Origin of the sequence: Rhodococcus sp. NPDC057529 (assembly GCF_042802055.1) — a bacterium.
Classification (GTDB): domain Bacteria; phylum Actinomycetota; class Actinomycetes; order Mycobacteriales; family Mycobacteriaceae; genus Rhodococcus_F.
This window is the reverse complement of the sequence record NZ_JBHVEY010000007.1, coordinates 169483-223563: the sequence shown is the minus strand read 5'-3', so window position 1 is coordinate 223563 and position 54081 is coordinate 169483. Positions and strand designations below refer to the sequence as shown.

Here is a 54081-nt window from a genome sequence, read left to right as displayed (position 1 = left end):
GAGGCCGTCGCGATGAGCGACCGCTGCGTGCACCGCCGCTACCCGCTGTCCGAGGCGCCGAGCCGGCTCGACGGCGACTCCGTGGTCTGCGGCTATCACGGATTCACCTACGGCAGCGACGGCGGCTGCGTGTTCGTGCCCGGCCAGGCCCGCGTTCCCCGCACGGCCCGGCTGCGCTCGTACCAGGTGGTCGAGCAGGACTCGTTCGTGTGGGTGTGGATCGCCGACCCGGACAACCCCGAACAGGGCGATCCCACCCGCATCCCCCGCGCACCGTGGATGGACTCCCCCGACTACACCGTCGTGTCCGGCATGGAACCGATCGACTGCAACTACGGCCTGCTCGTCGACAACCTGATGGACCTCTCCCACGAGACGTACCTGCACGGCGGCTACATCGGCACCCCCGAGGTGGCGGAAACCCCGATCACCACGGAGATCGACGAGGACCGGAACGTCATCTACGTGTCCCGGCACATGGACGACGCCGAATGCCCGCCGTTCTACTCCGAGTCCACCGGCATCGAGGGTCGCATCGCCCGCTGGCAGGACATCGAGTACACCCCGCCCTGCCTGTACCTGCTGCACAGCCGCATCGCCCCGGTCGGCGCACCACTGCCCGGCGACGACGGCTCCGACCCGCACGCGTTCCACAGCGAGATCGTCTACGCGATCACCCCGTCGACCGAGAACTCCACCCTCGACTTCTGGGCCGTGGCCCGCGACTTCGCGATCGGCGACGACGCCGTCACGGCGTTCCTGGCCGAGAACAACCGGACCGTCGTCATGCAGGACGTCGTGGCGCTGAACATCCTGCAGCAGGCGCTCGACACCGAGAAGGACGGCTACCAGGAGTTGTCGATCAACATCGACGCCGGCGGACTCGGCGCCCGCCGCCTCCTGAAGAAGCTGGCCGGCGCGTCGCGGGCCGTCGCCGCCGCGGCGGGCTGACCGGTGGAACCGACGAGGATGCTCCGCGGCACCCACGTGATGCGGATCGTGTGGCTGCCGGGTTCGGACCTGCTCGAGGGCGAGTGCCACTGCGGCGCCCGCCACGTCGCGGAGGAACCCGCCGCCCTGTGGGAGTGGTTGCTCGCCTGCCCCGACGGCCACCACCCCGCCGACCCGCCGGTACCCGCCGTGCCGCTGCCCGCCGCGCCGGACTCCGTTCCCGTTCCCGTCTGACCTCCCGGAAGAGACCGCCATGCCCATCCCGCCCGAACCCGTGCTCGAACTGGAGCTGACCACCCGGACGCTCGGCGCCGACGGCGTCGTCGTGCTGGAGTTCCGCGACCCGTCCGGAGCCGACCTGCCCGCGTGGACGCCGGGTGCGCACGTCGACCTGGTCCTGACACCCGAGCTCACCCGCCAGTACTCGCTGTGCGGCGACCCGGCCGACACCGGCACCTGGCGCATCGCCGTGCTGCGGGAGGCGATGGGCCGCGGCGGTTCGCAGTTCGTGCACGACAAGCTGAGCGAAGGCGACCGCGTCACGATCCGGGGTCCGCGCAACCACTTCGAGCTCGAGCCGTCACCGCGGTACGTGTTCGTCGCCGGCGGCATCGGGATCACGCCGATCCTCACGATGGCACACGCCGCGGACAACGCCGGCGCCGACTGGACCCTCGTCTACGGCGGACGCAGCCGCAGTTCGATGGCGTTCGCCGACGTCCTCGCCGCGCGGTTCGGCGACCGGGTGGTGATCCACCCCCAGGACGAGCACGGGCTCATCGACCTGACGGGGCTGCTCGGCGACGTCCGGGAGAACACCCTCGTCTACTGCTGCGGGCCCGCGCCGCTGCTCGACGCCGTCACCGCTCACTGCGACCGCTGGCCGTCCGGCACGCTGCACCTCGAGCGGTTCGCCGCCAAGGACCTCGACCAGCCGGTCCGGGCCGAGGGGTTCGAGGTGGAACTGACGCTGAGCGGCAAGACCGTCACCGTGCCGCCCGAGCAGTCGATCCTGCAGGCCGTCACCGCGGCAGGCGTCCAGGTGCTGTCGTCCTGCGAGGAGGGGACGTGCGGAACCTGCGAGACGACCGTGCTCGGCGGTACTGTCGATCACCGGGATTCCCTGCTCACAGCGGACGAGCAGGCCGAGGGCGACACCATGATGATCTGCGTCTCGCGTGCGAGCTGTGCACGCCTGACGCTGGAACTGTGAGACGGAGACCGAGCAATGGCGATCACCGGATCGGTGACCATTCGCTCGTTGCGGCTCCTCGAACTGTTCACCCCCGCGTCGCCGCGGCTGACCCTCAGCGACCTGTCGCGCAAGTCCGGGTACCCACTGAGCACCGTGCACCGGCTGACCAGCGACCTCATCGAATGGGGCGCCCTCGAACGTGACAGCAGCGGTCGCTTCACCGTCGGGCTGAAACTGTGGGAGATCGCGTCGCTCGCACCGCGCGGCACGATGCTGCGCGAACTGGCGATGCCGGTGATGGAGGACCTGTCGCAGATCACGCGGGAGAACGTGCAACTCGGCATCGCGGAGGGCACCGAGGTCGTGTTCGTCGAACGCATCGCCGGACAGAAGGCGGTGCCCGTCCAGACCCGCGTAGGCGGCCGGTTCCCGCTGACGGCGTCCGGCATCGGTTTGGCCCTGCTCGCGTACATGCCCACCGACGTGCAGGAGCAGGTGCTTGCCGGGCCGATCGAGAAGTTCACCGAACGGACCGTCACCGACCCCGTCGTCCTGCGGCGCACGCTCGCCGAGATCCGCCGATCCGAGGTCGCGATCAGTGATCGTCAGGTGACCATGGACGCCGTCTCCGTCGCGGCCCCGATCTTCGAACGTCCCGGAACGGCGGTCGCGGCCGTGTCGCTCGTGGTGTCGGCGGAGAATGCGTCGCTGAACGCACTGGTCCCGCTGGTGCGCGCGGCAGGCCGGACGATCAGCCGCGCGCTGCGCCCTCGTCAACCGACGTAGCCGGCCGGGTGCGACGCTCCCAGGCGCCCGGGTCGGACGTCAGCGCGGTGAGGAAACCCGGCAGTTGCCCGTTCGCCACGTCCGCGAGGCTCACGTTCTCGAGCACGGCGCGCAGGTTCACCCGCACCGCGATCCACACGTCCTGCAGTTTCGCGGCCGGTCCGCCGTAGTCGACGTCCTCGGGGCGCTCACCACGCACCGACGCCAGCGGACCCTCGACGGTCCGGATCACGTCGGCGATCGTGATGTCCTCGGCGGGCCGCGCCAGCCAGTAGCCGCCGTCGGGTCCGCGCCGGCTGTTGACCAGTCCGCCGCGGCGGAGGTCGGCGAGCACGGCCTCGAGGAACTTGTGCGGAATCGTCTGCGACTGTGCCAGGAACTCGGCCTTGGACGGGGACGGCCCGGCCGCGGCGAGTTCGATCAGCGTCCGCACGGCGTAGTCCACCTTTGCGGTGATGTGCACACCGAATTCCTACCATCCGAGTATGAAAACCGGCAAATCCCACTCAGTGACGCATGTCACTCCGGGGTACAGTGAACTGGACGATCGTCTTGTATGGAGGAAGCGGCATGTGGGAGACCGTGACGTCGGCATGGAACTCGGCGCTGCTGACGCCCCTGCACGAGCCGGTGACGCTGGCCATCCCCGCGTTCGTGCTGTTCCTCGCCCTCGAATGGTTCGCGGCCCGGCACCTCGAGGACGCGACCATCGACCCCGACGGACGGTCCCGCCCGGTTCGCGGGGGTTACGAGCGCCGCGACGCGCGGGCGAGCATCTCGATGGGTGCCGTGTCCATCCTGACGACGACGTTCTGGAAGGCGCTGGCCCTGATCGGGTACTCCGCGATCTGGGTGTACGTCGCGCCGTGGCACCTGCCCGCCGACGCCTGGTACACGTGGGTGATCCTCATCCTCGGCGTCGACGTGCTGTTCTACACGTATCACCGGATGTCACACCGCATCCGCCTCATCTGGGCCACCCACCAGGCGCACCATTCGAGCGAGTACTTCAACTTCGCCACCGCACTGCGGCAGAAGTGGAACAACAGCGCCGAAATCCTGATGTGGATTCCCTTGCCGCTGATCGGCATTCCGCCGTGGATGGTGTTCATAGGATTCTCCGTGAACCTCGTCTACCAATTCTGGGTTCACACCGAGCGCATCGACACGCTGCCCAGGCCGATCGAATTCGTGTTCAACACCCCGTCGCACCATCGCGTCCACCACGGCTGCGACCCCGAGTACCTCGACCGGAACTACGCCGGCATCCTCATCGTGTGGGACCGGATGTTCGGCACGTTCCAACCCGAAACCCACCGCCCCACCTATGGGCTCACCACACCGGTGGGCACCTACAACATCTGGAAGCTGCAGACCCACGAGTACGCCGCCATCGGCCGGGACTGGCGCCGGGCGTCGTCGTGGCGCGACAAGCTCGGCTACGTGTTCGGTCCACCCGGCTGGACGCCGTCAGGATCGCGCGAAGCTGACCAGGAAGTCGACCGTGCCGCTGCCGTCCACGGTCACGAAACCCAGTGACGGGGGCGTCACACCGAAGTCCGTCCAGGTGACCGGGATGCTGCCCGACGCGATGAGGTCGTCGCCCGAGCGCAGCACGTCGATGTCGACGGTCACCGGACGCGACTGACCCTTCAGCGTCAGCGTGCCCTGCGCGGACACGGTTCCCACGGAACCGTCCGCGGGCAGACCGGACAGATCGACCGGTGAATCGACCGTGAACGTGGCCGTCGGGAACGTGGCGGTGTCCATCACATTGCCGCGGAACTGGTTGTCGCGGCGGGCCTGATCGGTCGCGACGGTCGCCACCTGCACGGTCACGTCGCCGGCGGTGAGCTTCTCCCCCTCGACGGTCGCGTTGCCGGTCACGTCGCCGGTCGACCCGACCACGGTGACACTGGCGCCGTTGAGGATCTCGTGGACGGTGTACCCGGCCGCCGTCTGGTTGGAGCCCTGCCCGGGCGTGACGGTCCACTGCCCGTCGACCGATCCGGTGGCCGCCTCCGCGCCCTCGGTCGACACCGACGCCGCCGGTGCGTCGTCCTCTGCGATGAACTGGCCGTAGAACCACGGTCCGACCAGCACCGCGAGTACGACAACGACCACTGCGCCGACCAACCACCACAGCTTTTTCATGAGCTCAGGCTAGTTGCAGCTTCAAGGGATGTCACCCGGAACGACCTGCGAAGGTGCTGTGAACGAGCGTCGCGGACCGAGACAGAAAAGAAACTCCCCACCTGCGCGGGCAGGTGGGGAGCTGTGGCGGTGGCGGAGGGATTTGAACCCTCGGACGGGGGTTACCCGTCACACGCTTTCGAGGCGTGCTCCTTAGGCCGCTCGGACACGCCACCGCCGGTGACTTTACCGGATGTGGCGCCCGAGCCTGAAATCGCCAGGTGAAGCCGCTTTACGTGAGCTTGTCCTTGAGGTTCTTCGCGGCGTCCTTGACCTTCTCGCCGGCATCCTTCACCGCCGAGGACGCCTGGTCTGCCTTGCCCTCGTCGCGCAGGTCCGGGTCGCCGGTCGCTTTGCCCGTGGCTTCCTTCGCCTGGCCCTTGAGGTCTTCCGCCTTGTTCGAAGCTTTGTCTGCGATTCCCACGAGATACCTCCGTGAATCCGATTTCGAACCCGGTGACGGGTCCGGCGGCGCCTCGTCGGCGCCTGTCTCCAGAGAAGCACGGGTCATGGCGACCCGGCCACACTGTGTCGAGTACCCCACGAAAGCGTTTGAAACCGGTCAGCGCCGCTCACGGAAGAAGTCTTCGAGGATGCCGGCGCACTCGTCCTCGAGAACACCGCCCCTGACCTGCGGACGGTGTGTGAGGCGCCGATCGCGGACCACGTCCCACAACGAGCCGACGGCACCGGTCTTCGGCTCCCACGCCCCGAACACGACCCGGGAGATCCGGGCCAGCACCAGCGCGCCCGCGCACATCGTGCACGGCTCCAGCGTCACCGCGAGCGTCGCCCCCTCGAGCCGCCACCCGTCTCCGTACACCCGCGCCGCGGCCCGCAACGCGATGATCTCCGCGTGCGCCGTCGGGTCCGACATCGCCTCCCGCGAATTCACCGCCCGCGACACCTCGACGCCGTCCGCGTCGAACACGACCGCACCCACGGGCACGTCGGCGTCGGTGGCGGCGCGGGCCGCCTCGATCGCCGCGCGGATCATCCGCTCGTCGTCCTGAAGAGTCACGGCGTGCGGGACTACCGGGGAAGCTTGTCGAGGACCCCGGTCAGCTCCGTGGTGAACCCGAGCCGCTGCGCGATCATCCCGAGCTGCTCGTCGGGGTACAGATCCGTCTCGGACGTGATGACCGCCAGAACGGGTTCGGGCAGCCCGAGGTCGGCGAGCAGCGACAGGTCGCCCTCCTCCCACGGCTCGACGTCGTCGAGGTCGTCCGGATCGATGTCCGGGACCTCGACGTTGAGCGCCTCGAGGACGTCGGCGGCAATGTCGTAGTCGATGGCGGCGGTGGCGTCGGACAGCAGCAGGCGCGTTCCCGACGGCGCCGGACGGAGCACGATGAAGAACTCGTCGTCCACGTCCAGCAGACCGAAGAACGCGCCCGCGCTACGGAGGGCCCGAAGCTCCTCCTCCGCGACGCTCAGACTGGTCAGAGCAGCCGACGTGAGGGCCTTCACCTTCCACCGGCCGTCCTCGTGTACTACTGCGACACCGAAGCCCTCCAGATCCTCTGCCCGATCCGTGGAGGCGCTGTTGTTTTCCGCGCGCTGTGCACCCATGAGCGCAACGGTAGCCCGCTGGGTGCCGGTAAATGAAGTCCGCCGTCGAATGTGCCAACCTGTTCGGGTGTCTGAAACCCCTTCCACACCTCCGGTGTGCGTGCTCGGCCTGGGATTGATCGGCGGCTCGCTGCTGCGTGCGGCAGTGCGCGCGGGCCGCGAAGCGTGGGGTCACAACCGGTCCGCACCGTCCGTCGACGCCGCCCGCGCCGACGGATTCGACGCCGACACCGATCTCGTCGCGGTGCTGCAGCGCGCGTCCGCCGAATCCGCGCTGATCGTGATCGCGGTCCCGGTCCCCGCCGTCGCCGCCACCCTCACCGCGATCGCCCTGTACGCACCGAACTGCCCGATCACCGACGTCGTCAGCGTCAAGGCCGAGGTCGCGGCGGCCGCGGCCCGGCAGGGACTCGCCGACCGCTACGTGGGCGGGCATCCGATGGCGGGAACGTCGGCGTCCGGGTGGAGCGTCGGCAGTCCCGACCTGTTCCGGGAGGCCGTGTGGGTGGTCGGCACCGACGACGGCGTCGACCCCGGCATCTGGACGCAGGTCGCGCAACTCGCGTTGGACTGCGGTTCCGTCGTCGTGCCCGCCGAGTCCGCCGAACACGACCGGGCGGTCGCGCGGATCTCGCACCTGCCGCACCTGCTGGCCGAGACGCTCGCGATCACCGGGGCCCGCGGCGGACCGCTGGCGCTGGGCCTGGCGGCCGGCTCGTTCCGCGACGGCACCCGCGTGGCCGGAAGCGCCCCCGGGCTCGTCCGGGCCATGTGCGAGGGCAACCGGGACGCCCTGCTGATCGCGCTGGACGAGGCGCTGACACTGCTGCAGGACGCCCGGACCGAACTGGCGGAGGCGTCGTCCACGGCGAAACTCGTCGAAGACGGTCACGGCGCGCGCCTGACGTACGACAACCAGGAGACCTGGGAGATCACCGGCATCGTTCCCGGCCACGAAGGCTGGATCGAGGAGATGCGTGACGCCGGCCGGCGCGGGGGGCGGCTCCGCCGCCTGTGAGTGGCCGGCGAGTGCAGGGACTCGTTAACCACGCACGGGCGGCTCCGCCGCCTAGATCCGTTCCGCCAGGCCCGGGTAGTCGATGATGAACCCGTCGCGGTCGACCGTCACCGAGGAACTCGACACCGGCGACAGCACGTGAATGCCGTCCGGACCGCTGCTGTAGGTGAGGATCGCGCCCTCCACCCGCAGGTCCAGGAGGTTCACGTAGACGACGGGCACCTCGACGTCCTCGGACCCGAGGTGCAGTCCGTACCGCCGGATGGGCAGGGCGTTGAAGAAGGGGCTGAGCACCATGTCGACGTCGAGGGCACCCTCGAACGTGGACCGCTGGTGGTTGGCGCCGTGCTCCACCATCCACGTGCCCTCTTCGTCCCGGCTGATCGACATCTGCCGCTCACCGGCCGCGACGGACGTCCGCAGCGACAGCCGGCGGGTCACGCCGCTCTCGTCGGTGACGAGGTCGTAGGACGCGCTGAACGCGGGATGCTCGGGGCACTCGCCGCCGATGATCCGGCCTGCGGCTTTGATGCGGTCGCCGTTCAGCTGGACGCGCACCGATTCCATTCGGGGTGCGTTGTCCGCCCGCCACGTCAGTACTGCGGGCCAGGTCGAGGCACCGGAGGCTTGGATGCTCACCTGTCTACGGTAAGCGACGACGGCTCCCGGGGTGGCAACGGGCCGAGTTTCGTTGCAGCAGAGTTGTCGAGCGTCAGTGCCCGGGCTCGTTCCGTGACCGCGATGCGCGACGAGAAGACGACGAGGGCGCCGAGTCCGACCGCGACGTTCAGCAGCGCCCCGAATTCCTGTGCGACGAAATCGAACACCTCGGTGAGGAGCACCGTGACCAGGGCTGCCGCCCGCAGGAACTGCAGCGGCCACAGTTTGCCGTTCCGCAGTCGCACGACGGCCGACCAGCAGAGGACGAACGCGATCGCGGATCCGGTGAGCTGACCGATCGTCGTGATGTCGGTTCCCTCGTCGCCGCGGAGGTCGTCGTCGAGGGTGATCACGGCGCTGAGCAGTCCCAGGGTGGAGAACAGGGTGAGGAGCACGGCCGCGGTCCAGAGCATGCCGGGGCCCTTCGCGAACGCGGGCGTCGCGCGACGGGTCAGCTCCCTGGCCGTCGGCACGGTCCGGCCGTTGCGGTCCGGGCAGTGGTCGAGCAGATCCCGGACGGACGTCAGCGTCGCCTCGTCCGCCCCGGCGGCGGCCGCCCGGCGCAACTGTGCCAGCGCCTGTTCCCGGCGGGCGCGGTCCAGGCCGCGGTCCAGGCCGCCGAGCGCGATGGCGGCGGCGTTGGCGACGTCCTCCGTCGGGGTCGGCGGTCGCACGTCGTGCAGCGACCGGTTGACCAGCAGCAACACGACGATCACCACGTACATGATCGCGACGGACGGCCGGTAGAAGTAGTCGTTGGTCTTGGTGACGAACTTGCCGATCTCGTCGAGGAACAACCCGAATCCGATGCCGCCGATCACGACCCCCAGGACCCGCGGTTTCATCCCGAGGAACGAGAACACGGTCACGAGCGCCACGACCATGCCGAGTCCGCCCCACAGGACGTGCGCGATGTGCAGCGACGATCCCCCGACCTGCGGATAACCGGTGAGGTGGAGGTACGCGCGGGTGAGCAGGATCGTGCAGATCCCGATGATGACGAACGCTTCGACGAGGCCGCTGCCCTGGGCGTCACGCACGAGGTGCGACCGGTTCCGGAAACCCGAGATCATGTCGCCTCCCTGTGTTCCCACCTACAGGAAGTCTAGGACTCTCGGTGGTGGAAAGTCTGCGTGTTGCTCGCCGTGGACGGGCGATCCAGACGCTCGAGTACGCGGTCGAGGACCTGCGGGTCCTGCTGATCCACGCTGGGACGCCTCCGCGGCTCGTTATCATGTGTGGCTGCGCCACCCGTGAGTACTTCTTAACCGCCCGCGGTTAAGAAGTACTCACGGGTCGTTGGTCAAAGCGGCCACAGATCTCGAGTAACGTTCTCGGGTGACTGGTTCGTGAGGAAGGGTGCCGTGACGTCAACCGGGAGCATGGTGGGCCTGTTCGCCGGTATCGGCGGGCTCGAGTTGGGTCTGAGGGAGCACGGCTGGAACACCGAACTGCTCTGTGAGATCGACCCGGGCGCCCAGGCGGTTCTGCGTACCCGATTCACGGACGTCCCAGTGCATTCCGACGTCACCAAGCTGCGGTCCCTCCCCCAGGACATCGAACTCGTCGCCGCCGGATTCCCCTGCCAGGATCTTTCCCAGGCCGGCCGGACCGCGGGGATCACCGGTGCACGCTCCGGTCTCGTCGACGAAGTGTTCCGGTTGGTGAAGCGGAAGAAGGGCCCGCGCTGGCTCCTCATCGAGAACGTGCCGTTCATGCTGCAGCTGGGTCGCGGGGCGGCTATGAGGCACATCACGGACGCCCTCGCGGACCTCGGCTACACGTGGGCGTACCGCGTGGTCGACGCGCGCGCGTTCGGACTCCCCCAGCGCCGGCAGCGGGTCCTGATGCTCGCCTCGCGGACCGAGGATCCCCGCGCGGTCCTGTTCGGTGAGGACGCCGGGGAACGCCCCGTCGACGACCCCACCGACTTCCCGTGCGGTTTCTACTGGACCGAGGGCACCCGCGGCCTCGGGTGGGCGGTCAACGCGGTACCCACCCTCAAGGGTGGTTCGTCCGTCGGGATCGCGAGCCCGCCCGCCGTGCGACTGCCGTCGGGCGAGATCGTCACCCCGGGTCTCGTGGACGCCGAACGCCTGCAGGGCTTCGACCCCGACTGGACGGCGCCCGCCGCGCTGGTCCCCGGTCTGCGGAACAGTCATCGGTGGAAGCTCGTCGGCAACGCGGTGAGTGTTCGGATGGCGTCGTGGGTCGGGCGGCGGCTGCTCGAGCCGGCCGAGTACGAGCGGGGCATCGAGACGCCGATGAAGCCCGGCGACGCGTGGCCCGTCGCGGCGTGGGGCAGCAACCGTCAGGCCTTCCGCGTGCACACGTCGACGTGGCCGGTGCAGGAGCCGTACGAGGATCTCAGTGGCTTCCTCGAGGACACCCGGCTGCTGTCGGCGCGCGCGACCGCCGGGTTCCTGAAACGGGCCCGGATGGGCAATCTGCGTTTCGTGCCCGGGTTCATCGACGACGTCGAGAGCCACCTCGACCGCATGGGCGGCTTCCCCGAGGCCGCCGCGTAGCCGGACGGACCTGCGATGCCCGCCACCGACCCCGCGACCAGCGCCCGGATGCGGGCGCAGCGGCGGCGCGACACGGCACCCGAACTCGCGTTGCGCCGCGAACTGCATCGCCGCGGGGTCCGGTTCTTCGTGGACCGGGCGCCGATGAAGGGCGTGCGGCGGCGCGCCGACCTGGTGTTTCCGCGACTCAAGGTGGCCGTGTACGTGGACGGGTGTTTCTGGCACAGCTGCCCGCAGCACGCGACGTTCCCGAAGAACAACGCGCAGTGGTGGGCCGACAAGCTCGCCGGGAACGTCACCCGCGACCGGGACACCGACTCGACGCTCACCGACGCCGGGTGGACGGTGGTGCGGATCTGGGAGCACGAGAATCCGGTGGTCGCCGCGGACCGGGTGCAGGCGGCCCTGCGCCGCTGACGGTGAAGGTGTTGCACTTCCCACCCCTTGGGGGTCTGGTCGCCGACGCCGGATCGGTGCAGGATGGTGTCATCAGCAACCGTTCGAACCACATTCGGAGGCGCATGATGATCCGCCGTATCGTCGCGGCGGCCTCCATTGCGATTGCAGGAGCGGCCGTCCCACTCGTCGGTCCGGTGCCCTATGCGGTGGCTGCCCCCGGCGACACGTACATCAGCAATCCCCCGGCCAATCCCGCGGACCAGGGTTTCTGCGAGGACCAGGCCGCCCTCGCGAACAATCTCTCCGCCAAGGGCGACTTCGCGCGAGCCGACGGAGTCGTGTCGGCCGCGAACATGAGCGGGTGCCGGATCTACACGTTCTCCAGCCCGTAACCGCTTGCCGTTCCGGCAACAGATTCTCGTGTCGGCGGTTCCGTCCCGTGAGGCACGTGACCCCGACGGGCGTCCCGTGACGATTCACGACACCGTCCTGCACGCGGTTCGCCGGGCCTGACGACGGTCTACCCTGTCGGGCACGATCTCCCCGATTCCCGTCATCGCGCTCACCCCGAACCGCTGAACTCGGCGGCGTGCGCCGACGCCCACTGCGCGAACGTGGTCGCCGGGCGTCCGGTGAGTTGCTCGACGAGGCGATTCGCCTGCTGAGGGTGGTCGACGAGACTCGCCATCCCCTCCAGGTACCAGCGGGCGTACTCCCCCATCGCCGGTGTGAGGACGTCCACGGCCTCGTCCAGCGGCACCTGCCGGTACTCGATGTTCCGGCCGAGGGCGGCGCCCAGTTCCCGGACGAGGTCGGCGCGGGTGATCGTCTCGGGACCGGTGAGTTCGTACGACTTGCCGGCGTGCCCGCCGTCGAGGAGGGCGACGGCCGCGACCTCGGCGATGTCGTCCATGGCGATCGGCGCGTTCGCCGCGGTCGGGTACGGCTCGCGCACGGTGTCGCCTGCGGCGATCTGCGGTGCCAGAATTCCCGCGTTCTCCATGAACTCGCCGGGCCACAGGTGGGTCCATTCGATGCCGGACGCCTCGACGGCGCATGCGACGTCGCCCCAATGGCCGTCGTGGGGGCCGGAGAGGTCGACGACGTGCCGAACGCCGGCCTGCTTCGCCAGGCGCAGTGCGTCCGGGGCGGTGTCGGGAGTCGGTGCGAGGTAGAGGGACTCGACGCCGTCGAACGCCGCGGGCAGGCTGTCGAGTCTGCGGAGGTATCCCTCGACGACGGTGACCGCGTCCGGAAGTTGCGCCTTGTCAGGATGATTCGTGAGGGCCCGGACGTCCGTCGCGCCCCGCGCGAGCAGGTGGTCGACGAGCATTCGGCCGATGTTCCCGGTTGCCCCCGTCACGAGAATCGTCATGGCTGCACGCTACTACCGCGCCCGGGCACGTGAGTGGCAAAGTGTGCGCGGGCACGCTTTACCGCTCACATGGGGGGTCAGCTGGTCGGCGGGGCGGGGGTCGTGGACGGCGCCGGTGTCTCCGACGGCGTCGGCGTGGCGGGGGACGACGCATCCGGGTTCTGCACCCCGGGCCTGAGCCGGTAGATGTGTTCCGGCGAGATGATCTCGGTGACGGCTCCCGCCAGCGCCGTGCTCGGTTCGCTGTCCTCGTAGGCGACGTCGGTGTTGAGCATGATCGCGACCGTGGTCTCCTTCTCGGGAAGGTACATGCACACCGTCTGGTAGCCGGGGAGGCTGCCGTTGTGCCCGATCCAGCCCGCGATGTCGAAGATGCCCAGACCGTAGCCGACGTCGGATGCCAGCCCCGGCGCGGTCACCGTCTCGAGCCGCTGCGCCTGCGTGGCCGGCTGCAGCAGTGTTCCGGTGGCCAGCGCGGGCGCCCAGATGCGCAGGTCGTCGAGGGTGGAGATCATGGCCCCTGCCGCCCATCCCCAGGACGGATTCCACTCGGTGGCGACGGCTTCCTTCTCGTCCAGGGTCTGCTCGGTGTAGCCCTGCGCGTGCGGTTCGGGGAACGCGTTGGTGGTCGGGAAACTGGTGTCCGCCATCTTCAGTGGCTGGAGAATCTTCTGCGACACGTACTCCGGGAGCGGTAGTCCGCCGACCTTCTCGACGACGAGCCCCAGCAGGACCGTGTTCGTGTTCGAATACTCGAAACCCTGACCGGGCGGGAACGACGCGGGCTGCGTGAACGCGTAACCCAGCAGTTCTTGCGGCGTGAATGCCCGCATCGGGTCGGAGAGCAGCGCCTGCTGGAAGTCCTTGTTTGCCGTGTAGTTGGGCAGCCCGCTTTGCATCCGGGCGAGCTGGCGCAGCGTGATCTGGTCACCCGCAGGCACGCCCTCCACGTATTTCGAGATCGGGTCGTCGAGGGCCACCTTGTCCTCGTCGACCAGTTGCAGCAGTGCCGTGACCGTGAACGTCTTTGTCACACTGCCGATCCGGTGATAGAAGTCGGTCTCCATCGGGGCGCCCGTCGACTTGTCGGCGACGCCGAACGCCTTCACGTAGTCACCGTCCGGCCCCCACACGCCGACGATCGCACCTGGAATCGCCGCCATCGACATCGTCTTCTCGATCGCCTCGTCGAGCCGGTCCGCGACACCCGGGTCGATCTGGCCGGCGCCCGCCTCGGCCCCCGGCGATCCTGTCTGCGTCGTCGTCGAGGTCGCGGAGGTGCCCGTGGAGGAGGAGTCATCGGAGCACGCCGACGCCACCACCAGCAGCAATGCTGCCGCGACCGCCGCGAGGCCCCGTCGCCGATTCGTCTTGGTCACGACCTGAGCTGTCATCGTGCGGTCCCGTCGTCGAGGTGCCCCTCTCGGGAATTTACCCCGCGACCGCCGGGCGAATGTACCTTTCGGCGCTTCCGAGGCGACCGACGGTACGTTCGCCCTACGGCGCACTCTCGGTCGCGTATTCGGCCAGCAGCCGCTTCTCCTCGTCGCGGCGGGGGAAGAAGAAGAACACCACCAGCGCCCCGGCGCACACCACCAGGATCGCGGCGAGGTACGCGCGGTCGTCGCCGTCCAGGAAGGCGCTGCGGGCGGCCGCGATGATCTGCTCGGCGTACTGCGGATAGCGTTCCGCGAGCACCTCGGCGCTGGAGTACGACTTCGTGAGCGCCGCTTGGGTTTCCGCGTTGATCTGGCCGGCGTCCGGCGACGAGGCGATCGTGGCGGACAGCGACTTGGCGTAACCGGCGGTGAGCACCGCGCCGAGGATCGACTGCATGATCGCGCCACCGAGGTCGCGTTGCAGGTCGGACGTGCCCGACGCCATACCCGCCCGCGACACCGGCACCGAACCGGTCAGCGACCGCGACGCCGGGGTTCCCGCGAATCCGACCCCGATACCGACGAACGCGTAGGCCAGTGCCACCCACCAGTACGTCGCGTTCTCGTCCCACCACACCAGCGCGACGACCAGTCCGAGGACGACGAACAGGTAACCCAGGAGCAGGGTGAACCGGGAGCCGTGCGATTCGATGAGTTTCGCGGAGCGGGGTGCGACGACGACCATCGCGACGGCGGCCGGGATGATCGCGGATCCGGCGGCGAGCGTGGAGTACCCGAGCACGTTCTGGAGGAACTGCTGCCCGATGAACATCGCTCCCATCAAGGCGCCGAACACGATCACCCCGCCGACGGCGGCCACCCAGAACGTCGGGCGGGCGGCGACATGCAGATCGAACAGTGGGTGCGCCGCCCGCCGTTGCTGCAGGAAGAACGCGGCACCCGCGGCGAGGGCGATCAGGCCGAGACCGACGGCGAGTGCCCCGGAGCCGTCCACCGGCGCGAAATTGATCGCGAGGATGAGGGCGGCGATGAAGACGACGGAGATGATGCCGCCGAGATTGTCGACGGGATCGGTCGTTTCGTTGACGTGGGCGGGCACCCACAGGATGGCACTGACGAGGGCGAGACCGGCGAGCGGAAGGGTCACGAGGAACACCGAGCCCCAATGGAACTGCTCGAGGAGCGCCCCCGACACGATCGGTCCGAGCGAGGAGATCGCGCCCCCGAGAGCCGACCACAGTGCGATCGCCTTGGTGCGCGGCGGTCCCGACCACAGCGCGGTGATGATCGCGAGCGTGGTGGGGAACGCGAGCCCGGCGGAGACGCCGCCGAGAACTCGTGCAAGGAACAGTATTTCGAAGTTCCCGGCGAATCCCGCGATCGCCGACGCCGGCAGTGACAGCGCCATGCCGAGCACCAGCATCTGCTTGCGCCCGTAGCGGTCGCCGAGCGCCCCGAGGTAGAGGACCGACGCCGCCAGCCCGAGGGAGTACGCCACGGCGACGAGGTTCAGCTGCGTCTGACTCGCGTCGAACGCGCGGCCGATGTCGGGGAGCGCGACGTTCGCGACGGACAGGTTCAGGTTGGCGACGGCGGCGACGAGGATGAGGGTCGCGAGGGTCAGCGTCGCCCGGGCCGGCGCCTGCGTCGATTCTGTTCGAGTCACGTTCTGCTCCCGGGGTTCTGGTCGCCTCGCGCGCCCGGGCCGATCGTGCCGGCCACCGGTTCCGGGGTCGACGCGAGCAGCGTTGCCGCGAGCGGGAAGAGGAGGACGGTGATCGCACCCGCCGCGACGAGCACGGAGGCGTTGGCGGACGTCATGTCGCCCGAGTCGACGGCCACTCCGGTGACGGCGACGATCAGCGGCAGACCGGTTCCCGCATACAGCGCAAGCTGGGTGCGTTCGCGGACGGTGAAGGGCGGGTCGGTGCCGTCGGCGCCGCGGTCGAATCTTCCGGCGACGTAGACCGGTCCCGACCGCACCAGCAGAATCAGCAGGACGAACGCGATCAGGACGCCGGGTTCGGACGCCACCGCGGCGACGTCGATGGCCATGCCCGACGTCACGAAGAAGATGGGGATCAGGAAACCGAACGCGAGGCCGTCGAGTTTGGTTTCGAGTGTCTCGTCGCCTTCGGGGGTGGCCCGGCGCAGGATGAATCCCGCCGCGAATGCTCCGAGGATGGTGTCGAGGCCGAACTCCGCCGCGAGCACGGTGAGGGCGACGAGGAGCAGCATCGTCAGCCGGACCGTGGTCTGCGACGTCGTCTCCGACCCGGACCGGATGATCGCGGTGATCCGGGAGCCCTCCCGTCGCACGCGGGCGGGGATGAACGCGACCAGCACCGCCGCGGCCGTGAACAGCCCGAGGACCACGATGGACGCCACCGACCCACGGGACCCGAGCAGCACCGCCATCGCGACGACGGGACCGAGTTCGCCGAACGCGCCGTGATTGAGAATGGTCCTGCCCAGCCGGGTGTCGAGTCCGCCCGCGTCCCGGAGGATCGGCAGGAGGGTGCCGAGAGCGGTCGACGTCATGGCGATGGCGACCGCCGTGCCCGCGTCGACGACGTGGGCCAGACTCAGCAGCGACACGACGGTGAACGCCAGCGCCAGCGAGATCAGCCACGTCAGCAGCGCCCGCCTGCCGCCGCGACCGGTGATCTCGGCCGTGTCGATCTCGTAGCCGGCCAGCAGGAACAGCAGTCCCAGCCCCAGTTCGCGCAGCAGGTCGATCTCGCTGCCCGCGACCGCGAGGTCGAAGACGTGCGGGCCGACGACGATCCCGGCGACGAGCAGGAGCACGACCTCGGGCACCAGCTTGCGGGGGAACAGCCCGGCGAGCAGCGGGGCGATCACGGCGCACGCCACGATCCAGAAAAGCGAGGCTCCCACGGAAGGCATGCATCACCCCTCTCTCGAACCACCCGGCACCGGCACTGCGCTCGAGCCTCACAGAACCCGGACCCCGGGTCATCATCCGTAAGGGATGAACGGCGCCGCGCGGAATCACCCGTCGTGGATGATGCGCACCCCCGGGCCGGTCGCGATCATCGACACCAGGGCACCCCAGCGCAGGGAGAGAAGATGTCGATTTCAGCTGAAGATGTCGGTCCGGTCGCGTTCCTGTTTCTCACCTTTCCGGGTGAGCGGGCCGATCCCGCAGTGATCGACACGTTCCGCGAGGTGGTCGCCCAGGGCGTGGTCACCATCCTCGATCTCGTGTTCGTCTCCAAGGGGGCCGACGGCACACTGCGCCAGGTGGAGGTGGACGAGGACCTCGACAGCATCGGACTCGCCGCCCTGTCCCTCGAAGCCAAGGCGCTGATCAGCGACGAGGATCTCGAGGTGGTGCGCGAATCACTGGAGCCGGGCACGTCGGCTGTGGCGCTGGTGTACGAGCAGACGTGGGCGCGCAAGCTCGCCGCCGCGTCCCGGCACGCCGGCGGCGAGGTCGCTCTCCACCTGCACATCCCGCGCGAGGTGGTCGAGGCGGCCATCGCCGCCGCGGTCTGACGGTCACGAACGGAAACGGAGCAACGACATGGTTTTCAGGGGTCCACGCCGTATGGGACGCCCCGGGCTGCTCGGCACGGTGGCCCGGACTGCGGTCATCACCGGCACCGCGCGGGCGACGTCGAACGCGATGAACCGGCGCGCCGCCAACAAGGAGGCGGAGCAGCAGGCTCGGATCGACGAGGCGGCGCAGCAGCAGTACGCGGAACAGCAAGCAGCACAACAGCAGGCGCCTCCGCCACCACCGGCACCCGCGGGCGGCGACGACCTGGTGTCCCGCCTCCAGGAACTCGCCCGTTTGAAGGACGCCGGCGTGCTCACGGACGAGGAATTCGCGGCGGCGAAGGCGAAACTACTCGGGTCCTGACGCGGCGGTGCCGAATCCTCAGTAGAACTCGACGGTGTCGACGCGGTTGATCAGTTCCTCGCCGTCGAGGAAGCGGGTGGCGTTGCGCGCGAACAGTTCCGCGATGAGGCGGTCCTCCGCGGGATTCAATGCCGCGGTGTGCGGGCTGACCAGCACGTTCGGGTGAGTCCACAGCGGGCTTGTCGACGCGAGGGGCTCGGACGCGAACACGTCTAGCGCGGCGAATCCGACGCGTCCGTCCTCGATCGCCGCGGTCATGGCGACCTCGTCGACGACGGTGCCGCGGCCGACGCTCACCACCGTCACCCCGGGCTTGACGGCGCCGAATACCTTTGCGCTGACGAGGCCTTCGGTGGCACTGGTTCCGGGAAGCGTCACGACGATGCCGTCCGCGTCGCCGACCACGTCGGCCAGCCGGTCGGGGTGCACGATCTCGTCGACTCCCTCGACCGCGGTGTCGCGCCTGCTCGTTCCCACGACGGTCGCGCCGAGGGCCTTCAGCTTCAGTGCCGTCGCCCGGCCGATGCTGCCCAGCCCGACGATGACGATGCGCTGCCCGGACACGGTTCCCATGGCCCAGCGGCCGCTCCACGCCTTGTCGCGCTGCTGGGCGAGTAGCCGCGGGAGGGTCTTGGCGCCGGCCAGCAGTCCGAAGACGGCGAACTCGGCGAGCGGTTCCGCGTGCACGCCGGCGGACGTGCTGAATGCGATGCGGTGGAGTTGCTCGTCGGTGAGTCCGGCCGCCTTCACCTGGGCGCCGCCGCCGGCCGGCATCGTGTGCACCCAGCGGAGGCCGGGGTTGACCCGCGCCGTTCTCGTCAGCGCCGCGGGAGTCTCGTCGGGTACGCCGTACAGAGCCTGCGCCGAATCGACCAGGTCGTCGAAGGCCTTCTGCTGCTCCGCGGTCCGGGTGAACGACGGGTCGCCGGAGTGATCACCCGGAAATCGGGAGGGCGGCAGCAGCTCCTGCTCGCGGATGAAGTCGATGCGCGGCTCCGCCCGGGTGACGAGGTCGATGAGTTCTTCGCTGACGGGGGTCGCGGCGACTACGCGGAGTCGCCGCTCGTGCGGCTTCGGGTCGTGTGCACTCACTGCGGATTCCTTCGGTACAGGACCAACTCTGGCCATATGTTCAGAATAAAAACTCTGCACTAATCATGTGATTCAGTCAACACTTCCAATTACGTATGACAAATAGCTCGTTGCGCGGTAGGGTCCTCGCCATGCCAGTGACCTGGGTCACTGCACCGACCTGTTTGTGACCGCGCTGAACGTGGTCCCGTCCCACAACGGAGCAGAAGATGTCGCCAGAATCGAAAATGCCGGAAGGCAGTGGATCCACCCGACCGGTGCGCGCCTCGGACGACCCGGACTATGCCGCGAACCTCAAACGCGCGACGCTCGCCAGTTCCATCGGCAGCGCACTCGAGTACTACGACTTCGCCCTGTACGGCCTGGCGTCGGCGCTGATCTTCGGTGAGCTGTTCTTCCCCGCGATGGGCGCGTCGGCCGCGCTGATGGCCAGTTTCGGCACGTACGCCGTCGGATTCCTGGCCCGCCCCCTCGGCGGTCTGTTCTTCGGCGCCCTCGGCGACCGCATGGGGCGCAAGGCCGTCCTGATGATCACGATCGCGATCATGGGCGGTGCGAGCACTCTGATCGGCGTGCTGCCCACCGGCGCCCAGGTGGGCATCTGGGCGCCGATCCTGCTGGTCGCGCTGCGACTGCTGCAGGGCTTCGGCGCCGGCGCCGAACAGGCCGGTGCCACGACACTCATGGCGGAGTACTCGCCCACCCCGCGACGCGGATTCTTCTCCGCACTCCCGTTCGTCGGAATCATGGTGGGCACCCTGATGGCGTCCGGGGTCTTCGCGATCCTCGGTCAGATCGATCGTGAACTGCTCCTCGCCTGGGTGTGGCGGGTGCCGTTCCTGGCGTCCGTCTTCCTCATCGCGGTCGCCGTGTTCATCCGGCTCCGTATGCAGGAGAGCCCCACGTTCATCAAGCTGGAGAAGCAGGACCAGATAAGTGAGAGCCCGTTCCGGGAACTGATCGGCAGTTCGATGCCCAGCGTGCTCCGCGGCATCGGCCTGCGGATGGCCGAGAACGGCGGCTCGTACATCTTCCAGACCCTCGGCATCAGCTACGTGACGACGGTGGTGGGTGTCAGCAAGTCGATCGGACCGCTCGCCATCGCCTGCGGCGCCGCGATCGGCATGCTCGTCATCCCGTTCTCGGGCGCGCTGTCGGACCGCTTCGGCCGGATGCGGGTGTACCGGTTCGGTGCGGCGTTGCAGCTCGTCCTCGCCGTCCCGTCGTGGTGGCTGCTCTCGCTCGGCAACCCCTACCTCGTGGTCGCGACCCTCGCGGTCAGCTACGGGATCGGCGTCAACGTGATGCTCGGCGCGCAGTGCGCCGCCCTGCCGGAGCTGTTCGGAAACCGTCACCGCTACATCGGCGTCGCGGTCGCCCGGGAGACGAGCGCAATCCTCGCCGGCGGCATCGCACCCTTCGTCGGCGCCCTGCTGCTGTCGCTGATGAACAACTCGTGGGTGCCGCTCGCGATCTACGTGCTGGTCCTCAGCGTCATCACGTTCGCCACGACATTCGTGACACCCGAAACCCGTGGCCGCGACCTCGGGCTCGCGTGGGATGCGATGGCCGATCCGGTGCACGGACCGGATGCCGTTGCCCCGTCCAAGGATCGGGTCGGCGCATGAGGCTGGCCCGCATCGCGACCGATTCGGGACCGCGGCCGGTGTGCCTGCGGGACGGTCGCTGGCACGAGGTCGCCGACCCATTCGCGGACACCGTGACGTTCACCGGACCCGCACACGACGTCGACGGGGCGCGCCTGCTCGCGCCTGCCGAACCGCGGGTCCTGCTCGGGATGGCGCACAACGGCGCACCCGGAGATCGCGACCTCCCGTTGCAGGCGTTCATGAAGTCGGCGCGCACGGTGATCGGCCCCGAAGATCCGATCGTCGTCGACGAACGGCTGGGGAAGGTCGTCGCGGAGGGCGAACTGGCCGTCGTCATCCGGCGCACGTGCCGCAACCTGCGCCCCGAGGACGTGCCTTCCGCGATCCTCGGCTACACGATCGGCAACGACGTCACCGCCGTCGATCAGATCGCGTTGGACGACAAGCTCACCCAGGCCAAACACGGTGACGGTTTCACGCCGCTGGGACCGTGGATCGAAACCGAACTCGACCCCGGCGACGCTCCGATCACCGTGCGCGTCAACGGGGTCATCGTGGCGGAGGCGTCCACGGAGCAGCTCGCCTGGAACGTGTCCGAGCAGCTGGTCCATCTCACCCGGTATCTGACGCTGGGGCCCGGAGACGTCGTGCTCACGGGGTGCCCGTTGACGTCGGGCCCGGTCGGACCGGGCGACCGCGCCGAGATCACGCTCGGCGGAATCGGCACGCTGAGCAATCCGGTGGGTGCGACGTGAACCTCTTCGATCTGTCCGGGCGCATCGCCCTGGTCACCGGTTCGAGCCGCGGAATCGGCTACGCACTCGCGCGGGGCTTGGCCGGGGCGGGAGCCACGATCGTGCTCAACGGGGTGTCGCCCGGGCGTCTCGCGCAGGCCCGCGAGCAGCTCGGCGCGGAGTTCGGCGAGAACCGGGTCCACGCGTACGCGTTCGACGTCACCGATCCCGAGCGGGTGACCGAGTCCGCCGAGCGGATCGAGTCGGAGGTCGGGCCGATCGAGATCCTGGTGAACAACGCTGCCCTGCAACACCGCCAGCCGCTCCTCGACGTCACGCTCGAGGACTGGAACAGGGTGCTCACCACCGATCTCACCAGCGCCTTCCTCGTCGGGCGTGCGGTCGCCCGGTTCCAGATCGGCCGTGGGAGCGGGAAGATCGTCAACGTCTGCTCGGTGCAGAGCGACCTGGCCCGGCCCACCATCGCGCCGTACACCGCCGCGAAGGGCGGTTTGCGGAATCTGACCCGCGCGATGACGGCGGAGTGGGCCCGCTCCGGGCTGCAGATCAACGGCCTCGCGCCCGGCTACATCCACACCGAGATGACGCAGGCCCTCGTCGACGACACGCAGTTCGACGCCTGGCTCCGCGGCCGCGCGCCGGCGGGCCGGTGGGGCACCCCGGACGACCTCGTGGGTCCGGCGGTGTGGCTGGCGTCGGATGCCTCCCGGTACGTCAACGGTCAGGTGATCTTCGTCGACGGCGGGATGACGTCGGTGGTGTGAGGAGTCACCGGCCGACAGCGGCGGCGGGTTCGGTCTGCACGTCCCCGAAGGAGCGGCGGGTGTGCCGGACGAGTTCGCGGAGCGCGGGACCCCCGAGGCTCTTCCAGACCAGCGCGAGCACGGCCGGGATGTCGACGCCGTCGAGGGCGACGGCCGTCAACCGTCCCCGGTAGTCCGTGGCCATCGACTCGCTGAGGATCGCGACCCCCAGCCCGCGGATCGCGAGGTCGGCGACGGCGTCGGGTGCGCTCGCCTGCAGGGCGATGTCGGGGCGGAGGCCTGCGGCCGCACACGCCTCGTCGAACACCGTCCGGATGCCCGTTCCGGTCGGCATACATACGATCGCATGGTCGCCGAGTTCGGCCAGCGTGACTCGCGACTGCCCCGCCAGCGGATGATCCGGCGACACCGCGGCGACCAGCCCCTCGCTGATGATCGGGAAGGCGTCCAGCCCCTTCGGCGGGGCGGTCGAGGTGGCGACGAGAGCGAGATCGATCGCACCGGCGCGGACGCGTTCGACGAGGCGGTCGGAGCTGTCCTCCGTCAGCGTGATCTCGATCCCGGGATGCGCGACGTGGAACGCGGACAACGCGTCGAACAGCGGCTTGATCGTGCACGCGGTGACCATCCCGACGACGAGCCTGCCCCGGATCAGCTGGTTCACGTCGTCGACGGCCTGCCGCATCGCGTCGGCCGACGCGAGTGCCGCGCGGGCGTGCAGCAGCGCCGCCTCCCCCGCCGCCGTGAGCGTCGCCGTCCTGCTGGAGCGGTCGATCAGTGTGGCGCCGAGATCGTGCTCGAGCTGCCGGATCTGCGCGCTGATCCCCGACTGGCTGATGTGGACACGTTCTGCGGCGCGGGTGAAGTTCGCTTCCTCGGCGACCGCGACGAAGTACTCCAGCTGCCTCAGTTCCATAACCAATGATTCTAGTATTCAGCAGAACTATCTGTTGGACTTCCGGTTGCGTCGGCACCACCCTGGAAAGGGACAGCCCAATCCATCCACGAAAGGATTCCCGGTGACCGACTACGAGAAGGCCCAGAACCCCGAAGACCTCACCCGACTGTTCGTCGAGCGCAGCAACGCGGGCGACGCGGCCGGAGTCGCCGCCCTGTACGAGGAGAACGCCGTCATGGCGTACCCGCCCGGCAGCCGGACGGTCGGCCGGGCCGCCATCCGGAAGCTGTGGGAGTCGGTGCTCGCGAACGCGCCGCACTTCGAACCGGAGACACCGCTCCCCACCCTGATCAGTGACGACATCGCGCTCACGTCCACCCCGCCGAAGGACGGATCCGGCGCGCGGGCGCAGGTCGTCCGCAGGCAGCCGGACGGAACCTGGCTCCGGCTCCTCGACCAGCCGGAATTCGTCCCGCCCACCAGCTGAGCCGGCCTCTACACGGCATGAACTTCGTTGTCCACCATTGCATCTGCATTCGGATCGGTGGGATCATAGGGGTCATGCGCAGACCGCGTTGGCCGGCAGTAGCACCACCCACCACCGGAGGACACCGGGTCCACGGCCCCCTGATCCTCACGGCCGAAGACCACCTCACGCTCGAGCTGTTCGAGATCGTGGCGTTCCCGGACGGCCTCCAGCTCCGGATGGCACTGACCGCGACGGGCAGGCCCGCGGAGCTGGCGCAGTACGAGACCCGCTCGCTGTCCGACCCCGACGATCCCTCGACGCGGTGGTCCTACCTGTCGGTGCGGGCGCGCGTCGACGACATCGAGGGCGAGGCCGACCCGTACCATCCGGCGGCGGCGTCGAAGCCGTGCGGGAGCGGGCCACCCGAGTACCGGACCGAGCCGCACTACTGGCTCGACGCGATCCCCGTGTCGGGCTTCATCTCGGTCACCGCCGGCTGGCCGCGGATCGGCCTCGGTGCGACGACCACCACCATCGGCCTCGAATCGAGCACGCGAACGTCGTGACCGTCAGGTGCAGCAGTGGGGGTCGAGGACGACCCGCAGTGCGTCGAGGGCATCCGGTCGAGCGCCGTAGAAGACGTTCATGCCGCGGCGCACGGCCTGAACCATTCCCGCCTTCTTCAGCTGGCCGAGGTGGTGACTGACGGTCGATTCGGACAATCCCACGCCGGTCGCGAGATCGCACGTGCACACCTCGCCGTCGCTCGCGGTCAGCAGGATCGACATCAGCTTGATCCGGACCGGGTCGGCCAGTGCCTTGAGGCGGAGCGCGAGGTGCAGGGCGGCCTCGTCGGTCATCGGGGCGGCCGAGACGGGCGCGCAGCAGATCGGCGCGGACACATCGAGAACCGGCAGCGTCTTGGGCATGAGTTCATGATCCCACCTTCTTGACTTATGTCAAAAAGGTGGGATTCTGTGAAGGTAAGTAATTCGACATATGTCACACAGGTGGAGGTTGTCATGTCCCGCGCCCAACTCGCCCTCAACGTCGACGATCTGGAGGAGGCAGTCACGTTCTACTCGAAACTGTTCGACACCCGGCCCGCGAAACTGAAGCCGGGATACGCCAACTTCGCCATCGCGCAGCCACCCCTGAAACTGGTGCTGCTCGAGAACCCCGGCAAGGGCGGCACCGTCAATCACCTCGGCGTCGAGGTCGAATCGAGCGCCGAAGTCCACGAGGAGATCACCCGGCTGACCGCGGAGGGCCTCTTCACCGACGAGGAGATCGGCACCACCTGCTGCTTCGCCACCCAGGACAAGGTGTGGGTCACCGGTCCCGCCGGCGAGAAGTGGGAGGTCTACACCGTCCTCGCCGACTCCGACACGTTCGGGTCGAGCCCCCGGCACCTCGACCCCGATGCCGAGGGGGCCACCTGCTGCTGACCGACAGAGAGAAACCCCGCCATCTGCATCACTGCAGTCGACGGGGCTTCTTTGTGCGCCCGAAGGGATTCGAACCCCTAACCTCTTGATCCGTAGTCAAGTGCTCTATCCGTTGAGCTACGGGCGCGTGCTTTTCAGTTGTCTAACTCTCACCGGCCGACTAGGCCCGGTGTGGCGGAGGCGAGAGGATTTGAACCTCCGGTCCCTCGTAAAAGGGACAACTCATTAGCAGTGAGTCCCATTCGGCCGCTCTGGCACGCCTCCCTGGGGTGGTTCCGATCCCTTCGGACCGCCGGTGCGAAAGATTACACACCTTTCCACCACAAAGGCAAAACGGCTGGTCAGCGCGCAGGAATGGCCGGTCTACCGCAGGTTGACGTCGAACCAGTCGAAGATCCGCCGCTGCGCGTCGACGATGGCCTGGGCGCCCGGGTCGTCGTCCCGGCCGTCGGGCACCTGTGGCGGTTCGTCGGCCCGGTGCGCGAGACCGGCGTAACTCACGACGAGCCCCGCGACGTCGGACTTGGCGGTGGCGTCGCGCAGCATCTCGACCTGATCCGGCGGCGTGGACGGATCGTCCTCCCCGTACAGACCGAGCCACGGCGCCTTCAGCCCGGGCGCCGCGTGCACGAGCGCGGGCGCATCCTCCGACAGTGGTTCGACGATCCCGGGGGCGGCGACACTCACGGCGGCACCGACGGGACGGGTCGTCGCGACGAGCAGGGCGGCGGTCCCGGCGTCGTCGAAACCGAGCACCCCCACGCAGTCGGCGTAGATCCCGCGCGCGATCAGCCAGTCGAAGGTGGCGTCGAAGTCGGCGAACAGGGCGTCGCCGAACACCTCCGCGTCGCTGGTCGCCGGTTCCCGGTGGAAGAGGTGCGGCGCGACCGTCACCCAGCCCTCCATCGCGAGCGAACGCATCAGTTCGAGGAGTGCGTCGCTGAACGTGCGCGACTCGTGCAGGATCACGATCCCGCCCCGCGCCGGACCGTCCGGTTCCACCGCGGTGAGCGGAACGCGCCTCTGCGGGTCTACGGGCGCGTCTCCGGACGTCCGCAGGGCTGCACTGTCCCTGAAGAATCCCGACATGTCCCTACCTTGGCACGAAGGGGGCGTCGGCGCAGTGGATCGGGAGGCGCATAATCGCCTGGTGACTCCGCGAACCAGGGCAGACCTCGACACCATCCCGGCCTACATCCCCGGCAAGAATTTTCCGGGCGCGATCAAGCTGGCGAGCAACGAGACCACGCTGGGCCCGTTGCCGAGCGTGCGCGACGCCATCGCGGACGCCGTCGCGGGCGCGAATCGGTACCCGGACAACGGTCACGTCGCCCTGATCGCCGCCCTCGCCGATCACCTCGGGGTGGCCACGGAGAACATCGCCGCGGGGTGCGGTTCGGTGAGCCTGTGCCAGGAATTGGTGCAGGCCACGTGCAACGACGGTGACGAGGTCATCTTTGCGTGGCGCTCCTTCGAGGCCTATCCCGTGGTCACCCAGGTCGCCGGGGCGACACCCGTCAAGGTCCCCCTCACCGCCGACCACGGGCACGACCTCGACGCGATGCTGGCCGCGATCACCGATCGCACCCGGCTGATCTTCGTCTGCAACCCGAACAACCCCACCGGCAACGCGCTGACGAAGGCCGAACTCGAGCGGTTCCTCGACGCCGTTCCCGCCGACGTCCTGGTGGCCCTCGACGAGGCCTACTTCGAGTACAACCGGTCCGACGCCGACGGCGTCGCCCTGTTCCGCGGACGCCCCAACGTGGTGGTGCTGCGCACGTTCTCCAAGGCGTACGGCCTGGCCGGCATCCGCGTGGGATACGCGGTCGCCGATCCGGCGGTCGTCACCGCGCTGAGCAAGGTCCACATCGCGTTCGCGGTCAATGCCGTCGCCCAGGCCGCCGCCATCGCGTCGCTGGCCGCGGCCGGTGAACTGCTTGCTCGCACGGACGGCGTCGTCGCCGAGCGGAACCGGGTGCGCGACGCCCTGCTCGCCGCCGGATACGAGGTGCCCGCATCGGCCGCCAACTTCGTCTACCTCCCGCTGGGCACCCGCTCCGGCGCGTTCGGTGCGGCCAGCGCCGAGGCCGGTGTCCTGCTGCGCCCCTACGGCGACGACGGGGTGCGGATCACGATCGGCGATCCCGCGGAGAACGACGCGTTCCTCGCGTTCGCGACGAGCACCGAGGCGCGTTCGATCGCGAACGCCGCCGTCCGGGCGTAAACGCTCGCGACGTCACCGCCGCCCTCGGCAGAACGCCCGGTCAGATGCCGAGCGCACTCTTCAGGACCGGCCACGACGTGCGCAGTTCGTCCTGCCAGTACGGCCACGAATGCGTGCCGAAGTTGCGGTAGGTGAACGTGGCCGGGATCGCGAGCTGGGTCAGGCGCTGCTGGAACGTCTGCGTGCAGAGGTTCGCCGCCGCCTCGAGCGGGCCGCCCACCGCGATCGTGGACGCGATGTCTCCGGTGATCTCGTACGGTCCGGGAAGACCGTTGCCGGTGGAGATGTAGATCTGCTTGCCGCGCAGCGCTTCGGCGTTCACCGAGGGATCGTGGGCGCTCCAGGCGGGATCGGTGTCCGGACCCCACATGTTGGCCGGGTTTCCGCCCTTGAACGCCACCGTGCCGCGGACCGAATCACGCGAGCTGGGGTTCGAGTTGTCGAGGCATCCGCTGTAGGCCGCGAGTCCGCGGTAGAGCTGCGGGTGCCTGGTGACGAGGTTGGCGGCGCCCATCGCGCCCATCGACACACCCGCGACGGCGTTGACACCGTTGCCGCTGAAGTTCTCGTCGATGATCGGCGGGAGTTCCTTGGCCAGGAACGTCTCCCACTTGTTGACCCCCAGCGTGGGGTCGGGCTGCAGCCAGTCGGTGTAGTAGCTGGCGGTGCCGCCCACCGGGAGCACCACGTTGACCTTCTTGTCGGCGAAGAACTGGACGACGTCCGTCTTCTGCGTCCACGTGCTTTCGCGGAAGTCCGACTCCGCACCGGCGCTGACGCCGTCGAGCAGATACAGCGACGGCCGCGAGCCGCCACCGGCGGGGTGCAGGACCTGGACCTGCACGACGCGGCCCATGGCGGGGGAATTGATGAAGACGGCGCTACGGGTGTCGGTGAGCGGGACGATCTTGTCGACGCTCGCGACGCCGTTGCCCTGGGGCGCGACCGGAGCAGGTGCCGGATCGGCCACAGCAGTGAACGCCGGCCCCAGAAGGGTCAGTGACACTGCCAGACCGACAGCAGCCATTGCTTCGCGACGCATAAAGAAAACCCTCTTCCCCGGACTGTGTGGACCCCGATTGCACAGTACAAAATGCGTCCGGTCAACAAGAGCTTAGAGGGTTTGTGACAGCTGTGTACTCCACCGTGATCACGTTGTAGTCACCACGGTTCACCCGGCTGCGGACGTCCGGCCGCTACTGGGGCAGGGCCGACTTCAACTGGTCCAGACCGTTTCCACCGAGTTCGTCGAGCGCGGCGCGCCGGCCCGTCATCGCCAGCACGAGCGCCAGCATCGGGCCGGAGACCTCCGGTCCCGATCCGGTGGTCCAGTCGGTGTCGGTGGCCCGCAGCGTCAGCCCGGCGACCCGCGACTTCGACCCGATCAGCAGGTTCGAATTCTTGTAGAAGTCGGCCACGCGGACGACGGCGTCCATCGGGTACTCGTGTGCGATGCCGAGCGGCCGGCGGATGTCCTCACCGTGGACGATCATCTCGCCGAGCATGGCGTCGATCGGCCCCGGCGGGTGGGTGGAGTCGGCCATGTGCGCCCGGAACTCGTCGAGCGCCTCCGCCGGTGTTCCTTCCTCTTCGTGTGCGATGTCCTTCTCGAACATGGTGTTGATCCGGAATCCCGACCCGACAAGCTTTCCGACGAACTTCGGCGGCGTCATCTTCTCCGTCGCCGTCATGTGCGCGAACACGTCCCGCACTGTCCACCGCTCGCAGAGCGACGGCGTCGACCACTGGGTGTCGGTCAGCGGTTCGAGGTCGTCCGCCAGGGCGCGGCGTTCTCGGTGAATCGTGGGCCAGGGGCTTGACGTTGTCATTTTTCACTCCCTCGTCGCCAAGAATTCTCCCACCTCGGGACGTCGGCGGCGAGACCCATTGCACAACGCGTTAGTCACGACTAACGTATTGACCGTGCTCGATCAGTTGGAAGTCGCAGCTGAGCCCACCCGGAGACGCCTCATGCAACTGCTGACCGCAGGCGAACAGACCGTCAACAACCTCGCCGCACATTTCCCCGCGAGCCGGTCGGCGATCTCGCAACATCTCCGGGTGCTCACCGAGGCCGGGCTGGTCACCGCGCGCAAGGACGGACGCTTCAGGTACTACCGGCTCGATCCTCAGGGACTCGCACAGCTCCGCACGTTGTTCGACTCCTTCTGGATCGACGAACTCGACCGCCTCGTCGCGGACGCCACCGACGAGACAGGATCCCAAGGAGACAGCTGATGCCATTCGACAAAACCGTCGTCGTCCCGCTGGACCCGGACGCCACGTTCGATCTCGTCACCAGACCGGACCGATTGCGGCGATGGCAGACCGTCGCGGCCCGCGTCGACCTGCAGGCCGGCGGCGAGTACCGGTGGACCGTCGTTCCCGGGCACTCGGCGGCGGGCACCTTCCGGGAGGTCGTGCCCGGCAAGCGAGTGGTGTTCGGATGGGGCTGGGAAGGCGACGACGAACTCCCACCGGGATCGTCGACGGTGACGGTCACTCTCACCCCGACCGCCGGCGGCACCGAGGTACGCCTCGTGCACGACGGGCTGAACGCCGAACAGGCCGCCCGCCACACGGAGGGCTGGAACCATTACCTCGACCGGCTCGTCGCCGCCGCGCAGACGAGCGACGCCGGGCCCGACGACTGGGCAGCCGCACCCGACCCACTCGACGAACTGTCCAGTGCCGAGGCGACATTGGCTGTCGTGCAACGTGTCCTGCGCGGCGTCACGGCCGAGGACATGTCCAGGCAGACACCGTGCACCGAGTTCACCGTCTCGCAACTCGCCGATCATCTGGCCGGTTCCATCACCGCCCTCGGCGGCGCGGCGGGCGCGACATTCGACGACGACCCCGGCAAACCGGTCGAGGCCAGAATCGCCGACCTCGCCCAGCCCGCGCTGGAAGCGTGGCGCACTCGCGGCCTCGACGGCACCGTGACTCTCGGTCCGAACAACGCTCCCGCAACCGTCGCCGCGGGGATCCTGTCGATCGAATTCCTCGTTCACGCATGGGATTTCGCGGCAGCAACCGGAGGTGAGGTTGCCGTATCCGAGCCGCTCGCCGAATACGTGCTGTCGCTGACACACAAGATCATCACGCCCGAAGGCAGAAAGGTCGTCGGGTTCGACGACCCCGTACCCGCCCCGCACACCAGCGACGCGATCACCCGGCTCATCGCCTACACCGGTCGCCGCCCCGCCCCGGCGGCCTGACACCTCACACGGAAAGGTCTTAGTCATGCCCATCAAGTCGGAATACGCCCAGGGAACACCGAGCTGGGTAGACCTCCAAACCAGCGATCAGGACGCGGCCAAGAAGTTCTATTCGGAACTGCTCGGCTGGGAGTACGACGACCGGCCGATGCCCGAGGGCCCCGTCTACTCGATGGCCACCGTGCGCGGCGAGAACGTCGCCGCCATCGCGCCTTTGCCACCCGACGCGGCGAAGGCGGGGGCGCCCGCGAACTGGAACACGTACATCGCGGTGGACGACGTCGACGCGACGGTCGCGAAGGTCCCCGGCGCCGGCGGCCAGGTGCTGATGCCCGCGTTCGACATCTCGGACGCCGGCCGCATGTCCTTCGTCACCGACCCCACCGGGGCGGCAGTCGGATTGTGGCAGGCGAAGCGGCACATCGGCGCCTCGCTCGTCGGCGACCCGGGCGCGTGCCTGTGGAACGAACTGAACACCGGCGACGTCGACAAGGCCCTCGCGTTCTACGAAAACGTCTTCGGGATCACCTCATCGACGATGTCCATGGGGCCGGAGTACACGTACCACCTGCTCGAGGTGGGCGGGGATCAGGTCGGAGGCTGCGGTCAGCCGATGACGCCCGGCACGCCGAATCACTGGCGCGTGTACTTCGCCGTCGAGAACGTCGACGCGAGCGCCGCCAAGGTCGTCGAACTCGGCGGCACGCTCGTCGAAGAGGCGATGGACATCCCCACCGTCGGCCGCATCGCCGGTGTCGCCGACCCGCAGGGCGCGACGTTCAGCATCATGACGCCCGAGGAACGGCAGGATCAGTAGACCGTGAAGATGCCGAAACCGTCCGAGGAGGACAAGCAGTTCTTCCGCTCGCTGATCCCCGACACCCCCGGCGTCGAGGTGAAGCCGATGTTCGGAAACCTGGGCGCGTTCGTCAACGGCAACATGTTCGCCGGGCTGCTCGGGCCGAGCGTCGGGGTGCGGCTCCTCACCGAGCAGGCGAAGAACGAACTGGCCTCCACCGACGGCGTCGGCGGATTCGGTCCGGGTGAGAAGCCGATGCGCGAATACCTGGCCCTGCCCGACCGGTGGCGGGACACCCCCGATCTCGCCACGCCGTGGATCGAACGCGCGCTCGCCGAGATCGCCGAACTACCGCCGAAGCAGCCGAAGGCCCGGAAGAGGTAGAAACGACAGCAGCCCCGACCTGGTGTGAAACCAGGTCGGGGCTGCCGGTCGTTGGCGGAAGCGGAGGGATTTGAACCCCCGGTGGGTTTAACGCCACGCTCGCTTTCAAGGCGAGTGCATTCGGCCGCTCTGCCACGCTTCCGTGGGCGATCTTATCGGTACGGAGGCGGCATCGGGCAACCGGTCAGCGGTCGCCGATGGCCTTGTCGACGCGTTCGAACACCTCGGCGAGAACCTTGAGCTGAGACTTGGTGAGCAGATCGACGAGGTTGCTGCGCACCCCGGCCACATGGGTGGGGGCCGCGTCGGCGAGCCGGGCGCGACCTTCGTCGGTGATGACGGCGAGCACGCCGCGGCCGTCCTCGAGGCAGGTGTCGCGGGTGACCATGCCCTGCGATTCCATCCGCCGGATCTGGTGGGTGAGGCGGCTGCGGGAGGAGAGGACGCCGTCCGCGAGATCGCTCATGCGCAGTGAACCGTCCGGCGACTCGGACAGCAGCACCAGAATCCGGTAGTCCGCGAGGGAGAGGTCGTGCTTCTCCTGCAGATCTCGGTTGAGGACGTCCATCAGCCGCTGGTTGCCGTCCATGTAGCCGCGCCACGCACGCATCTCGGCCGCCGTCAACCAGTTGGTCGAGGCTTCGGCGTCGGAAGTTTCTGCTGTCACAGGTTCACATTCTAGTAGTCCGACATTACTTTCCAGTAGCGTGCGTGGCCGGAAGAAGCCGAGCGGTCGCTCGGACCGGCCGCCGGCACCGAGAGCCACCGCATTTCGCTAGCGTCGTTCCCATGTATGCGATCACGATCGATCAGCCCGGCGGCCCCGAAGTCATGACGTGGGCCGAGCAGCCGGACCCGGAACTTCCCCCCGGTCACGTTCTCCTCGACGTCGCCGCGACCGCCGTCAACCGCGCCGACCTGCTGCAGCGCCAGGGGTTCTATCCCCCGCCGCCCGGGGCCAGCGACATCCTCGGGCTCGAATGCTCCGGCACGATCGCCGAGGTCGGCGAGGGAGTGTCCGACTGGTCCGTCGGCGACCAGGTGTGCGCGCTGCTGGCCGGCGGCGGCTACGCGGAGAAGGTGGCCGTCCCCGCGTCGCAGCTGCTCCCACTGCCCGAGGGCGTCGACCTGCTCGTCGCCGCGTCGCTGCCGGAGGTCGCGTGCACGGTGTGGTCGAACGTGGTGATGGGTGCCGGGCTGTCCCGCGGCGATGTGCTGCTGGTGCACGGCGGTGGCGGCGGCATCGGCACGCACGCCATCCAGGTGGGTGTCGCGCTGGGGGCCCGGGTGGCCGTCACCGCCGGATCCGAGGAGAAACTGGCGCGCTGCCGCGAACTCGGCGCCGACATCCTCGTCAACTACCGGGAAGCCGATTTCGTCGACGAGATCCGCAAGGCCACGGACGGACACGGCGCCGATGTGATCCTCGACAACATGGGCGGCGCGTACCTGGGCCGCAACGTCGACGTGCTCGCCGCCGACGGCCGGCTCGTCGTCATCGGCATGCAGGGCGGCCGCAAGGGCGAACTGGACCTGGGCAAGGTGCTGTCCAAGCGCGCCCACGTCACCGCGGCCGGACTGCGGGGACGGCCCGAGTCGGGCCGCGAGGGCAAGGCCGACATCGTCGCCGACGTCCGCAAGCGGCTGTGGCCACTGATCGCGGAGGGCGCGGTGCATCCCATCGTCTCGGCGGAGCTGCCGATCACCGAGGCGCCGCGCGGCCACGAACTGCTCGACTCCGCCGACACCGTCGGCAAGGTGATCCTGACGATCCCGCGGAACTGACGCTTCGTCCGATGTGACATTCGCCGTCCCTCTCCGGTGCAACGAATGTCACATCGGGCGGGCAGGCCCGGTGTCAGCCCAGGGTGGCGAGCTCGTTCACGAGCTGGTCGATCTCGTAGCGGGTGGTGTACGGCGCGAGACCGATGGTGACGGCGCCGCCCTCGTCGTTGACACCGAGGGCGTCGAGCAGCCGGGAGCCGCCGTGGACGCCGCTGACGGTGGCGATGCGCTTGTCGGCGAGGTGCGACGCGACCTTGTCGGCCGAGACTCCGGCGACGGTGAAGCTGAGCGTCGGGACCCGGCTCGGCGACCGCCCGATGACCATGACCTGCGGGAGCCGCTTCAGCGAGGACATGAGGTGGTCGAACAGCGTGTCCTGGTAGTTCTGCAGCGAGCTGATGGACGCCTCGAGCTTCTCGCGCCGCGAACCGGTGGCCGATTCGTCGAGGTTCGCGAGGAAGTCGATCGACGTCGTGAGGCCGGCGAGGAGCGCGAACTGGTGCACCCCGACCTCGAGACGTTCGACACCCCGCGCGTACGGGTTGAGCGACACGGCCGGGATGCGGTCGAGGAGCGACGGGTCGCGGAACACGAGTGCCCCGACCTGCGGTCCGCCCCAGGAGGTGGCGCCGACGGCGACGACGTCCGCACCGAGTTCGTTGATGTCGACGTGCGCGTAGGGGGCGGCGCCGATCGCGTCGACGACCATCAGTCCGCCGACTTCGTGGACGCGGTCCGAGGCGACGCGGACGTCGGGCGCCGAGCCGACGATGGGGGAGGCTGCGGTGAGTGCGACCAGACGCGTCGTGGTGGTGATGAGGTCCTGGAACTGCCAGCTGGGGAGTTCGCACGTCTCGATCTCGACCTCCGCCCACCGCACCTGGGCGCCGTAGCGGCTGGCGACGCGGAGCCACGGCGCCACGTTCGCTTCCTCGTCGAGGCGGGAGAGCACGAGCCCGGTCCCGAGACCGAGTCGCGTACTCAGCGACTCCGCCAGCCAGGCCAGGAGAACGGATCGGTCGGGTCCGAGCACGACCCCGGCGGGATCGCCTCCGACCAGGTCGGCGACGGCTGCTCGGGCCGCATCGAGTACCGCCGCACTGCGCCGGCTGGACACATGTCGCCCGGTCGACGAAGAGGCAGAAGCCCGGAAGGCCGTGGAGACAGTGCGCGACACCGCGTCCGGAATCTGCATGCCGGCCTGCGGATCGAGATGGATCCAACCGTCGCCGAGTGAGGGGATGAGTCCCCGAACGCGGGCAACGTCGTAAGCCATGCCCGACACTCTAAGACCCCAAGTCAATACGGTCGAAGCCAGCCATCGATTGTTGTCGAATGCAACAAAGTGGGAAAGGGCCAAATCGGACGCACTTTCGCACTGCCGCGCAGGAACAGCCAAGATGGAGGCATGACGAACTCGGAGAATGAACACGTAGTCGTGATCGGTCCCGACGGTCAGCCCATGGCGATTCCCGTCGCGGAGGCCGCGGACAAGCCCGAGGGCTCCGACGCCGCCGCAGCCGCCGCCGCCGAGAACGGGAACGGCGCCGAGTCGGTGGCCGACATGGTGGAGCAGCCGGCCAAGGTCATGCGCATCGGAACGATGATCAAGCAGCTCCTGGAGGAGGTGCGCGCGGCACCGCTCGACGACGCCAGCCGCAACCGGCTGAAGGAGATCCACAAGTCGTCCATCCACGAGCTCGAGCAGGGCCTGGCCCCCGAGCTGCGCGACGAACTCGAACGTCTCACGCTGCCCTTCACCGACGACACCGTCCCCACCGACGCCGAACTCCGCATCGCGCAGGCGCAGCTGGTGGGCTGGCTCGAAGGACTGTTCCACGGCATCCAGACGGCCCTGTTCGCCCAGCAGATGGCGGCCCGCTCCCAGCTCGAGCAGATGCGTCAGGGAGCCCTGCCTCCGGGCATCAGCATGGGCAACCCGCACGGGCCGCACAACAACGATCCGGGATCGCAGTCGAGCGGTACCGGCCAGTACCTGTAGCAACGGGCGAAACAGCATGGAACTCGACTCCCGGTAGGCTCGGTGCCCGTGTCAGCATCCGCTATCGAAACCGAGGCCGCAGGCGGCCCGCTCCCGGCGTCCGATTCGCAGACCTTCCGTCGCGCGTTCAAGGACCTCAGGGACGGCTTCGCTCAGCGCGAGCTGTGGCTGAGCCTCGGCTGGCAGGACATCAAGCAGCGCTACCGCCGGTCGGTGATCGGCCCGTTCTGGATCACCATCGCCACCGGCGTGCAGGCCGCGGCGATGGGCATCCTCTACTCGGCCCTGCTGGACATCCCGCTCGACGAGTTCCTGCCGTACGTCACCGTGGGTCTGATCGTCTGGAACCTGATCAGCGCGAGCATCCTCGAGGGGTCCGAGGTGTTCATCGCCAACGAGGGGCTGATCAAGCAGCTGCCGTCGGCGCTGAGCGTCCACGTGTACCGGCTGGTGTGGCGGCAACTGCTGCTGTTCGCCCACAACCTCGTCATCTACGTGATCATGCTGTTCGCGTTCGGGGTGTGGCGGCACCTGACCTGGATGTCACTGGCCGCGATCCCGGCGATCGCACTGATCGTCGTCAACGCGGCATGGGTGTCGATCATGTTCGGCATCTTCTCCACCCGCTACCGGGACATCGCGCCGATCCTCGGCAGCATGACGCTGCTGCTGTTCGTGCTGACACCGATCATGTGGACGACGCAGAGCCTAGAGGCGCAGGGCGGTCAGGCCGCCGAGCGCGTCAAGCTCGCCGAGCTGAACCCGCTGTTCCACTACCTCGACATCGTGCGCGCGCCGATGATCGGCCAGGACCAGCAGGCGTACCACTGGTACATCGTGCTGGCCATCACCGTCGTCGGGTGGACCGCCGCCATCCTCGCGCTTCGCAAGTACCGGGCCCGCGTGCCCTACTGGGTTTAGGGGTCACCGCAAATGACAGAACACGTGAGCATCGAGACGCGGGACGCCTGCGTCGACTTTCCGATCTTCGACGCCAAGTCCCGGTCGCTGAAGAAGGCGTTCCTCGGCAAGGCCGGCGGATCGATCGGTCGCAACAACTCGGACGTCGTGGTGGTCGAGGCCCTGCGCGACATCAATCTGTCGCTGAAGGAAGGCGACCGGATCGGCCTGGTCGGCCACAACGGCGCCGGCAAGTCGACGCTGCTGCGCCTGCTGTCCGGCATCTACGAGCCCACTCGCGGCAGCGCGAGCATCCGCGGCCGCGTGGCCCCGGTCTTCGACCTCGGTGTCGGCATGGACCCCGAGATCTCCGGCTACGAGAACATCATCATCCGCGGGCTGTTCCTCGGGCAGACCCGCAAGCAGATGCTCGCGAAGATGGACGAGATCGCCGACTTCACCGAGCTGGGCGAATACCTGTCGATGCCGCTGCGCACGTACTCCACCGGCATGCGGGTGCGCGTCGCGATGGGCGTCGTCACCAGCATCGACCCCGAGATCCTGCTGCTCGACGAGGGCATCGGCGCCGTCGACGCCGAGTTCATGAAGAAGGCACGCGTCCGGCTGCAGGCGCTGGTGGAGCGGTCCGGCATCCTGGTGTTCGCCAGCCACTCCAACGAGTTCCTCGCCCAGCTGTGCGACCGGGCCATGTGGATCGACCACGGTCAGGTCCGGCAGGAGGGCGGCATCGAGGACGTCGTCCGCGCGTACGAGGGCGACGACGCCGCCGACCACGTCCGCCACGTCATCTACGAGATGGACCGGGAGAAGTCCGGGCTGACCGCCGCGGCCGAACGGGACGTCCGTAGCGACAGATCGAACGAGCGTCCCGTTCGCACGGCCGCGGAAGCCGAGGCGGAGTCCGCGTGAGAGCTGCTGCCGAGCGGATCGTCGGCGTCGTCGTCACCCACAAACGCCGGGAACTGCTGGCGGAATCGCTGAAGGTCCTCGGCTCGCAGTCGCGTCCGCTGGACCATCTGGTGGTGGTGGACAACGCCGCCGAGGACGATGTGCGCGAACTCGTCGAATCGTCCGGGATCCCCACCAGCTACCTCGGGTCGCAGCACAATCTGGGCGGGGCGGGCGGCTTCGCCCTGGGGATTCTGTACGCCCTCTCGCTCGGCGCCGACTGGGTGTGGCTCGCCGACGACGACGGCAGGCCCGAGGGCCCGAAGGTTCTGGAGACGCTGCTCGACTGCGCGCAGCGGCACGGACTGGCCGAGGTGTCGCCCGTGGTCTGCGACATCGACGACCCCGACCGTCTCGCGTTCCCGCTGCGCCGCGGCGTGGAATGGCGTCGGCTGCGGTCCGAACTGTTCACCGACGGCGACGACTCGGCCGACCTTTTGCCGGGCATCGCGTCGCTGTTCAACGGCGCCCTGTTCCGGGCGTCGGCGATCGACACGGTCGGTGTTCCCGACCTGCGTCTGTTCGTCCGCGGCGACGAGGTGGAGGTGCACCGCCGGCTGGTGCGGTCGGGGCTGCCGTTCGGCACCTGCCTGCAGACGGCGTACGTGCACCCGAACGGCGCGGAGGAGTTCAAGCCGATCCTCGGCGGCCGGATGCACACGCAGTACCCGGACAACGAGACGAAACGGTTCTTCACCTACCGCAACCGCGGCTACCTGCTGTCGCAGCCGGGCATGCGGAAGCTGCTGCCGCAGGAATGGGTGCGGTTCGGGTGGTACTTCCTCGTCACGCGGCGTGATCCGCAGGGTCTACGGGAGTGGATGCGGCTGCGCAAGCTGGGCCGTCGAGAGCGGTTCGAGCGGCCGTAAATCGGTTGCGCCCGGGTTCCGCCGGGTGAGAGCATCGTGGGGTTCCGGTCGATATCCCGATCTGCTGCGAAGGAGTGAGTGTCCGATGACTGTCTCGTCGGTCGACGCCGCGTGCGTCCACTCCCCCTTCCCCCTCGCCTGACCGAACCCGCGCAGTGGTCCGGTCGGCACTCATCGACCTGAGGATCACACCCACCATGTTCGATTCCGGACACCTCCTGCCCTACGGCTGGAACGACACACTCTCCGACACCTTCGACAGCTACCCCGACGACGGCCGCGAGCCCGGGCGGGTGATCCGTGTGGACCGCGGTCGCTGCGACGTCGCCGCCCCCGCGGGCATCGTCCGCGCCCTCGCCGGCGAGCACACGCTGTGCACCGGCGACTGGGTGACGCTCCACCGGCACGGCGACGAGATCGCCGTCGCCGACCTGTTCCCCCGGCGCAGCGCGATCGTCCGGTCGTCCGCGTCCGGCCGGTCCGAGGGGCAACTCCTCGCAGCCAACGTCGACACGGTGGTGATCGCCGCCGCACTGGACACCGCCCTCGATCTCGGGCGCATCGAACGACTGCTCGCGCTGTCGTGGGAGAGCGGCGCCCAGCCGGTGGTCGCACTCACCAAATCCGATACCGTGCACGACGTTTCCCTCGCGACCGCCGAAGTGGCGGCGGTGGCGCCGGGCGCGACCGTGGTCGCGGTGAGCGCCGACACCGGCGACGGCATCGACATCCTCACCGCCGTGATCGACGGGACCGTCGCCCTCATCGGGCCGTCGGGCGCGGGCAAGTCGACGCTCGCGAACGCGTTGCTCGGCGCAGACGTGCTCGCCACCGGACGCGTCCGCGAGGGCGACAACAAGGGACGGCACACGACGGCACACCGGGAACTGCTGCCGCTGCCGTCCGGCGGCGCCCTGATCGACACGCCGGGACTGCGGGGCGTCGGCATGTGGGACGCGGCCGACGGCATCGACAAGACGTTCCCCGAGATCGAGGAACTCGCGGCGCAGTGCCGGTTCGCGGACTGCTCGCACCAGGCCGAACCCGGCTGCGCGGTTCTCGGCGCGGTGGCGGACGGCGAACTGCCCGAACGCAGACTCGCCAGCTACCGCAAGCTGATTCGCGAGAACGGGTGGATCGCGTCACGCACCGACGCGCGGCTGCGGGCCGAGCGGGAGCGGGAGTGGAAGACGATCGCGCGGTGGCAGCGGCAGATGTACCGCAGCCGCGGCCACTGACGGGTCAACGACCCGCATCCCGGTTGACTCCCTGAGCCGGGATGCGGGTGGCAACATGGGGCTATGTTCGATCTTCGGAGGAAGGCCCGTCTCAAGCTGCAACGTGCCATGTCCGAGGTGGTCGCCGAGTCCGACCGGCGGTCCCGCGAGCTCACCGAGAACCAGCACGACCAGACCCTGGCCGAGCTGAGCGCGACCAATCAGGAACTCGCGCGGGTGCTGTCCGAGCTGGCCGATGCCCGCATCGAGATCTCCGACGTCCAGCAGCGGCTCGGCGAACTCGAGCAGCAGGCCCGCCGCGACATCACCCAGGCGCTGGACGTGCGGGCCACGAAGGAGGCCGCGGAGTTCGTGCTCGAGCACATGCCGAAGGCGCCCGTGTTCTGGAACCCGCAGGACACGTTGCGCTACGGACTGTCGCAGGTGGAGGTCGAGGGGCTGGCCCTCGAATTCGGGGTGGCGTCGGGCACGACGCTCCGGATCATCGTCGAACAGTTGAAGGACGCCGAACACGAGGTGTTCGGATTCGACGTGTTCTCCGGTCTGCCGCAGACGTGGCGCACCGGGTTCCCGGCCGGGGAGTTCGCGCAGGAGAAACTGCCCCAGGTGCGGGGCGCGGAGCTCGTGCCCGGTCTGTTCGAGGACACGCTGTCGGGCTTCCTCGAGGAGCATCCCGGACCGGTGTCGTTCGTGCACCTCGACGCCGACCTGTACTCGTCGACGAAAGCGGTCCTCGACCGGCTCGAACGCCGGCTCGTCGCGGGCACGGTGATCGTGTTCGACGAGTTCTTCAACTTCCCCGGCTGGCAGGAGCACGAGTACCGCGCGTGGACGGAGTTCGTCGACCGCACCGGTGTCGTTTTCGAGTACCTCAGCTACACCGCCAACCACGAGCAGGTGGTCGTGCGGATCACCGCACCAGCTTCACCGCCTGGGTGACGTTGAACGTCGCACGTTCGTCGATCCGCAGTCCGGACCGGGTGAGCGCGGCGAACGCCTCGGTGTCCTCGAAGTGGTACGGCGGCAGGGTCCACACCTCGTTGGACGTGTGCCGGATGATGCGCTCGCTGTCGCGTTCGTAGTCGGTGAAGAACCAGACCACGGAGCACGAGTCGAGGGGGCCGGCGAGATCCGGGACGGCGAGTTCGTCGTCCCACAGCGACCCCCGGCTCGCGGCGGTGGTCCCGAGTCCGATGTCGCGGGTGCCGTCGAACGCCTCCGGCCGCACGTCCTTCACGAGCCGCAGCGACGTGGGGTTCCAGGCCGGTTTGTCGAACAGCACGCAGTCACCGGGCCGGAGATGCTGCCCGGCGAAGACGTTGACGGTGCTGAAGTCCATGCCGCTCGGTTTCGCCCACTGGTCGCGCTGGGCGACGTAGCCCGGCGACGCCGCGACCGCGAATACGGCCAGCACCGCGGCGGATTGCCACCATTGCCGGGTCAGCGCGGCCAGGCACAGTCCGCCGATCAGGGCCACCGCGGGCGTCGTGAACGTGAAGTACCGCGGGAGGTACACCGGGCTGCGCAGCAGCGAGTAGGCGAGCAGCAGCGCCATCGGCACCGCGACCCACGGCAGCGCGACGGACAGCACCGGCGGCAGCCGGCGACCGCGCACCAGGGCCGCCGCCCCGGCCGCCACCAGCACGGCGAACAGCACCGCGAACCACGGCGCGCCGACGAACCACTGGTACTCGGCCACGGCCCGCGGCAGGTTGCGGTCGAGCGGCGGGATCCACGCCACCTGGACGGCTTCCCGGCGCACCAGCGCCACGAACGGCGCTGCGATCACCGTGCCGACGGCCGTCGCCGACGCCCATCCCAGCCAGGACCGCCGGGCCGCGCGCAGCAGCAGGAGCGTCAGCAGGTGCGCGGGCACCAGCGTGAGGAGGTAGACGAACAACACGATCGACACCGCCAGGCCCACCGCGTACAGCGCCCACAGCCACCACCGCCGGAGCCGCAGTGCGGCAAGGAGAATCACGGTCAGCCAGACGGCGGCCGCCGCCGTGGCCGCGTATCCGCGGGCCTCCGCGGCCGCCCATGTGACGCTGGGCAGGATCACGAACAGGAACCCGGACAGCACCGCCACCCGCCGGGTCGAGATCAGCGCACCGAGCACCACCACACCCGCGCCCGCGGCGCCCGCGGCGAGGGCGCTCGGGAACCGCGCCGAGAACTCCGACGCCCCGAACACCGCGAACCAATAGCGCATCGCGACGTAATACAGACCGTGCACGGCGTCGATGTGGCCGAGCAGATTCGACAGGTCCGGCCGGGACCGCTGACTCGAATACAGCGTCGCGACCTCGTCGTACCAGAACGACGGACGCCAACTCCACGCCGCACCGAGCAGCACACCGACGGCGAAGACGAGCAGCGAATCCCGGGACAGCCCACGCACGTCGCGGGCCGGCGACGGTCCGGGCAACGTCACTGACCGTACAGGCGCGCCCAGTTCTCCCGGCTGGTGAGCTGCGGCAACGCATCCCGGTACTGGCGCTGCGTCGACGCCGCATCCTCGCGGAATCGCTTCATCAGCTTCGCGGTCCGGGCCGTGAGTTCGCGCGCGGTCTCCTTGTCGCGGCGGCGCACGCGCACCCCGGACTGGGACGCGTCGGTGATGACGGCGGTGTCGAACAGCGACACGTGCCACCAGTGCGCCTCGGCCACAGGGATACTCGCGACACCGTGCTGGGTGCGGCCGAGCCACTGGTACGCCGCACGCTTGGCGAGGACGAGGTCGATCTTGCTCTTGTCCGGCTCGAAACCGGCATACCGGGTGACGAGGTCGGAGTTGCGGACACCGGGAATGTTCGTCGCGGGATGCTTGACGGTTTCGGGGAACCGCTTGCGTTCCTCCCGGATCGCCGCCAGCACGGCCTGACCGCCGTCCTCGAGCACCTTCGGCCCCTCGAGGAAGTCCTCGATTCCGCGAATCATGGTGTACGCCAACCCGTACTGCATCGACACCAGGTACTGGGTGATCTCCCGCGTCATCATCTTGCTCAGCGACTTCGCGTCGAAGTCACTGTGCAGCGCGGCGGCGATCAGCGAGTTGCGGATGCTGAAGTACTTGGCCCAGTCGTCGCGGTCCTTCCAGTGGAAGTCCGCGTGCCACACACCGGCGTTGGGCAGCGTGACCGTGACGAAACCGGCCGCGCGGGCGCGGATGCCGTACTCGATGTCGTCCCACTGGAAGAACATCGGCAGCGGGAGCCCGATCTGCGCGACCACCTCGGCGGGGATCAGGCACGACCACCACGCGTTGTAGCCGGCGTCGACGCGCTTGTGCTGCTTCTTCTTCAGCAGGTTGATGTCGTGCCGCGATCCGGCCGCCCAGCGGCCCGCCTTCAGCTTCGACAGGTCCGCTTCCTCCGCGCTGACGTGCAGGTGCTCCGGGTTCATCAGGTACAGCATCTGCGCGCCGACGAGCGTCGGCTCCGAGGTGACGTTGGCGAACGCATTCATCCGCAGGATCGACTCCGGCTCGCACAGGATGTCGTCGTCCATCAGGATCAGGTTGGCGTGCTCGTTGATGCCCGACACCTCGTACATGCCGCGGGTGAAGCCGCCGGCCCCGCCGAGGTTCGGCTGTCGCAGGTAGACGAGTTTGTCGCCCAGGATGTCGGCGACCTCGGTGAACTTCTCCCGGTCCGACACGTGATCAGTGCCCTGGTCGACGACGTAGACGGCGTCGATGCCGGACGCCATCGTCGGGTCGTTCGCGATGGCGGCGACGGTCTCGGCGCAGTCGTCGGCGCGGTTGAACGTGCAGATCGCGATCGCGGCGGGACGGATCACCGACGGCGCGGCGACGGTCCACTCCAGCTCACTGACGGCGAGGGCGCCGTCGACGGCCGTGAACTCCACCCACAGGGAGCCGCCGTCGAGGTAGGCGTCGAGCTTCGCGGACAGCGTCGCCGTGCCCGTGCCGTCGATCTCCGTCGTCGACAGGATGCGGGAGTTGCCACCCGAATCGGAGCCGCGCAGCGCCACCACGGCGCGCCCGTCGGCCTCGTGGCGGAAACCGACGGTGACGTCGGTGACCGTGGTCCAGCGCTGGTAGTAACTGGCCGCGAAGCGGCCGAAGTAGGTGTCGGTGTCGACCGTCGCACCCTTCTCGAGGTGCACGACGTGCCGCTCGCGGTGGGCGCGTCCCTTGACGATCCTGGCGTACAGGTCGTCCTTCACCCGGGTGGTCGGTCCCGTGAACAGACCTCGCGCCACCACCAGGCGGTCGGGTGCGCGATGCTCGGTGAGAGCACTCCGGACCGCGGCCGTGCTCCCGTCCACAGGTGCTACCGACGCAGACTCGTTCATAGTGCTCCTACTGTTCCCCGCGAGAGGTGGGCTGGACCGCACCAACGCGACGGCACGATCCTCTTCTCGGTTCGCAGGGTATCAACCTCGCGACGCGCTCCCCGACCATGCGAGGCGACCTCCGTCCCGGTGACGGGCCCGCAGCCGGAACAGTCCCACCCCCATCGCGAGCACATCGGCCCTGGATATGCGGGTTTCGTGGCTGTCGTGGTCGGCGCTCAGACGCACCGGCACCTCGACCGGGACGAGGCCTGCGCGCTCCGCGAGGTAGACGAGTTCGGTGGTGAACAGGAACCCGGGCTCGACGAGGTCGGGAACGAGGCCGCGGAGGAGGTCGCCGTCGATCAGGACGGTGCCCTGGGGGTCGCCGGTGCGCATCCCGAGGATCACCCGGCGCAGCGCCGCGAAACCCCACGTCAGGGTTCCCCGGAGGGCGCCGCGCCGCACCTGCGAGTCGGGGTGGGCCTTGGACCCGATCACGACGTCGGGCAGGCGGCCGTGGCGCTCGGCGAACTGCTCGGCGCCGTCGAGGTCGTCGAACCCGAACGGCAGGTCGTCGGCGGTCAGCAGCACGTGCGCGCCGCGGCTCGCCGCGGCACCCGTCCGCAACGCGTTGCCCATGCCCTTGTCGCTCCGCAGCACGACGAGCGTCACGGGCCCGGGCGCCCAGTCCGCGGCGAGGCGGGTGCAGATGTCCTCGGTGTCGTCGGTGGAGCCGTTCTCGACGACGACGATCTCGACGTCGTGGCCTGCCAGCCGCTCGGCCACCCGGCGGACGGTCTGCTCGATGACGGCGGCGGAATTGTAGGCGGGCACGACCACCGAGAGCGCCTTCGGCGCACGTGCGCCTTTCTGGTCGTGGGAACAACCGAAAAGGCGCACGGGCGCAGCCTAACTCGTAGGCTCGGAGTCCGTGGCACCCTCCGCGTCCGTGTCCTCGACGTTCACCCGATCGATACGCGGCGTCCCCGAATGGGCGGTGGCACTCGCGGTCGCGGTGGCCGCCGCGGCCGTCGCGACGGTTCCCCGGATCGTGTACGACCGCTTCTACTACGGCGGCGACATGCTGGAATCGTTCGTGCCGTCCTGGCACCGGATCGGCGGGGAACTGCTCGCGGGGCGGTGGTTCGCCGTCAATCCCGACGCCTGGATCGGCGGCAACTATGCGGGCGAGGCCGCCTACGGTCTCTACAACCCCGTCAACCTCGCCAATTACATGCTGGCCGCGAAGTTCGAGGACCTGTCGGTCGCGTCGTTCGTGGTCATGGCCGAGTTCCTCGCGCTGTTCGCGCTCGGGACGTACCTGCTGTGCCGCGAATACGGCGCCCGCCGCGGTCCCGCGGTCGTCGGCGGGCTGACGATTCCGTTCAGCGGTTTCACCCTGTTCTACGAGGCGGCGGGCTGGCCGTCCGGGATGATGGCCGTCGCGTGGGTGACACTGTTCTGGTGGTCGGCGCTCCGCCTCTCCCGCGGTCGCACGAACCCGCTGATCACGTTCCTGATCGGCGCGCTGACGGTGAGCATGGGCAACCCGTACGCCGCGCTCGGCGCCGTCGTGATCCTCCTCGGCCTCGGGATCGGCCTCCTGATCCAGCGGGAGTTCTTCCGGTTGCTCGTGCTCGTGATCACCGGCGCGTGCGCGGGCACCGCCGCGCTGGTGACGTACCTGCCGCTGTTCCTCAGCGTCGACGTCACCACCCGCGCAGGCAGCACCGGCATCTTCAACGACACGTTCCTGCAGCCGCAGATCGGCGGCCCCGCGGGAATGAGCAGCCCGTCGTATCTCCCCGTGATCATGACGTTCGGGGGTCCCGTCGAGGTGATCCCGTCGCTGTACCTCGCGTGGTTCGTGCTGCCGCTGCTGCCGTGGCTGCCGTGGGGCCGGATCCGCGCACTGTTCGCGTCGCCGGGGTTCCGCCGGGCGCACGGGCGACCGCTCGTCAGCCTGGCGATCATCACGGTCGTCTACTTCCTCTTCACGTTCGGACCGTCGAACGTCGGGATGTTCCGCTGGCCGATCCGGCTGGTCGAATACCTGTACCTGTGCGTGGTGATCGGCCTGTCGCTCGCGTTGTCGCTGGGACTGTCCCGCGACCGGGTGCGCCGGCGGGCGACGGCGTCGGCGGTGCTGATCGCATTGGGCTTCTATCTGGCGTTCGCGTCCTCCCCGGCCCTGACCGGCAGGCACGCGCTGTTCACGCTGCTCGTCGCGGCGCTGTGCACGATCGCGTACGTCGCCTGGCGCACCCTGGGCCCGAGCGGTCTCGTCGCCGCCCTCGTGCTGGGAACGGTGGCGGTGACCGCCGCGCAGGTCTGGTCCCTCACCCACGACGTCGACCGCGACAGCCGCGTCGACCCGTCCAGCACGTCGCTGCTGTCCGCGCAGACCGACCGCTACCGGGGAACCGTCCTGCAACTCGCCGACCTGGCCGACACCGCCCCCGAGGACGTCACCGCGGGCCGGATCCTGTTCGGCAACGAGATCATGGCGTCGTCCGCGGAGGGCAGCATCAACGCGTACACCGGCATCGGGTTCACCGAGTTCCAGGAGGCGCTGTGCATGGACTACCGGGGCGCCGTCTGCCCCGGCGTGTACGGGGCGCTGTGGCAGCCGGTGAACGCGGACATTCCGATTCCGCTGGTCGACTACCTGCGGGTGTCGACGCTGGTGGTGGAGCACCGCCTCCTGCCCGAGGTGGAGACGGCACCGCCTCCACCCGGCTGGCACGTCACCGAACGCGGCGACTCCCGGACGGTGCTGCAGCGCGACGGGCCGCTGCCCCTGCCCGGGCGGGTGTCGTTCGCGTCCGACGGCGTCCGGGTGCTGTCGTCCGACACCGAAGCGGCGACGGAGACCGTGCGGGTGACGGGCAGCGGCGGCACTGTCTCGTTCGCCCGCCTCGCGTGGCCCGGCTACTCGGCGACCGTGGACGGCGAGCCGGTGGACGCGACCGCGGGCTGGCACGGTCTGCTCGAGGTGCCGGTGCCGCCGGGTGACCACGAACTGGTGGTGACGTTCCGGCCGCCGCGGCAGAACCTGTCCGTCGCGGCGTTCGGCGCGGCGACGGTCGTGGTGCTGATCCTGTCCGTCGTCGACCCGGTAGTGCGCCGCCGGAAGGTCAGCGGGGCGACCAGCCGGACGACGTGAACGCCGACGCGTCGGTGGAGCCGGATCCCGCGGCCGCCGCGGACGACAACGCGTCGGCGATCAACTGGTGGCCGATCTGGTTGGGGTGGTCGCCGTCGTCGGCCAGCAGTCCGGTGGGGTCGCCGTCGCCCCACGTTCCCTTGAACGTGCTGAACAGGTCGACGTACGTGGCGCCCTCCGAGCCCGCGACCTCCGAGATGACGTCGTTGGCGCGCAACGTCAGCACGGCGCTGTCCCGCAGGAACTGCGGGCCGTACAGTTCGCGGGCCACGTCGCCGTCCGGGAAGACGTCCCAGTACCCGGTGACCAGCACCGCGGTCGGCCGACCGGCCCGCAGTTCGGTGATGCGGTCGAGCACGGACGTCAGCGTGGTCTGCAACTCCGGCAGCACCGGCGCGAAGCAGCCGAGCCCGTCGTCGCCGCCGCAGTCGCCGTCCAGGTAGTCGTCGAGTTCGGTGTAGAAGTCGTTGGCGCCGATCGTGACGGTGACGAGATCGGCGGCACTCACGGCGTCGGCGTCGTACGCGCCGGGTTCGAGGGAATCGAGCAGGTCGGTGCTGGTCCAGCCCCCGACACCGAGGTTGGCGACCTGGACGGGCAGCGCCGTGTCGCCGGACAGCTGATCGCCGAACAGTTCCACGAACGGCGTGCATCCGGGGCATCCGTCACCGGCCGGGATCGAATCGCCCAGGCCCACCAGGGTCGCGACCGCCGGCGGCTCCGGCTGCGGCTGCGCCACCGGCGGCGGCGTCGACGTGGAACAGCCGGCGAGGAGCGGAATCAGAACCGCTACGGGAACACCGGGAATCCAGCGTCGCACGGGGCCTCCCCATCACGTCCTGCGCCTCGGAGGGAGCGCTCGTCACCGGTCCGCACGAATTCTACCGACGCTCGGTGCCGGACGCCGTTCCCCGCGGGACGGTCCGGACGTGCGCCCGCTCGCCCTGGGGACCGAACAGGCTGAGGATCTCCACCGGCTGGGGTCCGGGATTGCCGAACCAGTGCGGCACGTGGGTGTCGAATTCCGCGACCTCCCCCGGCGTCAGGATCACGTCGTGTTCGCCGAGCAGCAGTCGCAGCCGGCCGGACAGAACGTACAGCCATTCGTAGCCCTCGTGAACCTGCAGGTTCGGTACCGCCGTCGGGTCGCCCGGCGGGATCACGTGCTTGAACGCCTGGATCCCGCCGGGCCTGCGGGTGAGCGGAATGATGGTCGTGCCGTTGCGGTCGAGGGGCCGCAGGTGGACGCGGGGGTCGCCGGTGGCGGGTGCGTCGACCAGTTCGTCCAGGGGCAGCTGGTGGGCGCGGGCCAGCAGCAGCATCAGTTCGAGGGTGGGTTTGCGCTGGCCGGCCTCCAGCCGCGACAGCGTGCTCACCGAGATCCCGGTGGACTCGGAGAGCTGGGCGAGGGTAGCGCCGCGCTGCTGCCGCAGTGCTTTGAGCCGCGGTCCCACGGCGTCGAGGACGCCGTCCAGATCGGGTAGGTCGTCGTTCACACCACCCATGTTGCCACACTGGCAAACACTCTTGCCAGGATCGCGATCTGCCCGGACAGTGGACGTCACGAGGTCGACGAACGAAGGAGAACGCGATGGAAAACAGTTACGACGTGGTGGTCATCGGCGGCGGCGCGGCCGGACTCAGCGGGGCGCTGGCCCTGTCGCGGGCCCGCCGATCCGTGCTCGTGATCGACGCGGGCGACCCCCGCAACGCACCGGCCGGGCACATTCACAACTATCTGGGCCGAGAGGGCACCCCTCCTGGTGAACTCCTGGCCATCGGACGCGAGGAGGTCGCCGGATACGGCGGGGAGATCGTGACCGGAACCGTCACGTCCGCCGAGAAGATCGGGGACGGGGAGTTCCGGGTGACGCTCGCCGACGGCCGGGCCGTCGGGGCGCGACGGCTGCTCGTGACCACCGGCCTCGTCGACGTCCTCCCCGACATCCCCGGGGTGGCCGAACAGTGGGGACGCGACGTGCTGCACTGTCCGTACTGCCACGGATGGGAGGTCCGGGACCAGCCGGTGGGCGTCCTGGCCGGCAGTCCGCTGGCGGTGCACCAGGCGCTGATGTGGAGCCAGTGGACCGACCGGGTGACGTTGTTCCTGAACGACGCGAACGAACCCACCGGCGAGGAGTACGAGCAACTCGCCGCCCGCGGCGTCTCCGTGATCGACGGCGCGGTGGCCGGACTCGAGGTGCGCGGCGACCGGCTGACCGGTGTCCGGCTGCGCACGGGCCGGGTCTTCCCGCTCGCCGCCGTGGTGGTCCCGCCGCTGTTCCGGGCCCGCGCCGACTTCCTCACGACCCTCGGCCTGGGCACCACCGAGATGGAGATGGCCGGGCACGTGATCGGCACCACAGTCGCCGCCGACGCGACCGGCGCCACCGCGGTTCCCGGGGTGTGGGTGGCCGGCAACGTCGCGGACCCGAAGGCGCAGGTCATCGTCGCCGCCGGAGCCGGACTGACCGCCGCCGCCACCCTCAACGCCGACCTCATCGCGGAAGACACCCGCCTGGCGGTCGCCGGAGCACTCAGCCGGTAGCCGACACGGTTGCCTCGTGGACCACGCGGTGCGCGGGCAGGATCGACTCGCGCTCCGCGTCGGCGTCCCCCTCGCCGCCGACCAGCCCGACGTACTGCGCGAGCTGGGCGGCGAGGGGTTCGTCGCTGTAGCGGATGGTGGGGATCTCGATCACGGTCTGCTGCTTGTACCCGTCGGCGGGCAGGTCGTCGTCGATGTGCCGGTAGATGGTGATGTCGCGGCGCAGCAGGTCGATCTCGATCAGCCGGTCCGGCTCCAGCAGCGACAGTTGCCGGACCTTCCGCTGGCTCACCCGGCTGGCCGAGATGGTGGCCACCGCACCGGATTCGAACCGCAGGACCGCCTCCGCGCAGTCCTCGGCCTCGTTGCGCCGCGAACTGTCGTGGAAGTAGCCGAATTCGGCCTTCACCCCGACCGGCGGCGATCCGACGAATCCGATCGCGAGGTCCACGTCGTGGATCAGCAGGTCCGTCGCGACGCCGGTGGGGATGCGGGAGACGAACGGCGAGTGCCGGATTCCGTTGACCTGCCACACGTCACCGGCGAATTCGCGGGCCGTCCGGACCGCCGGGTTGAATCGCTCGAGCAGACCGCACATCAGCGGGACACCCGTCGCGGCGGCGCGTTTCACCAGATCGGTGCTCTCCTCGTACGTTGCGGCGAGCGGCTTTTCGACGAGCAGCGGCTTTCCCAGGTCCAGCACACGGCCGGCCACCTCGTAGTGCGCGGGGGTCGCCGCCGCGACGACGACGGCGTCGATGCCGTCCAGGTCGTCGAAATCCGCGGCCCACTCCGCACCGAACCGGGCGGCGACGTCCCGTCCGTGTTCCTCACGCGGTTCGACGAGCAGCGCCAGGTCGCACAGCGGCGACTGCGCGAGGACGCGGGCGTGCAGCGACCCCATCTTCCCGGCTCCGACGAGCGCGATCCGCGGTCGCGTGGACGTCATCACGCCTCCATCGCCTCGCGCACCGCCGCGACGATCCGGTCGACGTCGTCGGTGGAGAGCGCGGCGTGAACGGGGATGCTGAGGCACCTGCGGGCCACCGACGTCGCGATCGGTGTCGGCGAGGGAATCACCCGGGGATGGTCGCGGTAACAGTCGTAGTCGTAGACGGTCCTCGGGTAGTAGACACCGCTGCCCACTCCCCGATCGCCCAGACGCCGCGCGAGGGTGTCGCGGTCGATCGCCGCATCCGGCGCGAGGACGACGGTGAACTGGTGCCACACGTGCCCGCGGCCCGCGAGTTCCGAAGGCAGCACGAGACCTTCGACGTCCTTCAGCCCGGTCCGCAGCGCCTCCGCGTTGCGGCGGCGTGATTCCACCTGCTGCAGATACGAACCCAGTTGCGGCAACCCGACACTGGCCTGCAGATCCGTCATCCGGAAGTTCTGGCCCGCCATCTCGTACTCGTAGCGCCTGCGCATGCCCTGGTTCCGCAGCACCCGCAACCGGTCGGCCACCGCGTCGTCGTCCGTCGTGACCATGCCGCCCTCGGCGGTGGTGAGATTCTTGGTGGCGTAGAACGAGAAGCAGCCGAGCCCGAAACTGCCCGCGCCCCTGCCGTCGAATGTCGCGCCGTGCGCCTGCGCCGCATCCTCGACCACCGCCAGTCCCCGCGACCCGGCCAGCGGCATCAGCGCACCCATGTCCGCGGTCTGCCCGTACAGGTGCACCGGCATCAGCACCCGGGTGCGGTCGTTCACGCAGTGCTCCGCCACTTCGGAGTCGATCGCGAAGTCGGCCTCCCCGATGTCGGCGAACCGTGCCGTCGCACCGGCGTCGAGGATCGCGTTGAGCGTGGCCACGAACGTGAACGGGGTGGTGAGCACCTCGTCCCCGGGCTGCAGGTCCAGCACCCGCAGGGCCGCGATCAGCGCGGTGGTGCCGCTGTTGACGGCCACCGCGTGCCGGGTGCCGACGAGTTCGGCGAACCCCTCCTCGAACCTCGCGACCTTCGGTCCCTGCGCGACCATCCCTGATCGCAGGGTGTCGAGGACCTCGCGCTCGACATCCTCTCCGAAGGAAATACTCGAGATCGCGATCACGGTTCCTCCGATAGATTGACGTGCAGTTCACACCGTCTTCACAGATTGCACCCACTTGAAGGTTCCCACGGTCTGCACGGCTCCTGGAAGGAATCCGAAACTTTCATGACCATCGGTGAAAACTGCGAGATCCACCCGACCGTCGTGATAGGCGACGGAGTCATCGTCGGAGACCGGGTCAGCATCGGACCGTATGCCGTCCTCACCGGTCCCCTCGACATCGGCGACGACTGCTGGATCGGTGCCCACGCGACGCTCGGGGCGCCGCCGGAGTGGATCGGAAAGACGCATCCCCGCACGTGGACGGAGGTCGGCCCGCATCGGGGCGTGGTGATCGGCGCGGGCACCGTGATCCGGGAGATGAGCGCCGTCCAACAGGGTGCCGAGCGGCCGACGACCATCGGGCGCGGCGGATTCGTCATGAACCACACGTCCGTCGAGCACGACGTCCGGATCGGCGAGGACTGCGTCCTCTCACCGTCCAGCACCCTCGGCGGTCACGTGACCCTCGGCGACGGCGTCAATCTCGGCATGAGCGCGGTGGTGCATCAGCGGCGGGTGATCGGGGACCGCGCGATGGTCGGCATGGGATCGGTCGTCGCCAAGGACATTCCGCCGTTCGCCACGGTGTTCGGCAATCCCGCCGCCCTGCGCGGCGCCAACCGGGTGGGCATGAGCCGGTCCGGGATCGCCGACCGGGACATCGAGGCGGTGGAGACGTTGTTCGCCTCGGGGCGGCTCGAGGCGGACGCGGAACTGCCGCGGTCGCTCGCCGACGCGTTCGCCTGGTGGCGGGAGTTGGCGGTGAAACCGCTCGTTTCCTGATCCCGCGCCCTCCGATTGCTATCGTCGGAATCGAACGCTGCACTGCTGCAGCGCACTGCCGGTGAGGGGGTGGTTCTCGTGGACACCGATCCCGAGATCGTCCCCGAGCGCGGCGGCCGCGCCGTCCTGATGACCACGCTGCGGATCCTCGTCACCCTCGCGATCGTCGTCGCCGTCGTGTTCGCCGTGAAATCGCAGTGGGCCGAGGTCCGGGACACGATCACCCAGCTGGACTGGTGGGCGCTCGCCGTCTCTGCGGTGTTCGTGTTCCTCGGCATGGGTGCCGCGGTGCGCGCGTGGCAGCACGCGCTCGGCGCGCTCGAACACCCGATTCCCGCGTTCGACGCCGCCCGCTGCTACCTGGTCGGCCAGCTCGGCAAGTACCTACCGGGCAGCGTGTGGGCGTTCGTCCTGCAGACCGAACTCGTCCGCCGGGCCGGGGTGTCGCGTGCCAACGGATTCGTCGCCGTCCTCGTCACCGTGGGGCTGAGCATCACATCCGCGCTGGTCGTCGGGCTGCTCGCGCTGCCCGCCCTGTTCCACATCAGCACCGTCGCCGCGGTCGCGGTCATCGTCCTCGTCCCCATCGCCCTCGTCTGCTGCTATCCCCCGATCCTCACCCGGCTGGTGAACCTGGCCCTGCGGATCCTGCGGCGCGCCCCGCTGCACCGGCAGTTGACGATGCACAAGATCGGGCGGGCCCTCGGCTGGTGCGCCGTCAGCTGGGTGCTGTACGGCGTGCATCTGTGGTTCCTCGCGTCGAGCACGTCGGGATTCGCGGTGGGCACCCTGGTGCAGTGCATCGGCGCGATCGCCCTCGGCATGTGCGCCGGTGTGCTGGTGGTCGTCGCGCCGTCCGGCATCGGGGTCCGCGAGGCCGTCGTCGTCGCGGCGCTGTCCCCGTTCATGGACAGCGGGGTGGCGCTCGGGCTGGCCCTCGCGTCCCGCCTGGTGTTCACGCTGTGCGAGGTGCTCGCCGGCTTCGTCGCCGCGGTCGCCGGTTCGCGTTCGCTGCGCAACGCCCTCGTGCACGAGGATTCCCGGGTGCCGCAGCCGTCGTGAGGAGACCGCGATGACGGACGCCTGGGAGGTCGATCCCGCGTACGAGAACTACATCGGCCGCTGGAGCAGGCTGGTCGCGCCGCAGTTCCTGCGGTGGGTGGCCGCGGACCCGGGCGGCGTCTGGTGCGACGTGGGGTGCGGGACCGGCGCCCTCGCCCACACCGTTCTCCGCTCGGCCGATCCGGCCCGGATGGTCGGGGTCGAACCGTCGGCGCCGTTCGCGGCGGCGGCCCGGGCCGGCGCGGACGATCCCCGCTTCGAGGTGCGGCCGGGCACCGCCGAATCCATCCCCGCCGCGGACGGCGAGTTCGACCGGGTGGTGTCCGGGCTGGTCCTCAACTTCGTTCCCCATCCGGTCGAGGGGCTCGCCGAGATGCACCGCGTCACCCGGGCCGGCGGGACGGTCGCCGGGTACGTGTGGGACTACGAGGAGGGCATGCAGATGATCCGCGCCTTCTGGGACGCCGCGCGCGAACTCGACGGGACGGCCGCGACGCTCGACGAGGGGGTCCGCTTCCCGCTCTGCCGGCCGCAGCCGCTCCGCGACGCGCTGTCCGCCGCCGGGTTCACCGAGGTGGCCGTGCACCCGCTCGAGGTTCCCACCGTGTTCGCCGACTTCGACGACTTCTGGCGGCCGTTCCTCGGCGGTCAGGGCCCCGCGCCCGGCTACTGCGCCTCCCTGCCTGCCGGACGCCGAACCGAACTTCGCGACCTGCTCGATACCCGCCTACCGCGC

The 54081-nt window shown here is 69.1% G+C and carries 60 protein-coding genes and 4 tRNA genes (2 of these 64 cut by a window edge); 34 read left to right on the top strand and 30 right to left on the bottom strand.

Translation table 11 applies throughout. The annotated features are described in order from the left end of the window. The 4 genes in view from ACFU5V_RS16040 to ACFU5V_RS16025 are tightly spaced (at most 19 nt apart) and all read left to right on the top strand, a layout consistent with a single transcriptional unit that may run on beyond the window. Nucleotides 1–951, top strand: partial view of an aromatic ring-hydroxylating dioxygenase subunit alpha gene (locus ACFU5V_RS16040; RefSeq protein WP_378700485.1) — the 3' portion only. The gene continues 120 nt to the left of window position 1, outside the view; only the last 951 of its 1071 coding nucleotides appear in the window; the start codon falls outside the window, past its left edge; the stop codon is at nt 949–951. Between the two features lie 18 nt (nt 952–969). Then, complete coding sequence (locus tag ACFU5V_RS16035; protein ID WP_378700720.1) at nt 970–1185, top strand: hypothetical protein; 216 nt, start codon at nt 970–972, stop codon at nt 1183–1185. Nucleotides 1186–1204: 19 nt separating this feature from the next. Beyond that, nucleotides 1205–2164, top strand: a complete 960-nt coding sequence (locus ACFU5V_RS16030) for a PDR/VanB family oxidoreductase (protein ID WP_378700483.1) — start codon at nt 1205–1207, stop codon at nt 2162–2164. 15 nt (nt 2165–2179) lie between these two features. Further along, nucleotides 2180–2932, top strand: a complete 753-nt coding sequence (locus tag ACFU5V_RS16025) for an IclR family transcriptional regulator (RefSeq protein ID WP_378433039.1) — start codon at nt 2180–2182, stop codon at nt 2930–2932. Here the strand turns inward: ACFU5V_RS16025 and ACFU5V_RS16020 are convergent. Then, entirely contained in the window at nt 2898–3395 is a 498-nt protein-coding gene (locus ACFU5V_RS16020; protein WP_378700481.1) for an RrF2 family transcriptional regulator, read from the bottom strand. The two genes, ACFU5V_RS16025 and ACFU5V_RS16020, sit on opposite strands and share 35 nt — an antisense overlap. A gap of 107 nt (nt 3396–3502) precedes the next feature. On the opposite strand from ACFU5V_RS16020, the gene ACFU5V_RS16015 reads away from it, so the two are divergent. Beyond that, complete coding sequence (locus ACFU5V_RS16015) at nt 3503–4471, top strand: sterol desaturase family protein (RefSeq protein WP_378700479.1); 969 nt, start codon at nt 3503–3505, stop codon at nt 4469–4471. Here ACFU5V_RS16015 and ACFU5V_RS16010 read toward each other — a convergent pair. The 5 genes from ACFU5V_RS16010 to ACFU5V_RS15990 form a co-directional block, all read right to left on the bottom strand. Next, nucleotides 4403–5086, bottom strand: a complete 684-nt coding sequence (locus ACFU5V_RS16010) for a YceI family protein (protein ID WP_378433041.1) — start codon at nt 5084–5086, stop codon at nt 4403–4405. The genes ACFU5V_RS16015 and ACFU5V_RS16010 overlap by 69 nt on opposite strands. A gap of 124 nt (nt 5087–5210) precedes the next feature. After that, a tRNA-Ser gene (locus ACFU5V_RS16005) sits at nt 5211–5301 on the bottom strand. A 56-nt stretch (nt 5302–5357) separates the two neighbouring features. Then, complete coding sequence (locus ACFU5V_RS16000; RefSeq protein ID WP_009477222.1) at nt 5358–5549, bottom strand: CsbD family protein; 192 nt, start codon at nt 5547–5549, stop codon at nt 5358–5360. Nucleotides 5550–5687: 138 nt separating this feature from the next. Next, nucleotides 5688–6146 (bottom strand): nucleoside deaminase, encoded by a 459-nt coding sequence (locus tag ACFU5V_RS15995; RefSeq protein ID WP_005561213.1) that lies wholly within the window; start codon nt 6144–6146, stop codon nt 5688–5690. Between the two features lie 11 nt (nt 6147–6157). Next, entirely contained in the window at nt 6158–6697 is a 540-nt protein-coding gene (locus ACFU5V_RS15990) for a tRNA adenosine deaminase-associated protein (RefSeq protein ID WP_087561549.1), read from the bottom strand. A 49-nt stretch (nt 6698–6746) separates the two neighbouring features. On the opposite strand from ACFU5V_RS15990, the gene ACFU5V_RS15985 reads away from it, so the two are divergent. Further along, complete coding sequence (locus ACFU5V_RS15985; RefSeq protein WP_378700477.1) at nt 6747–7715, top strand: prephenate dehydrogenase; 969 nt, start codon at nt 6747–6749, stop codon at nt 7713–7715. Nucleotides 7716–7766: 51 nt separating this feature from the next. On the opposite strand, the gene ACFU5V_RS15980 is transcribed toward ACFU5V_RS15985, so the two are convergent. Next, nucleotides 7767–8354: a putative glycolipid-binding domain-containing protein gene (locus ACFU5V_RS15980; protein ID WP_072938341.1), complete on the bottom strand. Its 588-nt coding sequence runs from the start codon at nt 8352–8354 to the stop codon at nt 7767–7769. Beyond that, on the bottom strand, nt 8351–9448 hold the full coding sequence (locus ACFU5V_RS15975; protein ID WP_378700718.1) for a hypothetical protein: 1098 nt from the start codon (nt 9446–9448) through the stop codon (nt 8351–8353). The genes ACFU5V_RS15980 and ACFU5V_RS15975 overlap by 4 nt, the downstream gene beginning before the upstream one ends. 309 nt (nt 9449–9757) lie before the next feature. Here ACFU5V_RS15975 and ACFU5V_RS15970 point away from each other — a divergent pair, with 309 nt between their 5' ends. From ACFU5V_RS15970 to ACFU5V_RS15960, 3 genes are all read left to right on the top strand, one after another. After that, complete coding sequence (locus tag ACFU5V_RS15970) at nt 9758–10903, top strand: DNA cytosine methyltransferase (protein ID WP_378700716.1); 1146 nt, start codon at nt 9758–9760, stop codon at nt 10901–10903. A gap of 15 nt (nt 10904–10918) precedes the next feature. Next, nucleotides 10919–11320 (top strand): very short patch repair endonuclease, encoded by a 402-nt coding sequence (locus ACFU5V_RS15965; protein ID WP_378700475.1) that lies wholly within the window; start codon nt 10919–10921, stop codon nt 11318–11320. Nucleotides 11321–11424: 104 nt separating this feature from the next. Continuing rightward, nucleotides 11425–11694, top strand: a complete 270-nt coding sequence (locus ACFU5V_RS15960; protein WP_378430570.1) for a hypothetical protein — start codon at nt 11425–11427, stop codon at nt 11692–11694. Nucleotides 11695–11864: 170 nt separating this feature from the next. Here the strand turns inward: ACFU5V_RS15960 and ACFU5V_RS15955 are convergent, their stop codons facing one another. The 4 genes from ACFU5V_RS15955 to ACFU5V_RS15940 form a co-directional block, all read right to left on the bottom strand. Then, nucleotides 11865–12677, bottom strand: coding sequence for an NAD(P)H-binding protein (locus tag ACFU5V_RS15955; protein ID WP_378700473.1), 813 nt, complete (start codon nt 12675–12677; stop codon nt 11865–11867). Nucleotides 12678–12754: 77 nt separating this feature from the next. After that, a complete protein-coding gene (locus ACFU5V_RS15950) occupies nt 12755–14071 on the bottom strand; it encodes a serine hydrolase domain-containing protein (RefSeq protein WP_378430572.1) in 1317 nt (438 codons plus the stop codon). Nucleotides 14072–14174: 103 nt separating this feature from the next. Beyond that, nucleotides 14175–15743, bottom strand: coding sequence for an MFS transporter (locus tag ACFU5V_RS15945; protein ID WP_378430573.1), 1569 nt, complete (start codon nt 15741–15743; stop codon nt 14175–14177). Beyond that, on the bottom strand, nt 15740–16984 hold the full coding sequence (locus ACFU5V_RS15940; protein WP_378700471.1) for a cation:proton antiporter: 1245 nt from the start codon (nt 16982–16984) through the stop codon (nt 15740–15742). The genes ACFU5V_RS15945 and ACFU5V_RS15940 overlap by 4 nt, the downstream gene beginning before the upstream one ends. Before the next feature lie 183 nt (nt 16985–17167). Between ACFU5V_RS15940 and ACFU5V_RS15935 the strand changes: the two genes are divergently transcribed. Together ACFU5V_RS15935 and ACFU5V_RS15930 are read left to right on the top strand one after the other, a co-directional pair. Continuing rightward, on the top strand, nt 17168–17596 hold the full coding sequence (locus ACFU5V_RS15935; protein WP_378700469.1) for a DUF6325 family protein: 429 nt from the start codon (nt 17168–17170) through the stop codon (nt 17594–17596). 28 nt (nt 17597–17624) lie between these two features. Beyond that, nucleotides 17625–17963 carry an SHOCT domain-containing protein gene (locus tag ACFU5V_RS15930; protein WP_378700467.1) on the top strand — a complete coding sequence of 113 codons (339 nt, stop codon included), beginning with the start codon at nt 17625–17627 and terminating at the stop codon, nt 17961–17963. Between the two features lie 18 nt (nt 17964–17981). Here the strand turns inward: ACFU5V_RS15930 and ACFU5V_RS15925 are convergent, their stop codons facing one another. Continuing rightward, nucleotides 17982–19055: a D-2-hydroxyacid dehydrogenase gene (locus ACFU5V_RS15925; protein ID WP_378430577.1), complete on the bottom strand. Its 1074-nt coding sequence runs from the start codon at nt 19053–19055 to the stop codon at nt 17982–17984. Nucleotides 19056–19282: 227 nt separating this feature from the next. On the opposite strand from ACFU5V_RS15925, the gene ACFU5V_RS15920 reads away from it, so the two are divergent. Genes ACFU5V_RS15920 through ACFU5V_RS15910 form a run of 3 tightly spaced genes read left to right on the top strand, consistent with a single transcriptional unit; the run spans nt 19283 to nt 22184 of the window. Next, the gene (locus ACFU5V_RS15920) at nt 19283–20683 is read left to right on the top strand and encodes an MFS transporter (protein ID WP_378430620.1); all 1401 of its coding nucleotides are present in this window, start codon (nt 19283–19285) and stop codon (nt 20681–20683) included. Continuing rightward, nucleotides 20680–21420: a fumarylacetoacetate hydrolase family protein gene (locus tag ACFU5V_RS15915; RefSeq protein WP_378700465.1), complete on the top strand. Its 741-nt coding sequence runs from the start codon at nt 20680–20682 to the stop codon at nt 21418–21420. The genes ACFU5V_RS15920 and ACFU5V_RS15915 overlap by 4 nt, the downstream gene beginning before the upstream one ends. Next, on the top strand, nt 21417–22184 hold the full coding sequence (locus ACFU5V_RS15910) for an SDR family oxidoreductase (RefSeq protein WP_378700463.1): 768 nt from the start codon (nt 21417–21419) through the stop codon (nt 22182–22184). Before ACFU5V_RS15915 ends, ACFU5V_RS15910 begins: the two co-directional genes overlap by 4 nt. Before the next feature lie 4 nt (nt 22185–22188). On the opposite strand, the gene ACFU5V_RS15905 is transcribed toward ACFU5V_RS15910, so the two are convergent. Next, nucleotides 22189–23100, bottom strand: a complete 912-nt coding sequence (locus tag ACFU5V_RS15905; protein WP_378700461.1) for a LysR family transcriptional regulator — start codon at nt 23098–23100, stop codon at nt 22189–22191. A gap of 103 nt (nt 23101–23203) precedes the next feature. On the opposite strand from ACFU5V_RS15905, the gene ACFU5V_RS15900 reads away from it, so the two are divergent. Beyond that, entirely contained in the window at nt 23204–23569 is a 366-nt protein-coding gene (locus tag ACFU5V_RS15900; protein ID WP_087561567.1) for a nuclear transport factor 2 family protein, read from the top strand. A gap of 74 nt (nt 23570–23643) precedes the next feature. Next, complete coding sequence (locus tag ACFU5V_RS15895; protein WP_378700459.1) at nt 23644–24117, top strand: hypothetical protein; 474 nt, start codon at nt 23644–23646, stop codon at nt 24115–24117. 3 nt (nt 24118–24120) lie between these two features. Here the strand turns inward: ACFU5V_RS15895 and ACFU5V_RS15890 are convergent, their stop codons facing one another. After that, nucleotides 24121–24480: an Rv2640c family ArsR-like transcriptional regulator gene (locus ACFU5V_RS15890; RefSeq protein WP_378430582.1), complete on the bottom strand. Its 360-nt coding sequence runs from the start codon at nt 24478–24480 to the stop codon at nt 24121–24123. 93 nt (nt 24481–24573) lie between these two features. Between ACFU5V_RS15890 and ACFU5V_RS15885 the strand changes: the two genes are divergently transcribed. Then, a complete protein-coding gene (locus tag ACFU5V_RS15885) occupies nt 24574–24999 on the top strand; it encodes an ArsI/CadI family heavy metal resistance metalloenzyme (protein ID WP_378430583.1) in 426 nt (141 codons plus the stop codon). Nucleotides 25000–25053: 54 nt separating this feature from the next. Here ACFU5V_RS15885 and ACFU5V_RS15880 read toward each other — a convergent pair. From ACFU5V_RS15880 to ACFU5V_RS15870, 3 genes are all read right to left on the bottom strand, one after another. Beyond that, nucleotides 25054–25126: transfer RNA gene (locus ACFU5V_RS15880), tRNA-Arg, on the bottom strand. A gap of 45 nt (nt 25127–25171) precedes the next feature. Beyond that, nucleotides 25172–25263: transfer RNA gene (locus ACFU5V_RS15875), tRNA-Ser, on the bottom strand. Between the two features lie 99 nt (nt 25264–25362). Continuing rightward, the gene (locus ACFU5V_RS15870; RefSeq protein ID WP_378430584.1) at nt 25363–26088 is read right to left on the bottom strand and encodes a dienelactone hydrolase family protein; all 726 of its coding nucleotides are present in this window, start codon (nt 26086–26088) and stop codon (nt 25363–25365) included. 61 nt (nt 26089–26149) lie between these two features. On the opposite strand from ACFU5V_RS15870, the gene hisC reads away from it, so the two are divergent. Continuing rightward, a complete protein-coding gene (gene hisC, locus ACFU5V_RS15865) occupies nt 26150–27226 on the top strand; it encodes a histidinol-phosphate transaminase (protein ID WP_378700457.1) in 1077 nt (358 codons plus the stop codon). A 40-nt stretch (nt 27227–27266) separates the two neighbouring features. Here hisC and ACFU5V_RS15860 read toward each other — a convergent pair whose 3' ends face one another. Together ACFU5V_RS15860 and ACFU5V_RS15855 are read right to left on the bottom strand one after the other, a co-directional pair. After that, nucleotides 27267–28268 (bottom strand): alpha/beta hydrolase, encoded by a 1002-nt coding sequence (locus ACFU5V_RS15860; protein WP_378700455.1) that lies wholly within the window; start codon nt 28266–28268, stop codon nt 27267–27269. A 154-nt stretch (nt 28269–28422) separates the two neighbouring features. Beyond that, nucleotides 28423–29055, bottom strand: coding sequence for a maleylpyruvate isomerase family mycothiol-dependent enzyme (locus ACFU5V_RS15855; protein WP_378700453.1), 633 nt, complete (start codon nt 29053–29055; stop codon nt 28423–28425). 142 nt (nt 29056–29197) lie between these two features. Between ACFU5V_RS15855 and ACFU5V_RS15850 the strand changes: the two genes are divergently transcribed. From ACFU5V_RS15850 to ACFU5V_RS15835, 4 genes are read left to right on the top strand one after another with little or no spacing between them, the layout of a single operon-like run. After that, complete coding sequence (locus tag ACFU5V_RS15850; protein ID WP_378700451.1) at nt 29198–29464, top strand: ArsR/SmtB family transcription factor; 267 nt, start codon at nt 29198–29200, stop codon at nt 29462–29464. Further along, nucleotides 29464–30447, top strand: a complete 984-nt coding sequence (locus tag ACFU5V_RS15845; RefSeq protein ID WP_378700448.1) for a TIGR03086 family metal-binding protein — start codon at nt 29464–29466, stop codon at nt 30445–30447. Before ACFU5V_RS15850 ends, ACFU5V_RS15845 begins: the two co-directional genes overlap by 1 nt. A gap of 25 nt (nt 30448–30472) precedes the next feature. Further along, nucleotides 30473–31264, top strand: coding sequence for a VOC family protein (locus tag ACFU5V_RS15840; RefSeq protein WP_378700445.1), 792 nt, complete (start codon nt 30473–30475; stop codon nt 31262–31264). A gap of 3 nt (nt 31265–31267) precedes the next feature. Then, nucleotides 31268–31630: a TfoX/Sxy family protein gene (locus tag ACFU5V_RS15835; protein WP_378700443.1), complete on the top strand. Its 363-nt coding sequence runs from the start codon at nt 31268–31270 to the stop codon at nt 31628–31630. Nucleotides 31631–31682: 52 nt separating this feature from the next. On the opposite strand, the gene ACFU5V_RS15830 is transcribed toward ACFU5V_RS15835, so the two are convergent. Continuing rightward, nucleotides 31683–31772, bottom strand: a tRNA-Ser gene (locus ACFU5V_RS15830). Nucleotides 31773–31814: 42 nt separating this feature from the next. Further along, the gene (locus ACFU5V_RS15825; RefSeq protein ID WP_378430593.1) at nt 31815–32297 is read right to left on the bottom strand and encodes a MarR family winged helix-turn-helix transcriptional regulator; all 483 of its coding nucleotides are present in this window, start codon (nt 32295–32297) and stop codon (nt 31815–31817) included. Nucleotides 32298–32419: 122 nt separating this feature from the next. Between ACFU5V_RS15825 and ACFU5V_RS15820 the strand changes: the two genes are divergently transcribed. After that, nucleotides 32420–33415: an NAD(P)H-quinone oxidoreductase gene (locus ACFU5V_RS15820; protein WP_378430594.1), complete on the top strand. Its 996-nt coding sequence runs from the start codon at nt 32420–32422 to the stop codon at nt 33413–33415. Between the two features lie 73 nt (nt 33416–33488). Here ACFU5V_RS15820 and ACFU5V_RS15815 read toward each other — a convergent pair whose 3' ends face one another. Further along, the gene (locus tag ACFU5V_RS15815; protein ID WP_012691164.1) at nt 33489–34691 is read right to left on the bottom strand and encodes a cysteine desulfurase-like protein; all 1203 of its coding nucleotides are present in this window, start codon (nt 34689–34691) and stop codon (nt 33489–33491) included. A 132-nt stretch (nt 34692–34823) separates the two neighbouring features. Between ACFU5V_RS15815 and ACFU5V_RS15810 the strand changes: the two genes are divergently transcribed. The 6 genes from ACFU5V_RS15810 to ACFU5V_RS15785 all read left to right on the top strand — a co-directional run bounded on the left by ACFU5V_RS15810 (nt 34824) and on the right by ACFU5V_RS15785 (nt 40332). Beyond that, nucleotides 34824–35417 (top strand): bacterial proteasome activator family protein, encoded by a 594-nt coding sequence (locus tag ACFU5V_RS15810; protein WP_378700441.1) that lies wholly within the window; start codon nt 34824–34826, stop codon nt 35415–35417. A 48-nt stretch (nt 35418–35465) separates the two neighbouring features. After that, a complete protein-coding gene (locus tag ACFU5V_RS15805) occupies nt 35466–36338 on the top strand; it encodes an ABC transporter permease (RefSeq protein WP_005248784.1) in 873 nt (290 codons plus the stop codon). Between the two features lie 12 nt (nt 36339–36350). Beyond that, complete coding sequence (locus ACFU5V_RS15800) at nt 36351–37247, top strand: ABC transporter ATP-binding protein (RefSeq protein ID WP_378430596.1); 897 nt, start codon at nt 36351–36353, stop codon at nt 37245–37247. Next, nucleotides 37244–38155, top strand: coding sequence for a glycosyltransferase (locus tag ACFU5V_RS15795; protein ID WP_378700439.1), 912 nt, complete (start codon nt 37244–37246; stop codon nt 38153–38155). Before ACFU5V_RS15800 ends, ACFU5V_RS15795 begins: the two co-directional genes overlap by 4 nt. Before the next feature lie 155 nt (nt 38156–38310). Further along, complete coding sequence (rsgA, locus tag ACFU5V_RS15790) at nt 38311–39393, top strand: ribosome small subunit-dependent GTPase A (protein WP_378700437.1); 1083 nt, start codon at nt 38311–38313, stop codon at nt 39391–39393. A gap of 63 nt (nt 39394–39456) precedes the next feature. Then, entirely contained in the window at nt 39457–40332 is an 876-nt protein-coding gene (locus ACFU5V_RS15785) for a class I SAM-dependent methyltransferase (protein ID WP_378700436.1), read from the top strand. Here ACFU5V_RS15785 and ACFU5V_RS15780 read toward each other — a convergent pair. The 3 genes from ACFU5V_RS15780 to ACFU5V_RS15770 all read right to left on the bottom strand — a co-directional run bounded on the left by ACFU5V_RS15780 (nt 40304) and on the right by ACFU5V_RS15770 (nt 44595). Next, on the bottom strand, nt 40304–41827 hold the full coding sequence (locus ACFU5V_RS15780; protein WP_378700434.1) for a mannosyltransferase: 1524 nt from the start codon (nt 41825–41827) through the stop codon (nt 40304–40306). The genes ACFU5V_RS15785 and ACFU5V_RS15780 overlap by 29 nt on opposite strands. Further along, nucleotides 41824–43713 carry a glycosyltransferase gene (locus ACFU5V_RS15775; protein ID WP_378700432.1) on the bottom strand — a complete coding sequence of 630 codons (1890 nt, stop codon included), beginning with the start codon at nt 43711–43713 and terminating at the stop codon, nt 41824–41826. Before ACFU5V_RS15775 ends, ACFU5V_RS15780 begins: the two co-directional genes overlap by 4 nt. An 81-nt stretch (nt 43714–43794) precedes the next feature. After that, the gene (locus tag ACFU5V_RS15770) at nt 43795–44595 is read right to left on the bottom strand and encodes a glycosyltransferase (protein ID WP_378700430.1); all 801 of its coding nucleotides are present in this window, start codon (nt 44593–44595) and stop codon (nt 43795–43797) included. Nucleotides 44596–44644: 49 nt separating this feature from the next. Here ACFU5V_RS15770 and ACFU5V_RS15765 point away from each other — a divergent pair, with 49 nt between their 5' ends. Beyond that, complete coding sequence (locus ACFU5V_RS15765; protein WP_378700714.1) at nt 44645–46861, top strand: hypothetical protein; 2217 nt, start codon at nt 44645–44647, stop codon at nt 46859–46861. On the opposite strand, the gene ACFU5V_RS15760 is transcribed toward ACFU5V_RS15765, so the two are convergent. Together ACFU5V_RS15760 and ACFU5V_RS15755 are read right to left on the bottom strand one after the other, a co-directional pair. Next, the gene (locus ACFU5V_RS15760) at nt 46833–47681 is read right to left on the bottom strand and encodes an SGNH/GDSL hydrolase family protein (protein ID WP_378700428.1); all 849 of its coding nucleotides are present in this window, start codon (nt 47679–47681) and stop codon (nt 46833–46835) included. The genes ACFU5V_RS15765 and ACFU5V_RS15760 overlap by 29 nt on opposite strands. A gap of 61 nt (nt 47682–47742) precedes the next feature. After that, nucleotides 47743–48366 carry a helix-turn-helix domain-containing protein gene (locus ACFU5V_RS15755; RefSeq protein WP_378430604.1) on the bottom strand — a complete coding sequence of 208 codons (624 nt, stop codon included), beginning with the start codon at nt 48364–48366 and terminating at the stop codon, nt 47743–47745. Nucleotides 48367–48452: 86 nt separating this feature from the next. On the opposite strand from ACFU5V_RS15755, the gene ACFU5V_RS15750 reads away from it, so the two are divergent. Further along, nucleotides 48453–49409: an NAD(P)/FAD-dependent oxidoreductase gene (locus tag ACFU5V_RS15750; RefSeq protein ID WP_378700422.1), complete on the top strand. Its 957-nt coding sequence runs from the start codon at nt 48453–48455 to the stop codon at nt 49407–49409. Here the strand turns inward: ACFU5V_RS15750 and ACFU5V_RS15745 are convergent. Further along, nucleotides 49399–50358 (bottom strand): Gfo/Idh/MocA family protein, encoded by a 960-nt coding sequence (locus tag ACFU5V_RS15745; protein WP_378430606.1) that lies wholly within the window; start codon nt 50356–50358, stop codon nt 49399–49401. The genes ACFU5V_RS15750 and ACFU5V_RS15745 overlap by 11 nt on opposite strands. Further along, a complete protein-coding gene (locus tag ACFU5V_RS15740; RefSeq protein WP_378700420.1) occupies nt 50358–51458 on the bottom strand; it encodes a DegT/DnrJ/EryC1/StrS family aminotransferase in 1101 nt (366 codons plus the stop codon). The genes ACFU5V_RS15745 and ACFU5V_RS15740 overlap by 1 nt, the downstream gene beginning before the upstream one ends. A 105-nt stretch (nt 51459–51563) precedes the next feature. On the opposite strand from ACFU5V_RS15740, the gene ACFU5V_RS15735 reads away from it, so the two are divergent. From ACFU5V_RS15735 to ACFU5V_RS15725, 3 genes are all read left to right on the top strand, one after another. Then, nucleotides 51564–52283, top strand: coding sequence for a DapH/DapD/GlmU-related protein (locus ACFU5V_RS15735; RefSeq protein WP_378700418.1), 720 nt, complete (start codon nt 51564–51566; stop codon nt 52281–52283). Between the two features lie 69 nt (nt 52284–52352). Next, nucleotides 52353–53345 carry a YbhN family protein gene (locus tag ACFU5V_RS15730; RefSeq protein ID WP_378700416.1) on the top strand — a complete coding sequence of 331 codons (993 nt, stop codon included), beginning with the start codon at nt 52353–52355 and terminating at the stop codon, nt 53343–53345. 10 nt (nt 53346–53355) lie between these two features. Continuing rightward, nucleotides 53356–54081, top strand: partial view of a class I SAM-dependent methyltransferase gene (locus tag ACFU5V_RS15725; protein ID WP_378700414.1) — the 5' portion only. It continues 66 nt past the right edge of the window; only the first 726 of its 792 coding nucleotides appear in the window; its start codon is at nt 53356–53358; its stop codon lies beyond the right edge, outside the window.

Coding starts and splice junctions, on each gene's coding strand:
- ACFU5V_RS16035 (WP_378700720.1), top strand. CDS start 970: ATGCTCCGCGGCACCCACGTGATGCGGATCGTGTGGCTGCCGGGTTCG.
- ACFU5V_RS16030 (WP_378700483.1), top strand. CDS start 1,205: ATGCCCATCCCGCCCGAACCCGTGCTCGAACTGGAGCTGACCACCCGG.
- ACFU5V_RS16025 (WP_378433039.1), top strand. CDS start 2,180: ATGGCGATCACCGGATCGGTGACCATTCGCTCGTTGCGGCTCCTCGAA.
- ACFU5V_RS16015 (WP_378700479.1), top strand. CDS start 3,503: ATGTGGGAGACCGTGACGTCGGCATGGAACTCGGCGCTGCTGACGCCC.
- ACFU5V_RS16010 (WP_378433041.1), bottom strand. CDS start 5,086: ATGAAAAAGCTGTGGTGGTTGGTCGGCGCAGTGGTCGTTGTCGTACTC.
- ACFU5V_RS15990 (WP_087561549.1), bottom strand. CDS start 6,697: ATGGGTGCACAGCGCGCGGAAAACAACAGCGCCTCCACGGATCGGGCA.
- ACFU5V_RS15985 (WP_378700477.1), top strand. CDS start 6,747: ATGTGCCAACCTGTTCGGGTGTCTGAAACCCCTTCCACACCTCCGGTG.
- ACFU5V_RS15975 (WP_378700718.1), bottom strand. CDS start 9,448: ATGATCTCGGGTTTCCGGAACCGGTCGCACCTCGTGCGTGACGCCCAG.
- ACFU5V_RS15970 (WP_378700716.1), top strand. CDS start 9,758: ATGGTGGGCCTGTTCGCCGGTATCGGCGGGCTCGAGTTGGGTCTGAGG.
- ACFU5V_RS15965 (WP_378700475.1), top strand. CDS start 10,919: ATGCCCGCCACCGACCCCGCGACCAGCGCCCGGATGCGGGCGCAGCGG.
- ACFU5V_RS15960 (WP_378430570.1), top strand. CDS start 11,425: ATGATGATCCGCCGTATCGTCGCGGCGGCCTCCATTGCGATTGCAGGA.
- ACFU5V_RS15955 (WP_378700473.1), bottom strand. CDS start 12,677: ATGACGATTCTCGTGACGGGGGCAACCGGGAACATCGGCCGAATGCTC.
- ACFU5V_RS15950 (WP_378430572.1), bottom strand. CDS start 14,071: ATGACAGCTCAGGTCGTGACCAAGACGAATCGGCGACGGGGCCTCGCG.
- ACFU5V_RS15940 (WP_378700471.1), bottom strand. CDS start 16,984: ATGCCTTCCGTGGGAGCCTCGCTTTTCTGGATCGTGGCGTGCGCCGTG.
- ACFU5V_RS15935 (WP_378700469.1), top strand. CDS start 17,168: ATGTCGATTTCAGCTGAAGATGTCGGTCCGGTCGCGTTCCTGTTTCTC.
- ACFU5V_RS15930 (WP_378700467.1), top strand. CDS start 17,625: ATGGTTTTCAGGGGTCCACGCCGTATGGGACGCCCCGGGCTGCTCGGC.
- ACFU5V_RS15920 (WP_378430620.1), top strand. CDS start 19,283: ATGCCGGAAGGCAGTGGATCCACCCGACCGGTGCGCGCCTCGGACGAC.
- ACFU5V_RS15915 (WP_378700465.1), top strand. CDS start 20,680: ATGAGGCTGGCCCGCATCGCGACCGATTCGGGACCGCGGCCGGTGTGC.
- ACFU5V_RS15905 (WP_378700461.1), bottom strand. CDS start 23,100: ATGGAACTGAGGCAGCTGGAGTACTTCGTCGCGGTCGCCGAGGAAGCG.
- ACFU5V_RS15895 (WP_378700459.1), top strand. CDS start 23,644: ATGCGCAGACCGCGTTGGCCGGCAGTAGCACCACCCACCACCGGAGGA.
- ACFU5V_RS15890 (WP_378430582.1), bottom strand. CDS start 24,480: ATGCCCAAGACGCTGCCGGTTCTCGATGTGTCCGCGCCGATCTGCTGC.
- ACFU5V_RS15885 (WP_378430583.1), top strand. CDS start 24,574: ATGTCCCGCGCCCAACTCGCCCTCAACGTCGACGATCTGGAGGAGGCA.
- ACFU5V_RS15870 (WP_378430584.1), bottom strand. CDS start 26,088: ATGTCGGGATTCTTCAGGGACAGTGCAGCCCTGCGGACGTCCGGAGAC.
- ACFU5V_RS15860 (WP_378700455.1), bottom strand. CDS start 28,268: ATGCGTCGCGAAGCAATGGCTGCTGTCGGTCTGGCAGTGTCACTGACC.
- ACFU5V_RS15855 (WP_378700453.1), bottom strand. CDS start 29,055: ATGACAACGTCAAGCCCCTGGCCCACGATTCACCGAGAACGCCGCGCC.
- ACFU5V_RS15850 (WP_378700451.1), top strand. CDS start 29,198: ATGCAACTGCTGACCGCAGGCGAACAGACCGTCAACAACCTCGCCGCA.
- ACFU5V_RS15845 (WP_378700448.1), top strand. CDS start 29,464: ATGCCATTCGACAAAACCGTCGTCGTCCCGCTGGACCCGGACGCCACG.
- ACFU5V_RS15840 (WP_378700445.1), top strand. CDS start 30,473: ATGCCCATCAAGTCGGAATACGCCCAGGGAACACCGAGCTGGGTAGAC.
- ACFU5V_RS15820 (WP_378430594.1), top strand. CDS start 32,420: ATGTATGCGATCACGATCGATCAGCCCGGCGGCCCCGAAGTCATGACG.
- ACFU5V_RS15815 (WP_012691164.1), bottom strand. CDS start 34,691: ATGGCTTACGACGTTGCCCGCGTTCGGGGACTCATCCCCTCACTCGGC.
- ACFU5V_RS15810 (WP_378700441.1), top strand. CDS start 34,824: ATGACGAACTCGGAGAATGAACACGTAGTCGTGATCGGTCCCGACGGT.
- ACFU5V_RS15800 (WP_378430596.1), top strand. CDS start 36,351: ATGACAGAACACGTGAGCATCGAGACGCGGGACGCCTGCGTCGACTTT.
- ACFU5V_RS15785 (WP_378700436.1), top strand. CDS start 39,457: ATGTTCGATCTTCGGAGGAAGGCCCGTCTCAAGCTGCAACGTGCCATG.
- ACFU5V_RS15775 (WP_378700432.1), bottom strand. CDS start 43,713: ATGAACGAGTCTGCGTCGGTAGCACCTGTGGACGGGAGCACGGCCGCG.
- ACFU5V_RS15755 (WP_378430604.1), bottom strand. CDS start 48,366: ATGGGTGGTGTGAACGACGACCTACCCGATCTGGACGGCGTCCTCGAC.
- ACFU5V_RS15750 (WP_378700422.1), top strand. CDS start 48,453: ATGGAAAACAGTTACGACGTGGTGGTCATCGGCGGCGGCGCGGCCGGA.
- ACFU5V_RS15745 (WP_378430606.1), bottom strand. CDS start 50,358: ATGACGTCCACGCGACCGCGGATCGCGCTCGTCGGAGCCGGGAAGATG.
- ACFU5V_RS15735 (WP_378700418.1), top strand. CDS start 51,564: ATGACCATCGGTGAAAACTGCGAGATCCACCCGACCGTCGTGATAGGC.